51 protein-coding genes, 1 tRNA gene and 2 pseudogenes (1 of these 54 only partly in view) are annotated in these 57385 nt (G+C 67.7%); 31 read left to right on the top strand and 23 right to left on the bottom strand.

Features of this window, described 5'->3' with window-relative positions; all coding sequences use genetic code 11:
* The first annotated feature begins 6 nt into the window (after window positions 1-6).
* On the top strand, window positions 7-495 hold the full coding sequence (locus MICSW_RS10070; RefSeq protein ID WP_464495564.1) for a hypothetical protein: 489 nt from the start codon (window positions 7-9) through the stop codon (window positions 493-495).
* 100 nt (window positions 496-595) lie between these two features.
* On the top strand, window positions 596-2509 hold the full coding sequence (gene typA, locus MICSW_RS10065; RefSeq protein WP_464495562.1) for a translational GTPase TypA: 1914 nt from the start codon (window positions 596-598) through the stop codon (window positions 2507-2509).
* Between the two features lie 37 nt (window positions 2510-2546).
* On the opposite strand, the gene MICSW_RS10060 is transcribed toward typA, so the two are convergent.
* Both MICSW_RS10060 and MICSW_RS10055 read right to left on the bottom strand, forming a co-directional pair.
* Entirely contained in the window at window positions 2547-3653 is a 1107-nt protein-coding gene (locus MICSW_RS10060) for a serine hydrolase domain-containing protein (protein WP_464495560.1), read from the bottom strand.
* A gap of 22 nt (window positions 3654-3675) precedes the next feature.
* Window positions 3676-4221, bottom strand: coding sequence for a helix-turn-helix domain-containing protein (locus tag MICSW_RS10055; protein ID WP_464495557.1), 546 nt, complete (start codon window positions 4219-4221; stop codon window positions 3676-3678).
* Window positions 4222-4286: 65 nt separating this feature from the next.
* Between MICSW_RS10055 and MICSW_RS10050 the strand changes: the two genes are divergently transcribed.
* From MICSW_RS10050 to ddaH, 7 genes are all read left to right on the top strand, one after another.
* Window positions 4287-5069 (top strand): AzlC family ABC transporter permease, encoded by a 783-nt coding sequence (locus MICSW_RS10050; protein ID WP_464495555.1) that lies wholly within the window; start codon window positions 4287-4289, stop codon window positions 5067-5069.
* Complete coding sequence (locus MICSW_RS10045) at window positions 5066-5380, top strand: AzlD domain-containing protein (protein WP_464495553.1); 315 nt, start codon at window positions 5066-5068, stop codon at window positions 5378-5380. Before MICSW_RS10050 ends, MICSW_RS10045 begins: the two co-directional genes overlap by 4 nt.
* Window positions 5381-5415: 35 nt before the next feature.
* Window positions 5416-5799: a histidinol dehydrogenase gene (locus MICSW_RS10040; RefSeq protein WP_292727221.1), complete on the top strand. Its 384-nt coding sequence runs from the start codon at window positions 5416-5418 to the stop codon at window positions 5797-5799.
* A gap of 10 nt (window positions 5800-5809) precedes the next feature.
* Complete coding sequence (gene fdxA, locus MICSW_RS10035; protein WP_195691809.1) at window positions 5810-6130, top strand: ferredoxin; 321 nt, start codon at window positions 5810-5812, stop codon at window positions 6128-6130.
* Window positions 6131-6146: 16 nt separating this feature from the next.
* Window positions 6147-7253 carry a succinyldiaminopimelate transaminase gene (gene dapC / locus MICSW_RS10030; protein ID WP_292727218.1) on the top strand — a complete coding sequence of 369 codons (1107 nt, stop codon included), beginning with the start codon at window positions 6147-6149 and terminating at the stop codon, window positions 7251-7253.
* Between the two features lie 203 nt (window positions 7254-7456).
* The gene (locus MICSW_RS10025; RefSeq protein ID WP_228177100.1) at window positions 7457-8752 is read left to right on the top strand and encodes a citrate synthase; all 1296 of its coding nucleotides are present in this window, start codon (window positions 7457-7459) and stop codon (window positions 8750-8752) included.
* Window positions 8753-8789: 37 nt separating this feature from the next.
* The gene (gene ddaH, locus MICSW_RS10020) at window positions 8790-9551 is read left to right on the top strand and encodes a dimethylargininase (protein WP_228177101.1); all 762 of its coding nucleotides are present in this window, start codon (window positions 8790-8792) and stop codon (window positions 9549-9551) included.
* Window positions 9552-9571: 20 nt separating this feature from the next.
* Here ddaH and dapD read toward each other — a convergent pair whose 3' ends face one another.
* Window positions 9572-10531 carry a 2,3,4,5-tetrahydropyridine-2,6-dicarboxylate N-succinyltransferase gene (gene dapD / locus MICSW_RS10015; RefSeq protein ID WP_292727216.1) on the bottom strand — a complete coding sequence of 320 codons (960 nt, stop codon included), beginning with the start codon at window positions 10529-10531 and terminating at the stop codon, window positions 9572-9574.
* An 88-nt stretch (window positions 10532-10619) separates the two neighbouring features.
* On the opposite strand from dapD, the gene dapE reads away from it, so the two are divergent.
* The 3 genes from dapE to MICSW_RS10000 are packed head-to-tail and all read left to right on the top strand — an operon-like array spanning window position 10620 to window position 13101.
* Complete coding sequence (gene dapE, locus MICSW_RS10010; RefSeq protein ID WP_228177103.1) at window positions 10620-11684, top strand: succinyl-diaminopimelate desuccinylase; 1065 nt, start codon at window positions 10620-10622, stop codon at window positions 11682-11684.
* On the top strand, window positions 11672-12892 hold the full coding sequence (locus tag MICSW_RS10005) for a hypothetical protein (protein WP_464495546.1): 1221 nt from the start codon (window positions 11672-11674) through the stop codon (window positions 12890-12892). The genes dapE and MICSW_RS10005 overlap by 13 nt, the downstream gene beginning before the upstream one ends.
* A gap of 35 nt (window positions 12893-12927) precedes the next feature.
* Window positions 12928-13101, top strand: a complete 174-nt coding sequence (locus MICSW_RS10000) for a DUF3117 domain-containing protein (protein WP_076490128.1) — start codon at window positions 12928-12930, stop codon at window positions 13099-13101.
* A gap of 70 nt (window positions 13102-13171) precedes the next feature.
* Here MICSW_RS10000 and MICSW_RS09995 read toward each other — a convergent pair whose 3' ends face one another.
* Window positions 13172-13804, bottom strand: a complete 633-nt coding sequence (locus tag MICSW_RS09995) for an O-methyltransferase (protein WP_292727213.1) — start codon at window positions 13802-13804, stop codon at window positions 13172-13174.
* A 79-nt stretch (window positions 13805-13883) separates the two neighbouring features.
* Between MICSW_RS09995 and MICSW_RS09990 the strand changes: the two genes are divergently transcribed.
* A complete protein-coding gene (locus tag MICSW_RS09990; protein ID WP_228177106.1) occupies window positions 13884-14282 on the top strand; it encodes a twin-arginine translocase TatA/TatE family subunit in 399 nt (132 codons plus the stop codon).
* Here the strand turns inward: MICSW_RS09990 and MICSW_RS09985 are convergent.
* From MICSW_RS09985 to MICSW_RS09975, 3 genes and pseudogenes are all read right to left on the bottom strand, one after another.
* Complete coding sequence (locus MICSW_RS09985; protein WP_464498333.1) at window positions 14275-15381, bottom strand: Mrp/NBP35 family ATP-binding protein; 1107 nt, start codon at window positions 15379-15381, stop codon at window positions 14275-14277. The genes MICSW_RS09990 and MICSW_RS09985 overlap by 8 nt on opposite strands.
* A gap of 58 nt (window positions 15382-15439) precedes the next feature.
* Window positions 15440-16008, bottom strand: a pseudogene (locus tag MICSW_RS09980) (DUF1003 domain-containing protein).
* Entirely contained in the window at window positions 16008-17288 is a 1281-nt protein-coding gene (locus MICSW_RS09975; RefSeq protein ID WP_228177109.1) for a magnesium transporter MgtE N-terminal domain-containing protein, read from the bottom strand. The pseudogene MICSW_RS09980 and the gene MICSW_RS09975 overlap by 1 nt, the downstream one beginning before the upstream one ends.
* Before the next feature lie 103 nt (window positions 17289-17391).
* Here MICSW_RS09975 and MICSW_RS09970 point away from each other — a divergent pair, with 103 nt between their 5' ends.
* Entirely contained in the window at window positions 17392-18072 is a 681-nt protein-coding gene (locus MICSW_RS09970) for a YflT domain-containing protein (RefSeq protein WP_228177110.1), read from the top strand.
* A 16-nt stretch (window positions 18073-18088) separates the two neighbouring features.
* On the opposite strand, the gene MICSW_RS09965 is transcribed toward MICSW_RS09970, so the two are convergent.
* Both MICSW_RS09965 and MICSW_RS09960 read right to left on the bottom strand, forming a co-directional pair.
* Window positions 18089-19507, bottom strand: coding sequence for an aminopeptidase P family protein (locus tag MICSW_RS09965; protein ID WP_228177111.1), 1419 nt, complete (start codon window positions 19505-19507; stop codon window positions 18089-18091).
* A gap of 32 nt (window positions 19508-19539) precedes the next feature.
* Window positions 19540-20562, bottom strand: coding sequence for an endonuclease/exonuclease/phosphatase family protein (locus tag MICSW_RS09960; RefSeq protein WP_228177112.1), 1023 nt, complete (start codon window positions 20560-20562; stop codon window positions 19540-19542).
* An 83-nt stretch (window positions 20563-20645) separates the two neighbouring features.
* Between MICSW_RS09960 and MICSW_RS09955 the strand changes: the two genes are divergently transcribed.
* The gene (locus MICSW_RS09955) at window positions 20646-21509 is read left to right on the top strand and encodes a PHP domain-containing protein (protein ID WP_464495535.1); all 864 of its coding nucleotides are present in this window, start codon (window positions 20646-20648) and stop codon (window positions 21507-21509) included.
* Between the two features lie 192 nt (window positions 21510-21701).
* Here the strand turns inward: MICSW_RS09955 and MICSW_RS09950 are convergent, their stop codons facing one another.
* On the bottom strand, window positions 21702-22139 hold the full coding sequence (locus MICSW_RS09950; RefSeq protein ID WP_228177114.1) for an SHOCT domain-containing protein: 438 nt from the start codon (window positions 22137-22139) through the stop codon (window positions 21702-21704).
* Window positions 22140-22239: 100 nt separating this feature from the next.
* Window positions 22240-23670, bottom strand: coding sequence for a DEAD/DEAH box helicase (locus MICSW_RS09945; RefSeq protein ID WP_228177115.1), 1431 nt, complete (start codon window positions 23668-23670; stop codon window positions 22240-22242).
* Window positions 23671-23852: 182 nt separating this feature from the next.
* On the opposite strand from MICSW_RS09945, the gene MICSW_RS09940 reads away from it, so the two are divergent.
* Window positions 23853-24572: a ferritin-like fold-containing protein gene (locus MICSW_RS09940; protein WP_228177116.1), complete on the top strand. Its 720-nt coding sequence runs from the start codon at window positions 23853-23855 to the stop codon at window positions 24570-24572.
* Window positions 24573-24587: 15 nt separating this feature from the next.
* On the opposite strand, the gene MICSW_RS09935 is transcribed toward MICSW_RS09940, so the two are convergent.
* Window positions 24588-24812: a DUF3107 domain-containing protein gene (locus MICSW_RS09935; RefSeq protein WP_195691794.1), complete on the bottom strand. Its 225-nt coding sequence runs from the start codon at window positions 24810-24812 to the stop codon at window positions 24588-24590.
* A gap of 96 nt (window positions 24813-24908) precedes the next feature.
* On the opposite strand from MICSW_RS09935, the gene MICSW_RS09930 reads away from it, so the two are divergent.
* Both MICSW_RS09930 and MICSW_RS09925 read left to right on the top strand, forming a co-directional pair.
* The gene (locus MICSW_RS09930) at window positions 24909-28076 is read left to right on the top strand and encodes an ATP-dependent helicase (RefSeq protein WP_464495529.1); all 3168 of its coding nucleotides are present in this window, start codon (window positions 24909-24911) and stop codon (window positions 28074-28076) included.
* Entirely contained in the window at window positions 28073-31594 is a 3522-nt protein-coding gene (locus tag MICSW_RS09925; protein ID WP_347424852.1) for an ATP-dependent DNA helicase, read from the top strand. The genes MICSW_RS09930 and MICSW_RS09925 overlap by 4 nt, the downstream gene beginning before the upstream one ends.
* 341 nt (window positions 31595-31935) lie before the next feature.
* On the opposite strand, the pseudogene MICSW_RS09920 reads toward MICSW_RS09925, so the two are convergent.
* Window positions 31936-32688 (bottom strand): annotated as a pseudogene (locus tag MICSW_RS09920) (phosphotransferase); the annotation flags it as partial.
* A gap of 68 nt (window positions 32689-32756) precedes the next feature.
* On the opposite strand from MICSW_RS09920, the gene nudC reads away from it, so the two are divergent.
* Both nudC and MICSW_RS09910 read left to right on the top strand, forming a co-directional pair.
* Window positions 32757-33665, top strand: a complete 909-nt coding sequence (gene nudC / locus MICSW_RS09915; RefSeq protein WP_228177119.1) for an NAD(+) diphosphatase — start codon at window positions 32757-32759, stop codon at window positions 33663-33665.
* On the top strand, window positions 33641-35383 hold the full coding sequence (locus tag MICSW_RS09910) for an ATP-dependent helicase (protein WP_347424851.1): 1743 nt from the start codon (window positions 33641-33643) through the stop codon (window positions 35381-35383). Before nudC ends, MICSW_RS09910 begins: the two co-directional genes overlap by 25 nt.
* Before the next feature lie 762 nt (window positions 35384-36145).
* Here MICSW_RS09910 and MICSW_RS09905 read toward each other — a convergent pair.
* Window positions 36146-37543 (bottom strand): zinc-dependent metalloprotease, encoded by a 1398-nt coding sequence (locus tag MICSW_RS09905; protein ID WP_228177121.1) that lies wholly within the window; start codon window positions 37541-37543, stop codon window positions 36146-36148.
* A gap of 121 nt (window positions 37544-37664) precedes the next feature.
* Between MICSW_RS09905 and MICSW_RS09900 the strand changes: the two genes are divergently transcribed.
* Together MICSW_RS09900 and MICSW_RS09895 are read left to right on the top strand one after the other, a co-directional pair.
* Entirely contained in the window at window positions 37665-38783 is a 1119-nt protein-coding gene (locus MICSW_RS09900; protein ID WP_464495520.1) for a YlbL family protein, read from the top strand.
* A 92-nt stretch (window positions 38784-38875) separates the two neighbouring features.
* On the top strand, window positions 38876-41794 hold the full coding sequence (locus MICSW_RS09895; RefSeq protein ID WP_464495517.1) for a UPF0182 family membrane protein: 2919 nt from the start codon (window positions 38876-38878) through the stop codon (window positions 41792-41794).
* Window positions 41795-41801: 7 nt separating this feature from the next.
* On the opposite strand, the gene MICSW_RS09890 is transcribed toward MICSW_RS09895, so the two are convergent.
* Genes MICSW_RS09890 through idi form a run of 6 tightly spaced genes read right to left on the bottom strand, consistent with a single transcriptional unit; the run spans window position 41802 to window position 47502 of the window.
* Entirely contained in the window at window positions 41802-42698 is an 897-nt protein-coding gene (locus MICSW_RS09890; protein ID WP_228177124.1) for a prenyltransferase, read from the bottom strand.
* On the bottom strand, window positions 42685-43008 hold the full coding sequence (locus tag MICSW_RS09885; protein WP_347424846.1) for a lycopene cyclase domain-containing protein: 324 nt from the start codon (window positions 43006-43008) through the stop codon (window positions 42685-42687). The genes MICSW_RS09890 and MICSW_RS09885 overlap by 14 nt, the downstream gene beginning before the upstream one ends.
* On the bottom strand, window positions 43005-44972 hold the full coding sequence (gene crtI, locus MICSW_RS09880; RefSeq protein WP_464495513.1) for a phytoene desaturase family protein: 1968 nt from the start codon (window positions 44970-44972) through the stop codon (window positions 43005-43007). Before crtI ends, MICSW_RS09885 begins: the two co-directional genes overlap by 4 nt.
* A gap of 60 nt (window positions 44973-45032) precedes the next feature.
* Complete coding sequence (locus MICSW_RS09875; RefSeq protein ID WP_228177128.1) at window positions 45033-45902, bottom strand: phytoene/squalene synthase family protein; 870 nt, start codon at window positions 45900-45902, stop codon at window positions 45033-45035.
* On the bottom strand, window positions 45899-46954 hold the full coding sequence (locus MICSW_RS09870; RefSeq protein WP_228177129.1) for a polyprenyl synthetase family protein: 1056 nt from the start codon (window positions 46952-46954) through the stop codon (window positions 45899-45901). Before MICSW_RS09870 ends, MICSW_RS09875 begins: the two co-directional genes overlap by 4 nt.
* Window positions 46951-47502 (bottom strand): isopentenyl-diphosphate Delta-isomerase, encoded by a 552-nt coding sequence (gene idi / locus MICSW_RS09865; protein WP_228177130.1) that lies wholly within the window; start codon window positions 47500-47502, stop codon window positions 46951-46953. Before idi ends, MICSW_RS09870 begins: the two co-directional genes overlap by 4 nt.
* Window positions 47503-47582: 80 nt before the next feature.
* Here idi and MICSW_RS09860 point away from each other — a divergent pair, with 80 nt between their 5' ends.
* Window positions 47583-48053 (top strand): MarR family winged helix-turn-helix transcriptional regulator, encoded by a 471-nt coding sequence (locus MICSW_RS09860; RefSeq protein WP_228177131.1) that lies wholly within the window; start codon window positions 47583-47585, stop codon window positions 48051-48053.
* Window positions 48054-48120: 67 nt separating this feature from the next.
* Here the strand turns inward: MICSW_RS09860 and MICSW_RS09855 are convergent.
* A tRNA-Met gene (locus MICSW_RS09855) sits at window positions 48121-48197 on the bottom strand.
* A 104-nt stretch (window positions 48198-48301) separates the two neighbouring features.
* On the opposite strand from MICSW_RS09855, the gene MICSW_RS09850 reads away from it, so the two are divergent.
* The 3 genes from MICSW_RS09850 to MICSW_RS09840 all read left to right on the top strand — a co-directional run bounded on the left by MICSW_RS09850 (window position 48302) and on the right by MICSW_RS09840 (window position 51287).
* Entirely contained in the window at window positions 48302-48832 is a 531-nt protein-coding gene (locus MICSW_RS09850; protein ID WP_228177132.1) for a DUF6328 family protein, read from the top strand.
* A 5-nt stretch (window positions 48833-48837) separates the two neighbouring features.
* Window positions 48838-49647, top strand: a complete 810-nt coding sequence (locus tag MICSW_RS09845; protein WP_228177186.1) for a carbon-nitrogen hydrolase family protein — start codon at window positions 48838-48840, stop codon at window positions 49645-49647.
* A 119-nt stretch (window positions 49648-49766) separates the two neighbouring features.
* Window positions 49767-51287, top strand: coding sequence for a S1C family serine protease (locus MICSW_RS09840; RefSeq protein ID WP_464495506.1), 1521 nt, complete (start codon window positions 49767-49769; stop codon window positions 51285-51287).
* A 58-nt stretch (window positions 51288-51345) separates the two neighbouring features.
* Here MICSW_RS09840 and MICSW_RS09835 read toward each other — a convergent pair whose 3' ends face one another.
* Window positions 51346-52311, bottom strand: a complete 966-nt coding sequence (locus tag MICSW_RS09835; protein ID WP_228177134.1) for a hypothetical protein — start codon at window positions 52309-52311, stop codon at window positions 51346-51348.
* Window positions 52312-52846: 535 nt separating this feature from the next.
* Here MICSW_RS09835 and MICSW_RS09830 point away from each other — a divergent pair.
* From MICSW_RS09830 to MICSW_RS09815, 4 genes are all read left to right on the top strand, one after another.
* Window positions 52847-53701 (top strand): ABC transporter ATP-binding protein, encoded by an 855-nt coding sequence (locus tag MICSW_RS09830; protein ID WP_464495504.1) that lies wholly within the window; start codon window positions 52847-52849, stop codon window positions 53699-53701.
* Entirely contained in the window at window positions 53677-54585 is a 909-nt protein-coding gene (locus MICSW_RS09825) for a hypothetical protein (RefSeq protein ID WP_464495500.1), read from the top strand. Before MICSW_RS09830 ends, MICSW_RS09825 begins: the two co-directional genes overlap by 25 nt.
* A complete protein-coding gene (locus tag MICSW_RS09820; RefSeq protein WP_464495497.1) occupies window positions 54582-55244 on the top strand; it encodes a hypothetical protein in 663 nt (220 codons plus the stop codon). Before MICSW_RS09825 ends, MICSW_RS09820 begins: the two co-directional genes overlap by 4 nt.
* Window positions 55245-55330: 86 nt before the next feature.
* Window positions 55331-55597: a DUF3039 domain-containing protein gene (locus tag MICSW_RS09815; protein WP_228177136.1), complete on the top strand. Its 267-nt coding sequence runs from the start codon at window positions 55331-55333 to the stop codon at window positions 55595-55597.
* An 18-nt stretch (window positions 55598-55615) separates the two neighbouring features.
* Here the strand turns inward: MICSW_RS09815 and MICSW_RS09810 are convergent, their stop codons facing one another.
* Complete coding sequence (locus tag MICSW_RS09810; protein WP_464495494.1) at window positions 55616-56944, bottom strand: nicotinate phosphoribosyltransferase; 1329 nt, start codon at window positions 56942-56944, stop codon at window positions 55616-55618.
* A gap of 92 nt (window positions 56945-57036) precedes the next feature.
* Here MICSW_RS09810 and murI point away from each other — a divergent pair, with 92 nt between their 5' ends.
* On the top strand, window positions 57037-57385 hold the start of the coding sequence (gene murI / locus MICSW_RS09805) for a glutamate racemase (RefSeq protein ID WP_228177138.1). 470 nt of this gene lie beyond the right edge of the window; the window shows 349 of its 819 coding nt (coding positions 1-349); its start codon is at window positions 57037-57039; its stop codon lies beyond the right edge, outside the window.

Genomic DNA, 57385 nt, shown 5'->3' with positions numbered 1-57385 from the left:
CGTTCCGTGTTCGGCATCGTGGTGGCATTGATCGCTACCGCCGCTGCCGCGGCAATCCTCTTCGATGCCGCAGTCCGCGGGGGCTGGAGCGTTCTTGGTCGTGCGCTGCCCTCGGCTCTCCTGGTGATGTGGCTGCTGTGGGTAGGTCTTGGCGCGTCCTCCGTGCGGGTTGGGCGGGATGGGGTGCGGGTGCAGAACATGCTTCGACGCACGCGCGCGAGCTGGGGTGCTGTCGAGGAGATCGGAGCGCGGTGGCAACTGCGATTCGTGCTCGTCGGCGGACGGCGGGTCGAGTGCCTTGCTGCGCCAGTGCGGACGAAACCGCGCGGTAGGCCCACCCCGGCCGATCGAGATCTTGAGAGCATCCGTGAGCTGTGGGATCAAGAGCGCGGCTCATCGGTGGTCATCGAGCGGTCCTGGGATCTCCCGATGGTCGTGGCGGGCCTGATCATCCTCGTCTGGACACTGCTGGCGGCCCTTGTGATCCCTGCATGATCGCGACGACGACTGCCCGCTCAGCTGCCCGCAAGCGCTCCTGAGATATCCTGGGATGCGCCGGCATCCCGGCCGCCTCCCCACCCGCAAGGATTCCCTCATGGCGCATGCCCTCCGTTCGGACCTCCGAAACGTCGCGATCGTCGCGCACGTCGACCACGGCAAGACCACGCTGGTGGATGCGATGCTGCGCCAGACCGGCTCGTTCGGCGAGCACGCGCACGTGGAAGAGCGCGCGATGGACTCGAACGACCTCGAGCGCGAAAAGGGCATCACGATCCTCGCGAAGAACACCGCGATCACCTACAACGGCGTCCACACCGAGGTCCCCGTGACGATCAACGTGATCGACACGCCAGGGCACGCCGACTTCGGGGGAGAGGTCGAGCGCGGGCTGTCGATGGTCGACGGCGTCGTGTTGCTGGTGGATGCGTCCGAGGGGCCGCTTCCGCAGACGAGGTTCGTGCTGCGCAAGGCGCTGGAGGCGAAGCTCCCCGTCATCCTGCTCGTCAACAAGACGGATAGGCCGGATGCTCGCATCGCCGAGGTCGAGGAAGAGTCGCACGACCTGCTGCTGGGCCTCGCGTCTGACATGCACGAGGACGTCCCGGACCTCGACGTCGACGCTCTCTTGGACGTGCCGGTCGTCTACGCCTCAGGTCGCGCCGGCGCTGCCTCGCGGAACCGCCCCGAGAACGGGTCGCTCCCCGACAACGACGACCTCGAGCCGCTGTTCGAGGCGATCCTCGAGCATGTTCCGGCGCCGTCGTACGACGACGAAGCGCCGCTGCAGGCATGGGTGACGAACCTCGACTCGAGCCCGTTCCTCGGTCGTCTGGCGCTGCTGCGGGTCTTCAACGGGACCCTCAAGAAGGGCCAGACCGTCGCCTGGGTGCGTCACGACGGTTCCCACTCGAACGCGCGCATCACCGAGCTGCTCAAGACCCGTGCGCTCGAGCGCTATCCCGCCGAGTCAGCAGGACCCGGTGACATCGTCGCGATCGCGGGGATCGAAGAGATCACGATCGGCGAGACGATCGCCGACCCCGAGGACGTCCGACCGCTGCCGGCGATCACCGTCGACGACCCCGCTATCTCGATGACGATCGGCACGAACACCTCGCCGCTTGTCGGCAAGGTCAAGGGCCACAAGGTCACGGCACGCATGGTGAAGGACCGCCTGGACCGCGAGCTCATCGGCAACGTCTCCATCAAGGTCGTCGACATCGGGCGGCCGGATGCCTGGGAGGTGCAGGGACGCGGTGAACTGGCGCTTGCCATCCTCGTCGAGAACATGCGCCGCGAGGGCTTCGAGCTGACCGTCGGCAAGCCCCAGGTCGTCACCCGGAAGGGGCCGAACGGGCAGACGCAGGAGCCCTTCGAGCACCTCACGATCGATGCGCCCGAGGAGTATCTCGGCGCGATCACGCAGCTGCTTGCCGCGCGCAAGGGCCGCATGGAGACGATGGTCAACCACGGCACCGGCTGGGTGCGGATGGAGTTCGTCGTGCCCTCACGTGGACTCATCGGCTTCCGCACCGAATTCCTCTCGATCACGCGCGGCACCGGGATCGCCAACGCGATCTCGCACGGCTACGACGACTGGGCCGGGCACATCGTCGCTCGCCAGAACGGTTCGATCGTGGCCGACCGTGCTGGCGTCGTCACTCCGTTCGCGATGATGGCGCTGCAGGAGCGCATGAGCTTCTTCGTGCAGCCCACCGAAGAGGTCTACGAGGGCATGGTCGTCGGCGAGAACACCCGCGCCGACGACATGGACGTCAACATCACCAAGGAGAAGAAGCTCACCAACATGCGCTCCTCCACGGCCGACACGTTCGAGTCCATGACTCCGCCGCGCCTGCTCTCCCTGGAGGAGAGCCTGGAGTTCGCGCGCGAAGACGAGTGCGTTGAGGTGACCCCCGAAAAGGTGCGCATCCGCAAGGTCGTCCTGGATGCCACCGAGCGTGGTCGCGCTGCATCGCGCCTGAAGCGGCAGGACGCCAACGCCTGACCGGCGTCGCCCACGGGTCGACTCGACCGCGGACGGATCAGCCGTTGAGGATCAGCTCCTCCAACTGCTCGAGCATGTGCGCGGGCAAGTCCGAGTCCGGTCCTGTCGCGTTGAGTACGATCGCGACAGCCGTCTGGGACTCCGGGTGGTACATCGCGAGGGCCTGGTAGCCGAGGCCATTGCCGGTGTGCCCGATCCAGTCGCCGATGCGACCGATGCCGAAACCGTACTCGTCGTAGAACGGGCTCGCCGGGTCGGGGGCGGTGTCGCGCCACTCCGAGAGCCGACGCTCCTGCGAAGCGTCCGACACGAGCGTTCCCGCGCCCAGCGCCTCGGCCCACGCGGCAAGGTCTCCCGCCGTACCGAACAGGCCGCCGGCGGCAGAGAACGCGCTCGCGCGGACGGCGGGAAGCTCCTCCACGGTGCCGTCAGCATCCACCTGGAACGGGGCTGCGGTCCCCTCCGGTGGCAGAACGTTTCCCGGATACACGACTGACGCGAGCTGGAGCGGCTCCAGGATGCGTGACGCGACCGCCTCGGGCCAGCTGAGCCCCGAAGAGGTGTCGATGATCTGCCCGAGTAGGACCGTGTTGGTATTGGAGTACTCGTAGCTCGTCCCGGGAACGAACTCCTCGGGAACGCCGTCCGTGAGCCCGTACAGGGTCGTGTCGGTCCAGCTACGCGTCCAGTCCTCGACCAGCAGGTCGACAAGGCCCGCTTGCGTCGAATAGCTGGGCACCCCCGAGGTCATCGTGGCAAGCTCATCGATCGTGGCGGCCGTCTCGATCCCGGTTCCGGCAGTGGGCGCCGGCGCATCGAGATCCAGGATGCCGTCGTCGGCTAGCTGCAGCACGACGGTCGCGACGAACGACTTGGTCACGCTGCGGTAGGCAAACAGGGTGTTATCGGTCACTGGCGTGCCACTGGCATCCGCAATTCCGGCAGGGTAAACCGTGGTCGCCCCGTCGCGGCGGATAGCGATCGCGCCGCCGGGGACGGATGCCGATTCGAGCGCTGCGGCGAGAGCCTCGCTTACCGGGTTCGAGGGCGCTGCGGCGCTGCATCCGGACACGAGTGCTGTGACGGTGGCGGCCGTGATAGCTCCCGCGAGCATGCGCCCGCGATATCGGGTGTGGCGGGTCATCGTTCCAGCCTAGAACGAGAGTTCAGCGCATTTCGGACACCAGGACGGCGCTCGTGCCCGCGACGAGGGCCTCGAAGACGTGCGCTGCATCGCCCGGATAGCAGAGGTAATCGCCGGGCTCCAGGTCGAAGGGTGAGTCGCGCGGACCGACGCGTGCGCTGCCCGAGAGGAGGACCACATGCTCAGTGGTGCCCGTCGGATGAGCGTCCGAGAGTCGCGGCGAGCCTGGTTCGGCGCGGAGGAGGTACAGGTCACGCCTGACGTTCGGTGCGGCAGCCGACAGGAGCAGCGCCTCGTACGCAGAGCCCGCGGCTCGCACTCCGTGGCCATCGCGCGCTCGGATGAGCGTCGGCTCGCTCTCGCGATCTTCCACCAGTGCGGCGAAGGGCGCGCCGAGTGCGGTGGCGATCGCCCACAGGGTCTCGACGTTGGGATTGGCCGAACCTGCTTCGATTTGCGAGATGGTGGCCTTGGACACGCCCGAGCGTCGAGCCAGCTCTGCGGCAGAGACCCCCGCGCGTTCGCGTTCGCGGCGCACGGCGGTCGCGATGCGAGACCCCAAGCCCATATGGTTCAGTATGCCGAACGATTGTCTATTTGACCAAACGAAATGGCTGCTGCAGGATGGCGAGCATGGAGCCGGTCGACGTGCCGCCGGAAGGCGGCGAGACGGATGCCGCACGCGGAGCGTGGCGCCAGGGCGTGAGTGTCGCGCTGGCGACAAGCGCGTACGGCGTTTCGTTCGGGGCGCTGTCGGTCGCGGCGGGACTTGATGTCTGGCAGACCTGCATCCTGAGCCTCGTCATGTTTACCGGAGGTTCGCAGTTCGCCTTCGTCGGGGTGATCTCCGCCGGCGGACTCGCGGCGATCCCCGCAGCCGTCGCGTCGGCCGCGCTCTTGGGCGTGCGAAACGTCGCGTACGGCATCCGGATGTCGACCCTGCTGCCCCCGGGGCGCTTGACCCGCATCGTCGCGCCGCAGTTCACAATCGACGAGTCCACGGCAGTCGCGCTCGCGCAGCGAACGCCACGCGCGCGAACCGTCGGCTTCTGGGTCACCGGCATTGGGATCTATGTCGGCTGGAACCTCTCGACCCTTATTGGTGCTCTCCTGGGCGACGTGCTCGGCGATCCGCGCGCGTACGGACTCGACGCCGCGGCCGCAGCCGCTTTCCTCGCCCTGCTGTGGCCGCGTCTGCGCGGAAGGCAGCCCATCGTCGTGGGGATTGCGGCCGCCGTCGTGGCTACCGTGCTGACGCCTTCGCTCATGCCCGGTCTCCCGGTGCTGATCGCCGCTGTGGTCGCTATCCTGGTCGGCTGGTTCGACTGGGGCTCGCGGTCCGCCGCGACGCGCACCGCCGGTGTCGAGGGGCTCGACGAACCCGACGATCTTCCAGAGCGGGAGGGGCTGCCGTGACGTTGTGGAGCGCAATCGCGCTGGCATCGGTGATCTGTCTGGCTCTCAAGGTGACCGGATACCTCGTTCCGCCGCGCCTCCTCGAGGCGCCGCGGCCCGCGCGGATCGCCGACCTGTTCACGGTCGCGTTGCTCGCCGCGCTGGTTGCCGTGCAGACGCTCGGGGTCGGCGAGGCGATTGTGGTGGATGCCCGGGTCCCCGCCGTCCTGGTGGCGGCGGGCCTGCTCCTGCTGCGCGCGCCGTTTCTTGTCGTGGTGGTCGCGGCAGCTGCGGTAGCAGCAGCGCTGCGGTGGTGGGGTCTGGCTGTCTGAGGTTTCGTGCAGCGCCACCGCGATACAGTGATGCGGTGCAGCGCTTCTCGTTCCTTCGGCTTGCCGCGTGGGTTGTTGCGCTGGTTGTCGGGGCGATCTATGGGGCCGCAGGTACCGTCAGTCACGCATATCGCGTATTCGGCATCCCGGTGGGACTCGTCCTAGCCATGGTCGCCGGCGCGGCAGTCATCATCGCGGTGCGCCTGCTCACGGCTGACCGGTGGGCTGCGCTTGCCACCGGGCTTGGCGCCATGGGTGTGACGATCGTCCTGTCGGGCACCGGAGCCGGCGGTTCAGTGATCGTGCCGCAGTCGGTACTGGGCGTCGTATGGACCTTGTGGCTTCCCCTTGTCACCGCTTTCGTGGTCGCCTGGCCCGAGCGGGTCGATCGCGGCCGGGCGGTCGAGGCAGCCGACTAGACTTGCATTCGTGACGTATGTGATCGCCCTTCCCTGCGTCGATGTCAAGGATCGCGCCTGCATCGACGAGTGCCCCGTCGACTGCATCTATGAGGGGGAACGTAGCCTCTACATCCACCCTGACGAGTGTGTCGACTGCGGCGCCTGCGAGCCCGTGTGCCCCGTCGAGGCGATCTATTACGAAGACGATCTGCCCGAGGAATGGCAGGACTACTACAAGGCGAATGTCGAGTTCTTCGATGACCTCGGCTCGCCCGGGGGAGCAGCAAAGGTCGGTGTGATTCCCAAGGATCACCCGGTCATCGCTGAGCTGCCTCCGCAGAACCACTGATCCCGGATTTCGACGGATGGGCGTCGCCGATCTGGCCGATTACCCGTGGGACGCGATGGTGCCCCACGCTGCGCAGGCGCGCTCCCACCCCGACGGGATGGTCGATCTTTCGATAGGTTCGCCGGTCGATCCGACTCCCGAGGTGATTGCGAGAGCTCTTGCCGCAGCGACCGACGCTCACGCCTACCCGCAGACGGTTGGAACGCCCCTCTTGCGAGAGGCGATCGTCGACTGGTATGCCCGCCGTCGAGGGGTTCCGGGGCTCACGATCGACGATGTGGTCCCGACGATCGGGTCGAAGGAACTCGTCGCCCTCTTGCCGCTGCTCCTCGGCCTCGGGCCCGGAGATGTCGTCGTCCATCCGGTGGCGGCATACCCGACCTACGAGGTCGGTGCACGAGTCGTGGGGGCGACCCCGATCGCGGCCGACGATCCGGAGCAGTGGCCCGAGAACACTCGGCTGGTCTGGGTGAACTCGCCGGGCAACCCCGACGGCGCCGTGCTGGATGCTGCGGCGCTGCGTACCGCCCGGGAACGCGCGAGCGAGCTCGGAGCGGTGTTCGCGAGCGACGAGTGCTACGCCGAGCTCGGGTGGGAAGCGCCGTGGGACCGCGAGCAGATTCCGTCAGCTCTGGACCCCCGCGTCACCGGAGGGAACAACACCGGAGTCCTGTCGGTGTACTCGCTGAGCAAGCAGTCGAACCTCGCGGGCTACCGCGCAGCCTTCGTCGCGGGCGACACCGCGATCATCCAGCGGATGCTGACAGCCCGTAAGCACCTGGGGCTGATGCCGCCGGCGCCCGTTCAGGCGGCGATGGCTGCCGCCCTGCGCGATGACACGCACGTCGCCGAGCAGCGGGAGCTGTACCGGCACCGGCGCGGGATCCTGCTTCCCGCCGTGCAGGAAGCGGGATTCCGGGTCGATCGGAGCGAGGCCGGCCTGTACCTGTGGCTTACGCGCGGTGAGGACGCCTGGACCTCCGTGGAGTGGTTCGCGCAGCGCGGCATCCTGGTCGGACCTGGCGTCTTCTATGGCGCGCAGCACTCGCACCACGTCCGGCTCTCGTTGACGGCAACCGATGAACGTATCGCCGCTGCGGCGGATCGCCTCCGCGCGGGCTAGACACCCCCCCACGCCCGCTCGGGCACCGCGCTGCGAGGTTTCCTCCATCGAAAGAGCACCCGCTTTGGCTGTGCGCACAGTAGGCCGGGCCGACTACTAGGCTGTAAAGGCAGCCCGGGCACCGACGCGTGCTTGGACGGCTCCGCGAGGCGGCGAACCCGTCCCGGTGCCGACGACAGCCCCAGACAATGCAAGGAGGCGCCGTGGACGACGCGCAGACCCCGCAGCAAAAGGCCATCCTGACCGTCGGCGATCGGACCGCGGAGTTCCCCGTGCTCCACGGCACCGACGGAGTACCGAGCATCGATGTCGCAACCTTTACGCGGCAGACGGGGTACACGGCCCTGGACTACGGATTCGTCAACACCGCCTCCACCAAGTCGGCGATTACCTATATCGACGGGGATGCCGGCATCCTGCGCTACCGCGGTTATCCGATCGAGCAGCTCGCGACTCACAGCACGTACCTCGAGGTCGCGTGGCTGCTCATCTACGGCGAGCTGCCCACGGCCGACGAACTCGCGGAGTTCGACAACCGCATCCGTCGCCACACACTGCTGCACGAGGACCTCAAGCGCTTTTTCGGCTCGCTGCCGCCGACCGCGCATCCGATGTCGGTGCTGTCGGCGGCGACGGCCACTCTGTCGACCTACTACGAAGACGAGTCCGACCCCCACAATCCCGAGCACGTCGAGGTCAACACGATCCGGCTTCTCGCGAAGCTCCCGGTCATTGCGGCCTACGCCCACAAGAAGAGCATCGGCCAGGCTTTCCTGTACCCCGACAACTCGATGAGCTTCGTCGACAACTTCCTCAAGCTCAATTTCGGTGTCCTATCGGAGCTGTACGACGTCAACCCCGTCGTATCCCGGGCGCTCGAACGGTTGCTGATCCTGCACGAGGACCACGAGCAGAACGCGTCGACCTCGACGGTGCGCCTGGTCGGGTCGACCGGCGCCAACCAGTTCTCGTCGATCTCGGCGGGTATCAACGCGCTTTACGGCCCGCTGCACGGCGGTGCGAACGAGGCGGTTCTCTCGATGCTCGCCCGCATCCGAGACTCGGGCGAGAGCGTCGAACGCTTCGTCGAGCGGGTCAAGAACAAGGAGGACGGCGTCAAGCTCATGGGCTTCGGGCACCGGGTCTACAAGAACTACGACCCGCGCGCAAAGCTCGTGAAGGAGTCGGCCGACGAGGTGCTCTCGGAGCTCGGTGTGCATGACCCGCTCCTGGATCTTGCCAAGCAGCTCGAAGAGATCGCCCTCAACGACGACTACTTCAAGGAGCGTCGCCTTTACCCGAACGTCGATTTCTACACCGGCGTCATGTACAAGGCGATGGGCTTCCCCACGCGCATGTTCACCGTGCTGTTCGCGATCGGCCGCCTTCCGGGATGGCTCGCGCACTGGCGTGAGATGAACGCCGACCCGCAGACCAAGATCGGCCGCCCGCAGCAGCTGTACACGGGCGCACCCGAACGCACCTACCCTGGCGTCTGAGTCAGCTGTCGCGGCGGGACTCTGGCATTCTGAACGGATGCCGAAACTCCTCGTCCGCGTTCCCTCCCCGCTGCTTGCCGACGGCGAGCTGACGCACCTCGACCGGGTCGAAGCCGATCCGGACCTCGCCCTGTCGCAGTGGCGGGACTACGTCGCGGTGTACCGCGACAGGGGATGGCAGGTCATCGATGTTCCTGCGGCACCGGACCAGCCCGACGGCGTCTTCATCGAGGATGCCCTCGTCATATTCGACGACATCGTGGTGATCGGTCGGCCCGGCGCCGAATCCCGGCGCGGCGAAATCGCAACGGCCCGCGCGGTAGCAGAGACGCTCGGTTTTCCTGTGCACGAGATCGAAGCGCCGGGCACCCTCGACGGCGGCGACGTGCTCAAGATCGGGCGCACCGTCTACGTCGGGGCGTCATCGCGGACCAATGATGACGGCATCCGCCAACTGGAGGCCCTGCTGAGCCCTCGGGGATGGAAGGTCGTCGCGGTGCCGGTGACACGCGTCCTGCATCTGAAGAGCGCGGTGACGGCGCTTCCTGATGGAACCGTCATCGGGTACGAGCCGCTCGTCGACGACCCGTCGGTGTTCCCCCGATTCCTCCCCGTGCCCGAAGAGCACGGCACCGCCGTTGTCGTCCTCGACGAGGCGACAGTCCTGATGTCGGCCGATGCACCGCAAACGGCTGCGCTTCTCCGCTCGCGCGGGCTCACCGTCATCCAGACACCCGTGACGGAGTTCGAGAAACTCGAGGGGTGCGTTACGTGCCTCTCAGTGCGCGTGCGTCGCTGACGCGCAGATTCGACCTCGCCTCAGGCGTGGAGCGCTTCGTTGAGGGTCACCCCGACGCCAGCGCGGCGGACTGCCTCGATCGCTCCCGTGAGCGAGTTGCGGCGGAACAGGATGCCGTCCCGGCCCGAGAGCTCAGCACCCTTGACTGTCGGGCGCGTACCGTCAGCGCCGACAGGCTCGTCGGCGAGCACGATCTTCGACCCTGCGGTGACGTACAACCCTGCCTCGACGACGCAATCGTCCCCCAGAGAGATGCCGATGCCCGCGTTTGCGCCGAGGAGGGAACGGCTCCCGATCGAGACACGGTGCGTGCCGCCTCCCGAGAGTGTGCCCATGATCGAGGAGCCGCCGCCGATGTCGCTGCCGTCACCGACGATGACGCCCTGTGAGATTCGGCCCTCCACCATGCTCTGGCCGAGGGTTCCGGCGTTGTAGTTCACGAAGCCTTCGTGCATCACGGTGGTTCCGGGGGACAGGTACGCGCCCAGCCGCACGCGAGACGCGTCGCCGATGCGGACGCCCGTGGGCACGACGTAGTCGGTCAGGCGCGGGAACTTATCGAGGCTCTGTACCTGGATGCCGGCGCGTTGCAGTCGTGCGCGGCGCCGGTCGAGCTCGCGCGGGTCGACGGGTCCGGCGTTGGTCCAGGCGACGTTGGGGAGCGCACCGAAGATGCCGTCAAGGTTCAGGTTGTTCGGAGCGACGAGTCGGTGTGACAGTGCGTGGAGGCGGAGGTAGGCATCCGGTGTGCCCGAGGGTGCCGCGTGGAGATCGATCTCGATCTCGACCTGCTCGATGCTGACGCCGCGCGTGTCATCCGTGCCCACAGCCTCGGCTACCAGAGCTCGTGCGGCCTCGTGAGCGTCCCGGTGATCAGACAGTGCCCCCGCCTGAGGCGACGGGTACCAGGTGTCCAGAACCGTGCCGTCTGCCGCGACAGTTGCCGCCCCGATACCGCTGATCTTCCGCTGTGCCGTCATCGTTCCAGGGTATCGAGTCGCGCCCCGGGCGCTGCGCCTGTCACGCCCCGCCCATCGCACAGCTTCGACCCCTGGCTAGACTCGAGGAGTGCTGGACCTGACCTCGAATGCTGTCGATCTCACCCGCGCGATCTGCGATATCCCCAGCGTCTCGGGAGACGAAGGACATCTCGCGGACCTGATCGAGCAGGCAGTGGGCGACCTGCCACACCTCGAGGTCATCCGAGACGGCGACACGATCATCGCTCGCACGAATCTCGGGAGAGATCGCCGGGTTGCCATCGCCGGCCACATCGACACCGTCCCCATCAACCGCAACGTTCCCACGCGAACGGTCGACATCGACGGCGAAGAGTTCATCTGGGGCCGCGGCACCGTTGACATGAAGGCCGGAGTAGCGGTGCAGCTCAAGCTTGCCGCCGACCTCGTCGCGCCGAAGGCTGACATCACGTGGATCTGGTATGACCACGAGGAGGTGGCTGCTGCCCTCAACGCGCTCACCCGCATCGCAGCGACCCGGGCCGACCTGTTGGCCGCCGACTTCGCTATTCTCGGGGAGCCCTCCAACGGCCAGGTGGAGGGCGGCTGCAACGGCCACATGCGGGCGATCGTCAGAACGCACGGTGTGCGTTCGCACAGTGCACGGTCATGGATCGGCGAGAACGCCATCCACAAGGCGGCACCGATTCTCGAGCGGCTCGCCGCCTACACGGCGCGGGAGGTTCCCGTTGACGGGCTCGTCTACCGGGAAGGTCTGAACGCTGTTCGCATCACGGGCGGTGTGGCAGGAAACGTCATCCCCGACGTCTGTGAGGTCGAGGTGAACTACCGCTTTGCTCCCTCACGCAGTGGCGCCGAGGCCGAGGCGCACGTGCGAGAGGTCTTCGACGGGTTCGAGGTCGAGGTCATCGATATGGCCGAGGGCGCGCGGCCGGGGCTCGATGACCCGCTGGCGCAGGAGTTCGTCACTGCCGTTGGCGGTACCGCGCAACCCAAGTACGGCTGGACGGATGTGGCACGGTTCTCGGCTCTCGGCATCCCCGCTGTCAACTACGGCCCGGGAGACCCGCAACTCGCTCATCACGACGAAGAGCGCGTTGCCGTTGCCCAGATTCTGGATGTCGAGCGCGGGCTGCGCGCGTGGCTGACCTGACGGCACCGGCGCCGCCATCCCGGCGGTCGCTACCGCCGGCGCTGACGATCGCGCTCATCTATCTCGCTGCGCGTGCCGTCACGTTCGGCTTCCTGATCCTGGCTGCCGCGTTATCGGCCGAGGGAACACGCTTCGGTGCGGGGGCGAGTGTCCAGGATCTCGTCGTGGGGTGGGATGCCCAGTGGTATTGGTTCCTGGCGGTCAACGGTTACCCCGCCGACCTTCCTCTCACTGACGCGGGCGCTGTCGCCGAAAATCAGTGGGCGTTCATGCCGATCTACGCATACCTCGCTGCCGCCATCGCGCCGCTCGTGGGCGGTTGGTGGGGAGTCGCTGCCGTTCTGATATCTCTGGCAGCCGGGTACGGCGCAACCTACGTGCTGTACCGGATGCTGCGGGGTCGGATCGGGGGATCGGCTGCCATCTGGGCGTCCGCCTTCTTTGCTGCCGGTCCGTTGGCTGCACTGTTCCAGGTGGGCTACGCGGAGGCGCTCTTCCTGCTGTGGCTCTTCTTGGCGCTGTGGGCTGTCACCGCCCACCGCTTCGTGTGGGTGTATCCGCTGGTGGTCCTGATGGGCTACACGCGGCCCGGCGTTCTCGCGTTCGCACTGTTCATCGGGCTCTTCGGAATCTGGCGCTTCTTCTCACGCCGCGCCGAACCGCTTCGTGTGCGCGAGGTCATCCACATCGTCGCCCTGGGCGCGCTCGCCACCGCTGTGGGGTTTTCCTGGCAGATCATCGCGGCTATCGTCACGGGGGATCCGGGCGCCTACCTTGCCACTGAACTCGCGTGGCGGCGCAACTGGCTCCCGGGCGATTCGGGGCACTTCCTGCCGTTCGACGCCTTCGTGCGCGGTGCCGCGTTCTGGGGGGAGGTCTGGGGGTGGGGGGCTGTCGGCGGCGTCATCCTGCTCTCGGTGATTCTGGCCGGGGCGGCCGCGGCGCTGCTCTGGGCGCCGCAGGTGCGGGCACTGGGACCCGAGATCCGCCTCTGGGCTGTCAGCTACCTCGTCTACCTGCTGGCGGTGTTCTTCCCCCAGTCGAGCATCTTTCGCCTCCTTGTTCCGCTGTCACCCCTCTGGGGCGCCTTTGCGGTGCCGCGGTCCATCGTGTGGCGCGTCGGCGTCCTCATTGCGTGCCTGGCCGGGCAGTGGTGGTGGATCTACAACATGTATGCCCTCGGCAATCGGTTCTGGCAAATCCCCTAAGCTTGATTGGTAGACCACGACGAAAGGGAGCCGCCATGGCAGCCATGAAGCCGCGAACCGGAGACGGACCGATGGAGGCCGTGAAGGAAGGCCGCCTCATCATCGTGCGAGTACCTCTCGAAGGCGGTGGCCGCCTTGTCGTCTCGGTGAACGACGCCGAGGCCAAGGAACTGTACGACGTGCTCGGCGGAGTTGTCGGAGCCGCGTAACACGCGATCATCTCAACGCGAAAGCGGCCGGTCGGTAGACCGGCCGCTTTCGCGTTGTCGGTGTGGCGCTTTAGACCGACGGGAGCGTCGTGAGCTGCAGGAGTCCTTCGCGCGCAGTGTTGAGCGCACCCAGGACAGCGGGGGACTGTGCAACCTCTTGAATGAGCGAGCGGTACGCGGTCGTCACCTCGTCGCGCTTGACCGGATCGGCGACGGCACCTCCGGCGAGGACTCGGGGGATGAGGACGGTACCGCCGGGGCGTACCAGTCGCAGTCCGTGTTCGACGTATTCGATGACGCCCTCGGGCTCGGCGTCGACCAACACGATGTCGTACGATGCCTCGTTCATGCGCGGAAGCACCTCGGCTGCGCGGCCCGTGATGAACCGGGCGCGAGCGGGCGGCACCTTCGCCTGCGCGAAAGCCTGACGCGCTGCCCCGAGATGCTCGGGCTCGACATCGATCGTGGTGAGAGTTGCCTGCGGCGCACCGCGCAGCAGCCACAGGCCGGAGACTCCGCCGCCCGTGCCGATCTCGACGATGTTCAGCGCGCGCCCGACGGCGGCGATGGTCGCACACTGCACGCCGACTGCCGCGCTGATCGGTTCGGCGCCCAACTCCAGCGCAGCCTCGCGAGCGCGGGCGATCGCGTCGGGTTCGACCGTGACCTCTTCGACGAATCGATTGACCGCGTGATCTCCCATGCACTGCCCTTTCCCTGAGGGGCAAGCCTACGTGCGCGCGCCCGGATTCTCGCTGAGGCGCGAGGGGTAATCTTGAGCCATGTTCAACGGGATCACGATCGAGAAGCTTTTGCTGATCGGTCTGATCGCCGGGATGATCATCGGCCCCCAGCGTCTTCCGCGCTATGCGGCAGCACTCGGACAGTTCGTGCGTCGAGCTCGCGACTTCGCCCGCTCCGCAGGCTCGCGCGTGAAAGAGGAGATGGGCGAGGACTTCGACGACGTGGATTGGCGCACGCTCGATCCGCGCCAGTACGACCCCCGTCGCATCATCCGTGAGGCCCTCCTCGATGACCCGCCGACACCGCCCGTCAAGCCGCAATCCGCAACGATGGCGGCCGCCGGCACAGCTGCTGCCGCGGCAGAGAGCGCAACGTCGACGAAGGCACCGCCGCTGGCCGCCGGCGAGACTCCGCCGTTCGATGCGGAAGCTACCTGACGCGCATCGGCAGGGAGCGGCCCGACAGTCCGCGGCCGGAGCCCAGAACCGCATCCGCGACGGCCTCGATTGCCGCCGCGGCGGGGTCGCCGGCATCCGTCACGAGGTGCACGTCGCCGGCGTCGCCTGATGCCCGCACGCCCTGACTGAGCGGGATGGAGCCGAGGAGCGGGACGGGTTCGGCATCCGTCTGCAGCGCGGTGGCGACAAGCTCCCCGCCGCCGGAGCCGAACAGATCGAGCACTGTGCCGTCGGGAAGGGTCAGCGGCGCCATGTTCTCGACGACTCCCAGCACGCGCTGACCGGTCTGCCGGGCCACGAGACCCGAGCGGATCGCGACGTCGGCGGCCGCGCGCTGGGGCGTGGTCACCACGATGACCTCGGCGTGGGGCAGGAGTTGTCCGACGGAGATCGCGACATCGCCGGTTCCCGGTGGCATGTCTAGCAGCAGAATGTCGAGGTCACCGAAGTGGACGTCGGTGAGGAACTGCTGCACGGTGCGGTGGAGCATCGGGCCACGCCACGCCACGGCGCCGAGCGGCTCCTCTCCCGAACCACGTCGCAGGAACATTCCGATCGAGATCACCTTCACCCCGTGCGCGACGGGAGGCAGCATGAGGTCATCGATCCGCGTCGGTTGCGGGGGCGTGCCGTCCGGTCCGACAAGACCCAGGATGCCGGGAATCGAGAACCCGTGGACGTCGGCGTCGATGAGCCCGACGCGCAGGCCCCGCGCTGCCAGGCTCGTCGCCAGCAGCGCGGTCAGTGTCGACTTGCCGACCCCGCCTTTGCCGCTCGTGACGGCGATCACGCGGGTCAGGGAATCGGGCCCGAACGGCATCGACCTGGCCGGGCGCCCGGCGCGGAGCATCTCGGTGAGGCGAGCGCGCTCCTGTGCATCCATGACCCCCACTGCGATCTCGGCGGAAGCCACGCCCGGTACCGACAGTGCGGCGGCACGAACATCGGATTCGATTCGAGCTGCAGCGGGGCATCCGGCGACGGTGAGCGCAATGTCGACCCATGCCGTGCCGTCATCGACGCGAGCGCCGCGAACCATGCCGAGCTCGCCGATCGGGCGGCGCAACTCCGGATCCATCACGGCGCCGACGGCGCGCGTGACCTCGTCTGCGGCTGTCACCGCACGCCCCCGCTCATCACGCCGAGCCGTCCTCGCGAGCCGGAGACGCGTTCGTGGCGGGCGCGCCCTCGGTGTGCTGCGGCTCCGCGCGTTCGTCGAGCTTTCTCAGCAGCGATTTCAGCTCGGCGCGCAGCGTGTCACGGGTGACGACCTCGGAGGTGACTTCGGTGAGGGCGATGCGGAGGGCCACGATCTCGCGCGCGAGGTACTCGGTATCGGCCAGGTTTCGTTCCGCGCGCTGGCGGTCCTGCTCGATCTGCACGCGGTCGCGATCATCCTGGCGGTTCTGGGCGAGCAGGATGAGGGGAGCGGCGTAGGAAGCCTGCAGCGAGAGCATGAGCGTCAGGGCCGTGAAGCCGTTGGCCGCGGAATCGAACCGCAGATTCTCGGGGCAGCAGTGTTCCACGCGATCCACGCGACGCAGAACAGCGTGAGGGCCACGAGGAACCACGGGGTCCCCATGTTTCGGGCGATCCATTCCGTGGCCCTGCCGAACCGATCCCGCGAGGGCTGAGGTGTGCGCCCGCGAATCGGCATGCTCGACCGACCGCGGGGGGCATCCAACCCCCGAGGCGAGCGCGCCATCACAGCTTCACCGGCCCTGTCCAGGGAAAGGACACCGGTCGCTGGTCGGTGGAGTGCGAGCGCCAGTCCTCGGGGAGGAGGTAGTCCAGGACGTCGTCGACGCTGACAACACCGACGAGGCGGTGGACCTGATCGACGACGGGCACCGACACGAGGTTGTACGAGGCGAGGATGCGGGCGACCTCGGCTGCCGTCGCGGTAGCCGCGAGCGGCTCGATGGTGTCGTCGATGAGGGAACCGAGCCGCTCGTGCGGCGGGTAGCGCAGCATCCGTTGGAAGTGCACGGTACCCAAGAACCGCCCCGTGGGAGTCTCGTACGGGGGAAGGGTGATGAACACTGACGCCGCGAGTGCCGGATGCAGTTCATGGCGGCGGATGAGCGCGAGCGCTTCGGCGACCGTCGCTTCGGCCGAGAGCACAATCGGCTCGCTCGTCATGAGACCACCGGCAGTGTCAGGGCCGTACTTGAGGAGCTCGCGAACGTCCTCAGCTTCCTCGGGCTCCATGAGGTCCAGGAGCTGCTCGGAGCGAAGGGCGGGAAGCTGCCCCAGAAGATCGGCCGCGTCATCCGGTTCCATGGCGTCGAGGATGTCGGCGGCGCGCTCGTCGCCCAGCTGCTCGAGGATGTGCGCCTGGTCGTCCTCGGGCATCTCTTCGAGTGCGTCGGCGAGGCGGTCGTCGGGGAGCTCTTCAGCGACCTCGAGCAGGCGTGCGTCGGGAAGGTCGAGCAGCGTATTGGCGAGGTCGGCGGGTTTCAGCTCGCTGAGGGTCGCAACGAGCTGTTCCGCCGACGGCTCCTGCGTCGAATCGAGTTGCTCGGTGACCTCATCCCAGCCGGCGAGCGTTGTCGGGCCCTTCGTGAACGGAGAAGCGCTCGTGCGGGGACGGCGCAAGAACAACTGTCCGATGTCCCAGGCGCCCAGCCGGTCGCGCTCGATGGCGGCATCCTCGATGACCGCTTCCCCTGATCCGTCGCGGAAGTAGACCCGACGACCGAGAAGTTCGGCGAGGACCCGGACCTCGCCGCCGCGCTGCTGGAACCGGCGGACATTGATGAGGCCGGTGGTGATGACCTGTCCCGGCGCGATCGAGGTGACACGCCCGATAGAGACGAAGACGTTTCGCCGACCGGGGATCTCGACTACGAGTCCGACGACGCGGGGCGGGTCATCGGCACGGTAGACGACCACGACATCGCGGACGCGTCCGAGCCGATCGCCGGCAGGGTCGAAGACTGCGCAGCCAGAGAGCCGCGCGACGAAGACCCGCTGCGTGTTCACCCGTCCAGCGTAGCCCGGCGCCCGGGCATGGCCTCCTGCGGTTACGTGCGGCGATTCATGTCGACTCAGCGGACGGCGAGACCCGGCATGGGAGGATGGACGAATGAGCATGATGGGGGGCCAGTTCGCCCGCAACCTCGAGGACGTCGGACAGACCGTCGCGACCTTCGACAAGTACGAAGCCGCCCAGAAGGCGGTGTCCAAGCTCATCGCCGAAGACATTCCTGCCCGCGAGATCACGATCGTCGGTCAGGGGTTGCGTTCGATGGAGCGGGTCACCGGTCGCCTCGGCTACGCCACGGCAGCGCGATCAGGCGCGATCAACGGACTACTCCTGGGCATGCTGTTTTCTGCCGTCTTCGTACTCGGGATGCCGAACGTGCCGATCCAGGCCTTCGTCGGGGTGCTGTTCGTCGGTATCGCGATCGGCATGCTCGCCAGCTTGCTGACCTTCGCCATCGTGCGCCGCCGCCGCGACTTCGCGTCGGTCATGCAGTTCGTCGCCGACCACTACGACATCGCCGTTGCCGGCAGCAGCGCGGGAAGGGCACGCCAGGTGCTGGGACCGCAGGCTGCAGCGCCAGCGCCGCAGCGTACGCAGGTGGTCACCCCGCCGCCCGAGCGCCCGGCCGCGCCCCTGGAGCCGCCGCGCTACGGCCAGCGGATCGAAGACGTGACGCCGCCGGAGCCGGCGGAATCCGGCACTGATGCCTCATCTGCGCCGGGCACTCCCGACACCGGAGCCGGCCAGGATGCGGCGCCGCGGGGCGACGACAAGGCGTAGTCGCCCGCTCGGTGCGCTAGCGCGCGAGCCGCGCGATCCAGGCTTCGACCTCGTCGGCTGTGCGGGGGATGCCTGCTGACAGGTTCACGGGGCCCTCGACGGTCATCAATACGTCGTCCTCGATGCGAACGCCGATTCCGCGCAGTTCTTCGGGAACCGTGAGGTCGTCGATCTGGAAGTACAGGCCCGGCTCGATCGTGAACACCATCCCGGGCTGCAGGATGCCGTCGTAGTACATCTCCCTGCGCGCCTGAGCGCAGTCGTGAACGTCGATGCCGAGGTGGTGGCTGGTGCCGTGGACCATGTACCGGCGATGCTGGCCACCGGTGTCCGCAGCAAGAGCCTCCTCAGCGGTCACCGGCAGAAGGCCCCACTGCGCAGTGCGCGCAGCGATGACCTGCATGGCGGCTTCGTGGATCGAGCGGAAGGTCACCCCGGGGCGGGCTGCAGCGAACGCGGCATCCGCGGCCTCGCGTACCGTCTCGTAGACGCGTCGCTGCACGTCGGTGAATGTCCCGCTGACCGGCAGGGTTCGGGTGATGTCGGCGGTGTAGAGACTGTCGAGCTCGACGCCGGCATCGATCAGGATGAGATCTCCCGGTAGCACCGCGCCGTCGTTGCGGGTCCAGTGCAGGTAGCAGGCGTGGGGTCCGGATGCGGCAATCGTGTCGTATCCCTCGCCGTTGCCGTCGCTGCGCGCGCGCAAGTGGAACACTCCCTCGACAATCCGTTCCCCGCGGGGGTGTCGGGCGATTCGGGGGAGGTCGGCGACGATGTCATCGAACCCCGCTGCGGTCACGGCGACGGCTTCGCGCATCTGCGCGATCTCATCCTCATCCTTGATCAGTCGCATCTCCGAAACCGCGCGGGTGAGGTCGGCGTCAACGTCCACGACGCGCTCGCCGTCGGCTGGTGCGAAGGCGGCGATGTGGTCGGTACGGATGCCGAGGTCGGCAGCAACACCCGCCAGGGCCGGACGCGGCCCGATCCAGAACTCCCCGATGGACGCATCGGCGTAGAACTCTGCCGTCGTACGGTCAGCGCGCTCGCGGAAGTACAGGACTGCCTCGTGTCCGCCGTCGGGAAGCGGGTCCATCACGAGGATCGCGCCGGGTTCGGCATCCGACCCCCACCCGGTCAGGTGTGCGAAGGCCGAATGAGCCCGGAACCGGTAGTCGGTGTCGTTGGAGCGCTGCTTGAGCTCACCCGCGGGAAAGACCAGGCGCTCGCCGGGGAAGGCCGCCGAGAGCGCGTGGCGGCGTCGCGCCGCGAAGGCGGCCCGCGACCGGGCGGGGGGGAACGTTTCGGGGCGCTCAGCCCAGCCCGTCGAGATCGTGTCGAGGAAGCCCTGCGGGAACGGCTGCTTGCGGTTCGTCGTGCTGGTTTCGGTCGCCGCAGTCGTCGTCGTGGCTTCGCTGTCGCCGGTCGTGCTCATTCATCCAGTCTCGCACGCGAGGTTCTCGTGGGTCAGGGTTGGGCTGGTTCCAGTTGCACCACGAGCGGTCGGTGATCGCTTCCGCTGCCGTCGACCGATGACAGAACGAGTGAACCCGTCACCGTCCACGCGTCGGTTGTCATGACGTGGTCGATGGCGGTGCCCAGTAGCGAGGGCCAGGCCGTGCTCCAGGTGCCCACGGATCCCGTGCCGCTGGCTGCCGCCGCATCCACGCACCGCCCGAGTTCGCCCCCATCGACGCCGAGTCCGCCGAAATGGTCGAGCGTCGCGTTGAAGTCGCCGGCCATGATGACGTTGTCGGCAGCGCACTGGTCGCCGAGCCAACGCAGATCGGCGCGCCAATCCTCCATGTAGCCGGAGCGGGGTGCGACGGCGTGAGCTGCCACGACGATCGGGCCGACCCCCGAAACGGGCATCGCTACGGCGCTTGGCACCGTGGATGTCGTGCTCGTGCCCTCCACCGACGATTCGATCACCGCATAATCGCCGAGATCGGGGGTGATGAGCAGGGTCGTCGATCCGGCATCCCAGGGCGTCGAGGGGTCTTTCGCGTGGTGTGCCCACATCGGATGGCCGAGCTCCCTCATCTCGATCGCGACCTGTTCGCCGGTCTCGATGGTCGTTTCGGGAAGAGCGACGATGTCGGCATCCATCGCGACGGCCAGGCGCGCGATCTCATCGGCGGAGGTCGCCGGTCCCGCGGTGTTCCAGGTCATGACGCGGATGGCGGTGTCGGTCTTTGCGGGAAGGCTCTCGGTGCCGATACCGCGGCCCAGGACGATAGCCCCGTTCGCGAGAACACCGATCACTGCAACGATCACGACGGTGATCGCGAGCGGTCGAATCGACCGAGCGAACGACGCGAACAGGGCGAGGATGCCGACCGCCGCGATGGCGAGGAGGATCACCCCGCGGAAAGCGATGATCTGGGCGATCGGTGCCAGGCGTTCCACCCGGAAGAAGTCGGGAGCGGTGAGCACCGCGACCACGGCGACCCAGATCACCGCAACGAGGATCCCCAGAGCTCGACGCACGTCCGCGAGCCTATGACAGCGTTCTGAGAGAAGGGTACGAGCCGCGCCGCGGTGAGCTGTGCACGCGGCGCTAGGCTCAAACGATGGACGACGAGCGGCTCTTCGAGGGACCCGCCGACCTGCATCTGCATTCGACGCAGTCAGACGGGACAGACGCGCCAGCTGACGTCATGCGGGCAGCGCATCGTCACGGCCTGCGCATCGCCGCCCTGACCGATCACGACACCGCCGCGGGTTGGGGTGAGGCCGCCGAGGCAGCCGCGTCCCTCGGCATGATGTTCGTGCCGGGCATGGAGATGTCGGCGCGCGATGACTGGCGCAGCGTTCATGTGCTCGCCTACCTGTTCGACCCCGACGACGAGAACCTGCGGGCGATGACCGAGCGGGTGCGGACCTCTCGCCTCGACCGGGCCCGGATGATCTCGGACCGGATCGCCCGAGACTTCGACCTCGAGTGGGAGGACATCCTCGAGCAGACCTCCGACGGAGCTACCGTTGGTCGCCCTCACATCGCCGACGCGCTCGTCGCTCGGGGGCACGTGCGCGATCGTGATGAGGCCTTCCGCGGCATCCTCAGCCCCCGGAGCCCCTACTACGTCGCCCTCTTCGCGCCCGACCCGGTGACGGCTGTCCGGCTCATCGTGGCAGCCGGGGGAGTGCCGATCCTCGCCCACCCTGCCGGGCGCGCGGGCCCCTTCCCGGCGCCGCTGGTGACCCGGATGCTGGACGCCGGTCTCGCCGGCTTCGAGCTCGGCCACCGCGACAACACTGCTGCCGGCATCCGTCAGCTGGAGTCCTTGGTCGCCGAACGCGACCTCATCGTGACCGGATCGAGCGACTACCACGGCCTGGGCAAGCCGAATGTGCCGGGCGAGCACACGACAGACCGCGCGATGGTCGAGCGTATCCTCGCCGCCGGGCGAGGGAGTGCTCCCGTCTACCCCTGAGCCGGGCGTGCCTCTGCTGGCGTGGCGCGCGCCACGCCAGCGTCGCAGAATCGCGCGAACTCCGCACTTTCGGGCCAGAATCCTGCGAGGTTCGCGCGATTCTGCGAGGTTCGGATGCCGACCCCGACCCCTGCGAACAGCGAAGCGCCCCCGCCTCGAGAAGAGACGGGGGCGCTTCGCGTGAGCGTCGGATCAGCCGAGGGCCTTGGCCTTCAGCTGGTCGTACTCGGCCTGCGAGATGGTGCCGGCGTCCAGAAGCGACTTGGCGCGGGCGATCTCCTCGGCCGGGCTGTGCTTTGCCCCGCTACCGGCGACCGACTGGATGTAGGCATCCTGGGCCTGCTTGATCTGCTCGGCCTCCTTCATCGAACGCTCGCCCATGCCGCGTCCGCGGGCGATCAGGTAGACCAGCGCCGTGATGAAGGGCAGGAAGAGCAGGAAGATGATCCAGACGGCCTTCCACCAACCGTTCAGCTTGTGGTCACGGAAGAGGTCGCCGATGATCGCGAACAACACGAACAGGTATGCAACGAAGACGAAGATCCACAGGAACCACCAGATGATGTCCCAGAACGAGCCCCAGAATCCCTGGTACTCGTATCCCGTCGTCACAGCTTCAAGAAATCGCATGACAGCCTTTCGGGGTTTGTGCGGCGCGATGCCGCAGCCATCACCTTAGCGCTGTCGGGTGCCCCGTTTCGAGAGCAACGCCCGCGCGATCACGCGGAGATCAGGCTGCGTCGGGGCGCGGGCCGCGGCGCCGGCGGCGACGGCGCGGCGTCGTCGTGCCGTCGCGGTGCTCGGCGCCCCCACCGTCGTGCGTGCCGGCACCGTCGGCTGTGCGCGGCGGCGTTCCCGACGAGCCCTGCGATCCGCTTGAGCCCGACGAGCCGCCGCGCGAGCGACGCCGACGCGACCCGGACCGTCCGTTCGACGACCCGCCCTCCGCCGTGGAGACGGTCTCGGTGCGCGGCGCTGTCACGATGCGACCCTTCGTCCCCTCGGGGATGTCGAGATCGGTGTACAGGTGAGGGCTCGACGAATACGTCTCGATCGGCTCCGGCTGACCGAACTCCAGCGCGCGGTTGATCAGGGCCCACTTGTGCAGGTCATCCCAGTCGACGAAGGTCACGGCGATACCGGTGCGCCCAGCGCGCCCGGTACGACCTGCCCGGTGCAGGTACGTTTTCTCGTCATCCGGGATGGTGTGGTTGATCACGTGTGTCACGTCGTCGACGTCGATGCCGCGCGCCGCGACATCCGTGGCGATCAGCACATCCTTCTTGCCGGCCTTGAACGCTGCCATCGAGCGCTCGCGCGCTTCCTGGCTCATGTCGCCGTGCACGGAGGCGGCTGAGAAGCCGCGGTCTTGCAGCTCGTCGACGAGCTTCTGCGCCGCTCGCTTGGTCCGCGTGAAGATCACCGTCTTGCCGCGCCCCTCGGCCTGCAGGATGCGGGCGATGACCTCGTCCTTGTCAAGCGAATGGGCGCGGTAGACCAGGTGCCGGATGTTGGCCTGCGTGAGTCCCTCATCCGGGTCGCTTGCCCGGATGTGGATCGGGTTGCTCATGAACCGGCGCGCGAGGGTCACGATCTGCCCGGGCATCGTCGCCGAGAACAGCTGTGTATGGCGAACGGCGGGAACGCGCTGGAAGATCTTCTCGATGTCGGGAAGGAACCCGAGGTCGAGCATCTTGTCGGCTTCGTCGAGCACGACCTCGGTCGCGTTCGAGAGATCCAGGAGGCGCTGGCCTGCCAGGTCGATGAGTCGACCCGGGGTACCGACGACGATCTGCGCGCCGGCCTTGAGCTGCTCGATCTGACCCTCGTAGGCCTTTCCGCCGTAGATGGCGACGACCGAGGTCGGCCGGTTCTTGGTCAGCATGTCGATGTCTTCGTAGACCTGAACCGCAAGTTCGCGGGTGGGGACGACGATCAGCGCCTTCACGCCGGGCTCGGGATGGAGCCCGAGGCGCTGCACCACAGGGATGCCGAATCCGAAGGTCTTGCCGGTTCCGGTCTTCGCCTGGCCGATGATGTCCTGGCCGGGAAGGCCCAGCGGAATGGTCTGTTCCTGGATCGGAAACGCATCCACGATGCCGCGCTCGGCGAGCGCATCGACGATGTCTTGATCCACGCCGAGATCGGCGAAAGTCGTCACGATAGAAGCCTGTCTGGCAGCCTGTGCTGCCGCTGGTGTCGGATCCACGCCCTTCACTCAGCCGCAGGCGCGGGGCTCCGGGCCTACGCCGGAGACCGCCCCAGTCTACCGGCGGGCGCTGGATGACCCCTCGGAGCGGCCTCGCTCGGCGGGTCGGCCCATGCTGGCCCTAGGCTGTGTGCGTGGTCGACTGGAAGTTCTGGCGCAAGAGCCGTCCGCTGGCCGCGACGCTGTCGTTGCGGTCCCGGGGCGATTTCGGCGACGCCCACCGCGTTGATTTCGAAGAGCTCGCCCCCGACATCGATGTCTTCCTCGGGCAGGCCGCCTATCTGCAGCTCGGGTTCTTCGAGACGCTGAGTGAACTCATCGCTATGACGCCGTCGCTCGAGAAGAAGGAAGCGCTGTCGCGGGCTGCGGGCGCGGCGCTGACCAAGCACGAGGCTCTCGTTGGCGTCATCCGTGATCGCGGAGACGACCCGACGGCGCTGATGCTGCCCTTCCGGGAACCGCTCGATCATTTCCGCCGCGCCACCCACGGCGTGCGTCCGCAAGAGACGATGCTCTCGGTGCACATCATCGCCGGCATGCTCGATGACTTCTACCTTGCGCTGGCTGCCAGCTACGGAGACACCGGTCGTCGTGTGGCGCGCATCCTCGGTGCGGATGCCGATCGCCAGGCCGTCGTCGAAATTCTCACCGAGACGATCGACAGTGACGATGAATGGCGATCACTGCTGGCGATGTGGGGTCGGCGCCTGGTGGGCGACACGCTCCTGGTTGCGCGCGCAGCCCTTCGACCCAAGCACCTTCAGCTGCAGGACGAGCAGAAGGTCGAGCCGGTGTTCACGCAACTCATGGCAGCGCACTCCCGACGGATGGACGACCTCGGACTTGCCGCGTAGTCCGCGCGGTGAAGCTCAGGCGACGAACCCGACGCGGCGAGCCTCTTCGGTGCCGACCTCGACGTAGGCCAGTCCTGCCGTGGGGACGATGTAGGCGTTGCCGCGCACATCGGTGAAGGTGACGTGAGTGGCGCCGGAGTCCAGCGCCTGGGCGACGGACTGGCGCACGTCAGCGGCAGAATCGTTCGTCTCGAAGTTCAGCTCGCGACCCGAATTCGTGATGCCGATGCGAATCTCCACGTTCCTGCCTTTCTCATGCCCCGTGCGACGGGTGTCGTAGGTGCATGGCAACTCTACGACACCGTGATGTCCTCGGGGCTGGGTAGCGTCGTCGGTATGGATCGCTCGCAGGCACAGGTCGTCGCGCTGCCCGCAGATGCGAGCGGGCTGGTGGTTGGCGCAGCAGGCACGGGCAAGACATCGGCGATCCTCGCGCGAACGGCCCGCCTCTTGCGCGCTGGCGATGTTCGCGCCGATGACGTGCTGATCCTGACGCCCACGCGCCAGACCGCGACCGACCTGCGCGACCGGGTCACCGCCGACCTGGATATCGCGACCCCGGGACCCTTGGCGCGCTCGGTCGCGTCGTTCGCCTTCCAGATCGTGCGATCACGCGCCGTCACGGCGGGCGATCCGCTTCCGCAGCTTCTCACCGCTCCCGATCAGGATGCCGTCATCGCCGATCTTCTGGAGGGCGACGAAGCGGATGCCGCTGAGGGGGCATCCCGGTGGCCCGAGTCTTTGGGCACGGCGGTGCGACGGTCCCGGGGGTTTCGGTCGGAGCTTCGAGCTCTGTTCGCGCTCGCCACCGAACTGGGGCTCGCGCCGCAAGACCTCGAACGCCTGGGAGCCGACCGCGCCAACCCGGTGTGGTCAGCGGCTGGCTCGTTCTGGCGTGAGTATCGATACGTGCTCGACCGGCTGCACCCAGCCCATCGCGACCCCGCCGAGGTGCTCCGTGAAGCCACCGAGGCGTTGCTGCTCGGTGGTGTCACCACGATGCCGAGCCTCCTCATGGTCGATGATGCGCAGGAGCTCAGCTGGGGTGCGGTGGCGCTCCTGGAAGCTGCGCGCGTGCGGGGAATCGCCGTGCTCGCGTTCGGGGATCCCGACGTCGGCTCCGGCGCATTCCGCGGTGCCGGTCCCGAAACCTTCGCACGGCTGGCATCGATGTTCACCGATCGGTTCGTGCTGCGGCATCCGTACCGCGCCCGTCCCGCCCTCGTGCGGGTTGCCCGCACTGTCGCCGGATCGATCGGAACCGCGGGCGCGGTAGAGCACCGCCTTGCTCCGGATGCCGAACCTGCCCCGGTCGAGCCGGCTGCTGAACCCGTCGCCTCGGGCGGAGCCGGCGAGATCACGACGATGTGGGCAGCGTCGCCGCACGAAGAGCTCGACGGGATTGCGCGGACGCTGCGCTCCTGGCACGTCGCCGAGGGCCTGCCGTGGCGCGAGATCGCCGTCATTGCGCATGACACGCGCCAGGTCGCGAGGCTGACGGCTGAGCTGGCTGCGCGCGAGGTTCCGACGCGCGCAGCCAGTGCGGCAAGACCGCTCGGGGAAGAGCCCGCGGTGCGGGGCTTGCTGCACCTGGTGCGCCTGGGGATGATGCCGGCCGTCGAGCGCCCCGCGGAGGAGCTGGCGGCGGCGCTGACTTCGCCCTTTGGCGGCCTCGATGCGATCGGACTGCGCCGTCTGCGCGCCGTGCTGCGGACGCAGGAGTTCGAGGGGGAGACCCGACGTGCGGCCTCGGAGCTGCTCACCGAGGCGATGGCTGAACCGGCGGCGCTGCTGCTGATAGACACGCCACAGGCGCGAACTGCCTATCGGCTCGCGCAGACGCTCGCGCAGATCCATGCCGGCGCAGCCCATGGCGACTCCGCCCACGAGCTGCTCTGGCTGGCGTGGGACAGGTCGCAGTTGGCTGGTGCGTGGCGGGAGCGGGCGCGCCTGGGTGGGGCGGAGGGGGCGGAGGCCACTCGATCTCTGGATGCCTTGGTCGCCCTCTTCGCCGCAGCCAAGCGATCGGCTGAGCGTGAGGATGAGGATCCGGCCCGCTTCCTTGCCGACATCCTTGGCAGTGAGGTGCCGGAGGACTCTCTCGCGGCGGCGCAGCGTCGCGATGTGGTCGAGATTCTCACCCCGGCGGGGTCGCTGGGTCGCGAGTTCGAGGCAGTCGTGATCGCCGGTGTCCAGGAGGGCGTCTGGCCGAACACGCGGCTGCGCGGGAGCCTCCTCGATGGCTGGCGGCTGGCAGACGAGGCTGAAGCATGGCGCCACGGTGGGACCCCCGTCGCCCTCGATGTTCTCGATCGCCGACGGAGCGTCTTGCACGAGGAGCTGCGGTTGTTCGAGCGTGCGCTGACGCGGGCCGGTACGCGCCTCCTCGTTACGGCCGTTGACGACGAGGATCAGTCGCCCAGTGCGCTGTTCTCCTATCTCCCCGAGCCGCCGCCACGTCGCTCGGACCGGCATCCGCTCACGCTGCGCGGCGCCGTTGCCGGTTACCGCAGAAAACTTACCGAGACGGCAGACCCCGCTGTTGCCGAGCACGCCGCCACGCAGCTTGCCGCGCTCGCTCGGGCGGGCGTGCCGGGCGCCGATCCGGCCTCGTGGTACGGCGTGAGAGAGCGCACGGGTGAGGGCGGCATCCACGATTTGCATCGCGCGCCGGTGTCGATCTCGCCGTCGCGCGTAGAGGCTTTCGAGGAGTGCGGGCTGGACTGGGCGATCCGCGAGCTCGGCGGCGATTCCCGCACCTTCTCGGCGGGCCTCGGGACGATCTTGCACGCCGCAATGGAGACGGCTCCCGACGGAACGTTCGAGCTGCTCGATGCCATCGTCGAAGAGCGATGGGGTGAGCTCGACTTCGAAGCTGACTGGCTTTCCAAGCAGGAACGCCAGTGGGCCACGACCCTCACGCGCCGGCTGGCGAGCTACCTGCGCGAGTTCGCCGCCCGCGGGGGAGAGGTGGCCGGCGCCGAAGCGCGTTTTCGCATCGCGATCGTCGCCGGTAGCGACGGCCCGAACGTCGTTGCGATCACCGCGCCCGGATCGCCCCCGGCCGGCACTGTGGCGATCATCAGTGGGTCGATCGATCGGGTCGAGCGGTGGGTGGAGAACGCCGACCCACGGGTTGCCGTGATCGATTTGAAGACGGGGAGATCCGAGGCCCGCGTGTCCGATGACAAGGTGGCCACTGATGCGCAGCTGGCGGCGTATCAACTCGCGGTGGGAGCGGGAGCGGTACCCGGCGCTGAGCAGGGGCAGCTCGTGGGGGCCCGCCTGCTGGTGCTCTCGAAGACTCTCAAGGGTACGGATTACCGGATGGCGCAACAGATGCCGCTAGATGCCGACACCCGGTCCGCGCTGCTTGAGCGCATCGTCGCGGATGCCGAGGCGATGGCTGCCCACAGCTTCACGGCGTACCCCGACGTTCATTGCAACGATGATCACTTCGCGGTGTGCCGGCTGCATACGGTCAAACCGGTGAGCGCGCCGTGACTGGACCTGGATCGGGCGGCCCGCTTCCCCTGGCGCGGTTGTCGTCGCTGCAGATCGCCGACCTTCTCGAGCTGCCCGCGCCCACCGAGCCGCAGCAGCGCGTCATCGAGGCGCCGCTGTCTCCTGTCCTGGTGGTGGCGGGGGCCGGCAGCGGCAAGACCGAGACGATGGCGGCACGGGTCGTGTGGCTCGTCGTCAACGGCATCGTCCGCCGCGACGAGATCCTGGGTCTGACCTTCACGCGTAAGGCCGCCGGCGAGCTTGCCGAGCGGATCGACCGGCGCCTCGCCCGCATCGACGCCCTGACCCGCGAGGGCCGGATCGAGGCGATTGCCCAAACCGATGCGGAGCATCTACTCCTGCGCCCGCGCGTATCGACCTACAACGCGTTCGCCGACTCGCTCGTGCGCGAGCACAGCGCCAGGATCGGACGCGACCCTGATGCGGCGCTGCTGAGCCCGTCAGCATCCTGGCTGCTTGCGCGGCGGATCGTGATCTCCTCGCGCGATCCTCGGTTGGCGGACCGCGAGGACCGGTTCGGAACTGTCGTCGACAGCCTGCAGCGCCTCGCCGGCGAGGTCTTGGACCATGGTGTCGACCTCGACGAGCTCTCGGCGTTCGGCGACCGCGTCGCGCGCAGCGTCGAACCTGCCTGCAACCCGGCGCTGGCATCCCCCGGCGACATCGAGAAGTTCCACACCGCGATGAGCGCGCTTCCGCTTCTTGCCGAGCTCGTTCGCGACTACACGCGGGCAAAGGCTGCCCAGGGAACCGTGGACTTCGCAGACCAGGTATCGGGCGCGCTCCAGATCGTGACGGCCGCACCATCGGTCGCCGACGAGGTTCGCGGTCAGTACCGGGTGGTGCTGCTCGATGAATATCAAGACACCTCGGTCCAGCAGACCCAACTCCTGGCCGAGCTGTTCGCCGACGGTGCGGTCATGGCGGTAGGCGACCCGCATCAGTCGATCTATGGATGGCGAGGCGCCAGCGCAGACAACCTCGCGTCCTTCCCTGCAGCCTTCGCCCGCACCAGCGCCTGCACGCACGTGGCACTCATGACCAGTTGGCGCAATGACTCCCTCATTCTGGATGCCGCCAACGCGCTTATTGCCGACCACGGCGCTCGCGGCATTCACATCCCGCCCCTCGAGTCCAGGCCGGGGGCCCCCGCCGGTCACGTGGGGCACGTGTACGCGAACACGATTGATGACGAAGCTGCAGAGGTCGCCGCTTTCTTCGCGCGGTTGCGTTCTGAGCATGAGTCGGCGCACGGCGGCGGCGCTGCGCATTCGGGTGCGATTCTCTTCCGCACCAAGCGCCATATGACGGTCTTCGCTGACGCGCTTGCCGAGCGGGGGATCCCTCACCGCATCCTGGGACTCGGTGGACTGCTTTCGACCCCCGAGGTCGTCGATGTCGTCGCCGTCCTCCGCGTGCTCGATGACCCGCGCCAAGGATCCGCGCTGATCCGCATCCTCTCGGGTCCGCGCTTCGGGGTCGGGCTGTCGGACCTTGCGGCGCTGCGCCGGCTTGCCGACACCCTCGCGCGGCGCGGGGCCGACCTCACTCCGCTGGCACCGGAGGTTCTGGCACGGATGCGGGATTCGGTCGGACCCGACGAGCAGCCATCGATCGTCGACGCGCTCGACAGGATCCGTTCGCTGCGACCCGACAGCGGACTGCTCTCGGATTTCAGTCCTGACGGCGTCGAGCGGCTTCGGGGCGCGTCCGGCATGTTCCACCGCTTGCGCGGGGTGCTCGGAGGTCCCATACCCGAAGTCATCCGAGCAATCGAGCGCGAACTGCTGCTCGATATCGAGCTCGCGGCCAACGAAACCCGAGGCCCGGCAGGTCTCGCCGCCGCGCAGCTGCGATCGTTCCTCGACGAGATCCAGGGGTTCCTCGCCGTCGACGAGCGTGGGTCGCTGTCGAGCCTGCTCGCTTGGCTGGACCACGCCGAAGAGACAGACGAGCTCATGCCGCGGACCGAGCCACCCGAACCGGGCGTCGTTCAGCTGCTCACCATCCACGGAGCCAAGGGGCTGGAGTGGGACGCCGTCGCGGTTGTGCGGATGGTGCAGGACGAACTGCCGGCAAGGCCTCGGTCGACGCAGGGCTGGATGGGGTATGGCACGTTGCCCTACCGGTTCCGCGGTGACCGGGCGGCGCTTCCGGTGCTTGCGTGGGAGGAAGCGACCGACCGCAAGGCGCTACGGAGCGCGATCACGCAGTTCAAGGCATCCGTCAAAGAGCACCTCGCCGGTGAAGAGCGGCGGCTCGCCTACGTCGCAGTCACCCGGGCGCGCAGCGACCTGCTGTTGACCGGTTCGCGGTGGGGAGGGCAGCGCGACCAGCGCGCGCCCAGCGTCTTCCTCGACGAGATCGGTGCTGCCCTGGGGTGGGAATCCACCGGCTCGACTGACGACAGTGCGAATCCCTATGAGGACCGCCGTGGACCCGCCGTGATCTGGCCCATGGACCCGCTCGGGACACGCGCCGACCGGGTTCATCGCGCGGCGCGGCAGGTGCGACACATTCTGGATCGGTGGCAGACAGAGCCGCCCGTCGAGCCGGACATCGATCCCGAGATCGTGCAGCTGCTGGCAGAACGCGACGAGCGTGCCGCGCTGCGCCGTGCCGTCGGCGACGGCCCCCGCCGGGTTGCTGCCTCACGATTCAAGGACTTCGTCGTCGACACCGGCGCGGCGCTCGACGAGTTCGTCCGCCCCATGCCCGAGCGGCCTTACCGCGCGACGACCCTCGGGACACGCTTCCACGCGTGGGTCGAGTCCCGGTCGGGCCGGACCGGCCGCGGATCATCCCTGGATGATGCGCTGTGGGAGCTCGACCTCAGCGACGACGAGGGCGTAGACCTCGGCGGGGATGCAGGGGCCGCGACGGGAGAGTCGGAGGACGCCGCCCTGCGGCGACTGCAGGAGGCGTTCCTGCGATCTGAATGGGCCGAGCTCGCTCCGATCGAGGTCGAAACCGAGATCGATATGTCTTTGCGCGGCGCGGCGGGTGTGGAGCAGATCATCTGCAAGCTCGATGCCGTCTACCGACGCGAGGATCGGGGCGGAAGGATCGAGATCGTCGACTGGAAGACCGGCGCCCCGCCGCGAACGGCGGCCGATCGGAGCAATCGGATGCTGCAGCTCGCGCTGTATCGCCTCGCGTATCATAAGCGCTCTGGCGTGCCCCTGGAAGACATCGATGTCGTGCTCTACTACGTCGCCGACGACCTCACGATCCGCTCCGACCGGGTTTACTCCGAACCGGAGCTTGCCCACCTCTGGAACGCCGCGCGTGCGGCTCGCGCGGGCTCGTCCGCGTCAGAACCGTCCTCGGACGTGAACAGTGCCGGAGAACTCGATGCAGGAAGGATGATGGGGGCCGTGACGAGCTCGGAGGCGGCGGCACTCTCGCCCTCGCTCTCCAGTGCAGGCACTGCCTCGTCATCAGCAGCGGGAGAGTCGTCTTCTGCGTCGGGTGTATCAGACGACTCGTCGAGCTGACCATCGTCCTGGGCGGGGAGCCACATCGCCAACTCTTCAGGGTCGTAGGCGTCTGTGTGCATCGAGGTGTCCGCCGGCTGCGCATCGGCATCAGCGAGCGCAGCAGAGGTATCGGGCACGCTCCCCAGTACCGCCATGGCATCGTCCATGCCCGAGGACGTACGAACGACCAGATCGTCGGCGCCCACGGTGTCCGCGAGCGACGAGAGCAGCGCTTCGGCGTCGGCAACGATCGAGCGATCGTCAGCGTCGTGACCGTGCACCAGCCAGGCCGCGAACTCGAGCTCGGCGTGCAGTCGAGCTCGGGAACGGAGCAGCCCGTCGGGGGCTCGGCTGCTCGCGGCGACATACGCGTTCAGGACATCGCCTGCCGCGGCAGGTGCCGAAGCCAGCCATTGCAGGTCTACTGCCGGGTCGCCGACCGCAACGGCGTGCCAATCGACGACGCCGACCACGGTAGGAACCCCGCCGTGGTCGTCCAGAAAGAAACTCGAGGAGGAAGCGCCGCCCAAGACCACTGTCGGTTCGAAGCGCCAGAGGTCATCGTCGGCGATTGCGCGACGCCACCGCGACACGAGAGCGCGCGGCATCCGTTTGGTGTGCTCTGCCCGGTCGACAAGACGCGACGCTTCGTCTCTGACCTGCTCCGCAGACCGGACCACCAGTCCCGCCTCGCGAGCCCAGGACACGGGGAGGGCATGCGTTGCGGCCAGAGCTTCGGCAAGTGCCGGAGCCACGCCCGGGCCGGCGGGTACCTCGCCGGGGTCGACGCGGTAGCCGGCGATGAAGCTCGTGATCACGGCCGTGTCATCTGCCAGGGGCACTTCGCCGAGCAGCTCCGGTGCCGAGTACGGCAGCAACGCGCGCACGCCGGGCGTGAGCGCGCGCAAGGCCCTCGCGTCGGCGCGGAGGTCGTCGCCCGCCTCCGGGTCCGTTGCCACACGGATGACGACCTGAGCCCCGGTGTCGAGCGTCGCCTGCACGGCATCCACGCGACCCGTCGAGTTCTCGGTCAGCGGGGCGACGGCGACGATGTCGGCATCCGGCGCGACGGCTGAGACCGCCGCGGCTAGAGTGAACAGGGTGCGCGCCATGTGCCCAGGGTAGGTCTGGCAAGCGCCGCAGCCGTCGCGCCACGCCCTTGAGGGAGGTCCTCGTTCCCATGCGCTCCTCCGCCGTCCCGCCGCTGGCCCGGAGCGGTTTCGACCGTGCTGAGCACCGCAGAACGACGATCGGATCCGCGCCGGATGACGCCGCCCTCGTGCTTCCGGTGCACCGCGACAGCGCTCCGGTGACAGCTGAGGCCGGATCCGGCACCGCCTTGCACTGGTGGCCGAGCACCGACCCCGCGCTGGCAGAAGCCGACGGCGAGTACGGCTTCCTCGGCGCCGGACCCGACGGCACGGACCGCTGGGTTCTCGCGCTCCGCGAGGTTCCGGCAAGCCTCGATGACGGGGTTTCGTGGGCGCCGCTGCGAGTCATCGGCGGAGAGCTCGGCGACGCCGACGGCGGAGCTTTCGTGGCGGCGGTGAGCCTCGGGCGCTGGTTATTGGACTCTGCCCATTGCCCCCGCTGCGGCTCGCTGAGCGCTCTGCAGTCCGGCGGGTGGTCGAGGCGGTGCTCCTTCTGTGAACAGGATCTCTTTCCCCGCACCGACCCCGCCGTGATCGTCGCTGTGACTGATCCCGCTGGAACCCGGCTGTTGCTCGGATCCCACGTGGCCTGGGGGATGGGGAGGTTTTCGTGCTTTGCCGGGTTCGTCGAGGCCGGCGAGTCTCTCGAGGCCACGGTCACGCGCGAGATTCTCGAGGAGGCCGGCGTTCATATCGAGGACATGACGTACGTGGCGTCGCAAGCGTGGCCCTATCCGCGCTCTCTCATGGTGGGCTTCAGCGCGGTGACCAGCACCGAGATCCCCGTTGCCGATGGGGAGGAGATCGTCGAGGTCCGCTGGTTTGATCGGGCCGAGATCGGCGCAGCCTTGGCCGGGGAGTCTGATGTGCAGCTTCCCGGGCCCAGTTCCATCGCGCGGGCCCTCATCGAGCAGTGGTACCGATCGGCGCAGCAGTGAACGCGCTCGACGGTCTAGACGAGCAGCAGCGCGAGGCGGTGACGGCGCTGCGGGGGCCGGTATGCGTGCTCGCCGGAGCTGGTACCGGTAAGACCCGGGTGATCACCCGGCGGATCGCGCACGGCGTCGACACCGGCGCCTATTCGCCGGGTCGTGTCATGGCGCTCACCTTCACCAGCAAGGCCGCCGGTGAGTTGCGGGGCAGACTGCGGACGCTCGGTGTCGACGGGGTGGCCGCCCGCACCTTCCATAGCGCGGCGCTGGCCCAGCTCAACTATTTCTGGCCTACCCTCGCCGGCGACCGGCCACCGGCGATCATCGACAACAAGGTGCGGGTTCTCGCGCACGCCGCCGATGGCATCGGGCTGGAGCTCGACACACCGACGCTGCGCGACGTCGCCGCCGACATCGAGTGGCGCAAGGTCACGTTGCGCACGATCGACGACTACGCGCGCGTCCGCGCGGGAGGCACCGTTGGGAGACTGCCGGCCTCGACGGCAGTTGAGCTTCACCGCGCCTACGAGGCGCTCAAGGACGAGCGTCGACAGATGGATTTCGAGGACGTGCTCCTCGCGTGCGCCGGGATGCTCGAGACCGAGGCTCACGTGGTAGCCGCCGTCCGGGAGCAGTACCGGCACTTCACCGTCGACGAGTATCAGGACGTGTCTCCTCTCCAACAGCACCTGCTCGAACTGTGGGTAGGGGACAGACGCGATCTCTGCGTGGTCGGCGACGCGAGCCAGACCATCTATTCGTTCGCGGGCGCGGACCCGCGGTTTCTCATCGATTTCCCGCGGCGCTGGGAGGGTGCCCGCGTCGTCGAACTGCATCGCAACTATCGGTCGGATGCCGCGGTCCTGGCCGTCGCGAACGAGCTGATGCGAGAACGCCCGGGGACCGTGCACCTGACTGCCGCGGCGGCGGAAACAGTACCGCCATCGCCGCCGACCGTGTCTGCGTATCGCGACGAGGCCGACGAAGCGCGCGGCGTGGCTGGCCGTATCGCCGATCGGCTCCGGGCGGGCGCCGACCCGGCATCCATCGCCGTCCTCTATCGAACCGGAGCGCAGTCAGCGGAGCTCGCGGCGGCGCTGGCAGACGCGGGGATCGCCACGACGGTGCTGGGAGGTCGGCGGTTCTTCGACCTCCCCGAGGTGCGCCAGGCTGTGCTGGCGTTACGCGGCGCCTCAGTGGCTCCGCTGGAGAGAGGTTTCGTCGACGCAGTCCGTGACATCCTCCGCTCACTGGGCATGACCGACGAGGCGCCCCCCGCGGGCGGCGCCGTGCGCGAATCATGGGAGGCGCGCACAGCGATCCTGCGTCTGGCTGAAGAGGCGCCAGCCGGAACTACCATGCGCTCCTTCACCGACGACCTGATGTCCCGAGCCCGGGCACAGGACGAGCCCACCCTTCGCGCCGTAACCCTCGCGACCCTGCACGCCGCGAAGGGCCTGGAATGGGACCACGTGTACCTGGTCGGTCTTGCCGAAGGATTGCTACCGATCGCATACGCTACCCACTTCGATCAGATCGACGAGGAGCGACGCCTTGCGTACGTCGGCATCACGCGGGCACGGCGATCGCTCTCGCTCTCGTGGCCGGCCGGCTCACGGGGGCGCTCACCGTCACGATTTCTCCAGGAGATTCGCACGAGCACTCGGGATGCTGCTCCCACAGCCGGTGCTCGGCGTCGGCAGCAAGCGTCAGCCGCAGACTGAGCCCGCTGCGACCTGCCAGCAGCATCCTGCCCGTATGGAGCGTCGCCTCGGCGGCGAGCGTTGCCGGGCCCGCCGGATCGCCGCGTCCGATCAGCTGCGCAGCCACCAGCGGCCACGCAGGATCTCGGTCTCGTTCGTGAGCTGACACACAGCCCAGGCACGCGCTCTGGCCCGGCAGAACGAGCGGGCCGACCTCTGCCTCTCCAGCACCCAGCACGATCGCGACATGCGGGATGTCCTCGCGCATCCAGGCGGCGGCTCGCCGAGGATGCAGGCCGTGCGCAGCTACCATCACGACGGCATCCTGCTCCCGCGAGGTGCCGAGCGCCGCGTCGATTCCGAGGTCCTGCAGTCCGTCGCGGATCTGCGGCCCGTACTGGGCAGCCGGATCATCGGCGAGCTCCACCCCGACGCGCAGGGAGGTGCCGGTGCTCACGATGACCGAGCTCAAGCGATCGAGCAGTGTGTCGACATCGGCGGCCGCGACCCCGAGGGATCGGGCGAGCGCGCTCACTCCGACCTCCGGTATGCCCTTGCCCAGCTCGCGGATCACCTGGAGTTGCCACAGCGCCGGCTCGTCCAGCCGTGCGCGATCGCTCCTTCCGAACTGGAGCATCGTCGGCGTGCGCCACAGGGGCGGATAGGCGGGGTCGATGCGCAGCATTCCCCGATTGTCTGGGCTGAGCTCGCCACGGCGGTGTCGCTGTCCACAGAAATCTCCGCGCGCGTCTGGCAGCGCCGCTGGGGAGGAGCGGCGCAGGCTCAGACGGGTCGCTCGTCGGGACCGTCGTCTGCCGGACCGCCCTCATCGGAGTTCTCGTCCGCCGCGGACCCGCTGCCGTCTTCGCCGGAGAGCAGCCGTGCCAGCGCGTCGTCGAACTCGTCGGGGGTGGGCTCCTCACCGCGCGCGCGTGCCTCGAGCCGCGTAATCAGGGCGCTCGGGTCGTCGATGTCGGCTGCCGTCGGAACCAGGTCGGGCGAGTCCCACAGTCCGTCTCGCGCCTCGATGCCGACGGCATCCGTGATCGCGCGCCACATGCTGGCGGCTTCACGGATGCGGCGGGGGCGGAGCTCGAGTCCCACCAGAGTCCCGAGGGCCTGCTCGGCCGGACCGCCCACGGCACGGCGGCGTCGCACGGTCTCGGCGATACGATCGGCAGCCGGAAGACGCGTCGTGGCCTGCGCGGTCACGACGTCAACCCAACCCTCGATCGTCGCCAGCATCGTCTCCAGGCGCGCAAGGGCAGCCTGCTGCGACTCGGACCGCTCCGGCAGCAACGCCCCGCTCTCCAGCGCCTCGCGCAGCTCCTCGGGGTGCTGCGGGTCGAACCGGCCAGCGAGGTCTTCGAGCGCCTCCGTGTCGACGCGCACGCCGCGCGCGAAGTCCGATACCTGTGAGAGCACGTGCAGTCGCAGCCACCGGGCGTGGCGGAACAACCGCGCGTGCGCGAGCTCACGGGTGGCGATGTAGAGCGCGAACTGGTCGTCGGGGATCTCGAGATCCTTCGCGAGCTGAGCGTAGTTCTGGGGCACCACCGCGGCCTGACCGTCGGGCAGGAGCGGAATGCCGACATCGCCGCCGCTGACGACCTCGGTCGAAAGGTTCCCGACCACGGTCCCCAGCTGCGCGGCGAACAGAGAACCACCGATCGTGCGCATCACGCGACCCGCGCCGGCGATCATCTGCTGCATCTCGGGAGGGGACTGCTCTTGCAGCGCCGCAGTGAAGGCATCCGCGATGCTCGTGGCTACCGGCTCAGCCAGCTCCTGCCACACCGGCAGGGTGGCTTCCACCCATCCGCCGCGAGTCATGGTCACTCCCGGACCCGGGAGATCGGAGATCGTCGTCGCTTCGCCGAGCCAGAGGGATGCCAGGGTGAAGGCATCGTCGGCTGCCGACCGGTCGGCAGCTGTGATGCCCGCGCCGTCCTTGTTCGCGATGTGCAGCGCCTGCGTGGTCGCGGCATCCCACGAGATCCCGCCCTCGCCGGCCGAGGCCATCGCGCCCTGCAATTGCTGCATGGCCCGCTGGATCATCGCGGGGTCGAACCCCATCTTCTGCAGTTCGGCGAGTTGGTCGCCGCCCATGCCGGCCTGACCGAACAGCTGCCGGAAGAGCTCGGGAAGGTCGTCGTCGGGGTTCCGGTCGTCGTCAGCCACGGGTGCCGCCTTTCAGCCGGTTCTTGAGGATGGCATCTACGCTAGTCGCACGAATGATCGCACCCGCGGGCCCCACCTGAATCGCCTTACGCCGGTCGCGAACGACGGCCGAGAGGATGACGTGGCGCTGTTCGACGAGAACGTATCGGTGACGCCTGCCCGGCGGGCACCCATCAGTCGCCGGACGCGGGTGGGACTGTGGGCGCTGGTAGTCGCGCTGCTGGCCCTGCTGGCGATGTCGTTCCTGCCCACCGCCTACGTCATCGAGCTTCCCGGTCCGGTGTACAACACGCTCGGCACCGTCAGCACGAGCGACGGCGAAGAGGTTCCGCTCATCGAGGTCTCGGGAGCCGAGACGTACCCGACCTCCGGCGCCCTGGACCTGCTGACCGTGCAGATCGCGGGAAGCCGGGAGCGTCGGCCGTCATGGTTCGACCTTGCTGTTGCGTGGTTCGACCCCTCCCGCGCCGTCGTCCCGATCGAGGCTGTCTTTCCCGAGGGCCAAACCAGCGAGCAGCGCAGCGAGCAATCAGCCGCTCTCATGGTCGACTCCCAAGAGGAAGCCACGGCTGCGGCACTGACCGAGCTCGGCTACGACATCGGCACGCAGGTCACTGTCGTCTCGGTCGGCGAGGATGCTGCAGCGGACGGCATCCTGGAAGAGGGCGATGTCGTGCTGCGCGCCGACAGTGAGCCCGTGACTGACGCCGCTGCCTTGCGCGAGCAGGTGCAGCAGGACGGCGGGGCGCCGCTGAGCCTGGACATCCTGAGGGATGGTGAACCACTGACGGTCGAGGTCACGCCGGCTGCAACCAGGGTCAACGACGAGACAGTGTGGATCATCGGGATCACGCTCATCACCGATTACGACTTCCCGATCGACGTGACGATCCAGCTGAACAATGTCGGTGGCCCGAGCGCCGGGATGATGTTCGCGCTCGGGATCATGGACATGCTGACGCCGGGAAACCTCAACGGTGGCCAGAACATTGCGGGCACCGGCACGATCACCGCTGACGGGACCGTTGGACCGATCGGCGGCATCCAACAGAAGATGTGGGGGGCGTTCCGCGCCGATGCCGACTACTTCCTCGCTCCGGCTGCCAACTGTCCGGAGGTCGTCGATGAGATTCCCGGTGACCTGCAGGTTTTCTCGGTGGCGACCCTCGATGACGCGCTCAGCGTCCTCGACGCGATCAGCTCGGACGGCGACCTGTCGCAGCTTCCGACGTGCCAGTGAGTCGGGGAACCGGTCGGCGGGGTCGCTGAGAGCGAACAGGATCAGGGCATCTGTACGGCGATCGCTCAGAAGCGGCCGCCTAGGATGAAACGGTGACCACGACCTCAGCGCCGAACAGGGCCACGCCTTCGCCGTCCCGCCGCATCCTCGCCATATCGCTCGCGATCATCGCCGCGCTCGTCGTCGGCTTCTTCATCTTTGCGAGCCTCTACGCAGACTGGCTGTGGTACGACCAGCTCGGATTCCAGGAAGTCTTGCTCACCCAGTGGGTGGCCCGCGTGATCATGTTCGTCGTCGGTTTCCTCGGGATGGCCGTTCCGCTGTGGGTCACCATTCAGCTGGCCTACCGGTTGCGACCGGTCTACGTGCGATTGAGTTCGCAGCTGGATCGCTACCAGGAGGTCGTCGAGCCGCTGCGTCGCCTGGCGATGTGGGGTATCCCTGTCTTCTTCGGGTTCTTCGCTGGTTTCGCCGCTTCCACGCAATGGCAGACGACGTGGTTGTGGCTCAACGGCGTCACTACCGACGTGACGGATCCGATCTTCAATCTCGACACCGGCTTCTACATGTTCGCGATGCCGTTCTACAGCGCACTGCTGGGCTTCGTTTCGGCGGTCCTGCTGGTGAGCCTGCTCGTCACCGTCGTCGTGTCCTACCTCTACGGTGCCGTCCGGGTCGGGCAGCGCGAGCTGCGCATCTCGAAGTCCGCCCGCATTCAGATCGCCGTGATCGCGGGACTCTACGTCTTGGTGCAGGGCGTGAGCCTGTGGCTGGATCGCTACCTGCTGATGGTGCAGAACGATGACCGCATCACCGGCCCCGCCTATACGAGCGCCAACGCCGTCATCCCGGGTCTATCGATCCTCGCGATCAGCGCGATCGTCGTCGCGATCCTTTTCTTCGTGACAGCCATCATCGGTCGGTGGCGCTATCCGCTCGTCGCGACCGCGGTACTCGTGGTCGCCACCGTCGTCGTCGGTGTCGGTTACCCCTGGGTGGTCAACACGTTCCAGGTGACTCCGAACAAGATCAACTACGAGGCGCAGTACTACCAGTACAACATCGACGCCACGAAGGCCGCCTACGGTGTCAATGGTCTCGAGCAGATGGAGTTCTCGGCGGCAACTGACGCCGAAGCCGGACAGTTGCGCTCGGATGCCGCGACCACGGCGCAGATCCGCATCATGGACCCCGCCATCATCCCGCCGACCGTGCGTCAGCTCGAGCAGTACCGGGCGTACTACCAGTTCCACAATCCGCTCGACGTCGACCGGTACGAGATCGACGGACAATCCCAGGACACGATCGTCTCGGTGCGCGAGCTCGATGTCGATCAGCTGGATGCCGCGGCACAAACGTGGCAGAACACCAGCCTCATCTACACGCACGGGTACGGGCTCGTCGTCGCCAAGGGCAACGACCGCACCACCGAGGGCGAGCCGGTCTTCCTCGAGCGCGGCATCCCTGCCTCGGGGTTCCTCTCCGACCAGGAAGACTTCGAGCCGCGCGTGTACTTCGGTGAGATGTCGCCGCAGTACTCGATCGTCGGTGCGCCGGAGGGCACAGCGCCGATCGAGCTCGACTATCCGACGGGCTCCTCGGAAGGCTCTGGCGACGTCAAGACAACGTTCGAAGGCAACGGCGGCCCGAGCGTCGGGAGCGTCTTTAGCCGCCTGATCTACGCGCTGAAGTTCCAATCCGAGCAGATCCTCTTCTCGGACGACATCAACGAGGAATCGCAGATCCTGTACGACAGGGACCCGGCGACGCGCGTTCAGAAGGTCGCGCCCTATCTGCAGCTGGACTCCGACCCGTACCCGAGCGTCGTCGACGGTCGCATCGTGTGGATCATCGACGGCTACACGCGCAGCGCGAACTACCCGTACTCCTCGACGGTGAGCCTGCAGGAGGCGATCTCGGACTCCAACACGGCGCAGCAGCGCTTCGGTCTCGACAACATCAACTACATTCGCAACTCTGTGAAGGCCACCGTCGATGCCTACGACGGAAAGGTGACGCTGTACGCCTGGGACGAGACAGATCCGGTGCTGCAGACGTGGCAGAAGGTCTACCCCTCGACGCTCAAGCCGGTCTCCGACATGTCGGCAGATCTCATGAGCCACGTGCGGTACCCGACCGATCTGTTCAAGGTGCAGCGCGCGATCCTCGGGGTGTACCACGTCGGTGATGCGCTGTCCTTCTACCAGCGCGACAACGCCTGGGAGACGCCGAACGACCCGCAAAACGACTCCGAGCTCCAGCCCCCGTACTACCTGTCGATGCAGATGCCCGGCCAGACCTCGCCGACGTACTCGATGTTCACGACGTTCATTCCCTCGTCAGAGGCCGGGAACGCCAGAAACGTGCTCATGGGGTACCTCGCGGTCGACTCGAACGCCGGGGATGAAGCCGGCACCGCGCGAGACGATTACGGCAAGCTGCGGATGCTCGTGATCTCTGCAGACACGACAGTTCCGGGCCCCGGTCAGGTGCAGAACACGTTCAACGCCGATCCGCTGGTTTCGTCGCAGATCAACCTGCTGAAGCAGGGGCAGTCCGACGTCCTGAACGGTAACCTGCTCACCCTGCCGGTGGGTGGCGGTTTGCTCTACGTCCAGCCGGTGTTCGTGCAGTCCTCGGGAGCGACAAAGCTTCCGACCCTGCAGAAGGTTCTCGTCTCGTTCGGTAACGACATCGCGTTCGAAGACACCCTGTCTGAGGCTCTCGATGCCCTGTTCGGCGGTGACGCCGGTGCCACCGGCGGCGACAGCGACGTGACGCCCACGCCGGGCGCCACAACGCAGCCGACGCCCGAGCCGACGCCGACTGAAACGACGCCCAGCACGCCGACCGAGCCGACCGACGCCTACCAGGCAGCGCTGCAGGAGGCCCAGCAGGCGATGCTGGACCGGGATGCGGCGCTGAAGGCCGGCGATCTGACGGCGTTCGCCGAGGCTGACGCACGGCTGACAGCGGCAGTGGAGCAGCTCATCGCCCTGGGCGGGCAGTAAGCCCCGCTCAGGCGGTGAGAATCCACCACCAGATCAGCAGCAGCGTCACTACGAAGCCGGCGAACTGGTTGATCCACAGGAATCGGCGCCATCCGATGGTTGCGCGTTCGGCGTCGGCGTCACGGATCGACCGGTAGGGCCACACTGCGACGAGGTAAGGGATTGCTGCGATCGCTGCCAGCGGGCCGGGCCAGGCCGTGCCGAGCATGACCAGTCCCGACAGGGCGTAGCAGACGAGAGCGAACCAGACCGTCCATCGCGCACCTCGGGCTGTGGCGATCGACGAAATCCCCGCCTCCCGATCGGCGACGACATCCTGCACTGCACCGAAGGCGTGTGAGGCGACTCCCCACAGGCCGAAAGCCACGATGATGAGTCCGAGCTGCCACGTCCAGGTAGCTCCGGCGAGCACGAGACCGTAGACGGCGGGCGAGAAGAAGTGGATGCTGCTGGTGATCGAGTCGGCGAAGGGTCGCTCCTTCAGGCGCAGCGGTGGAGCGCTGTAGAACACCACGAAGAACAGGCTCAGCGTGAGGATCACCCACGACAGCGGTGACCCGACGATGGCCAGGTAGACCACGAACGGGGCGCACGAGAGCCCAGCAGCCCACAGGGTGATGGGGTGCATCCGCCGATCGAGGACTGCCCCGTGCGCGCCGCCCTTGCGTGGATTGCGAAGGTCCGATTCGTAGTCGAAGACGTCGTTGATCCCGTACATCGCCAGGTTGTAGGGGATGAGGAAGAACAGGGTGCCGATGACGAACGTCGCGTCGACCTGGCGGGTCGTGAGGAGGTAGGCCGCCGCGAAGGGATAGGCCGTGTTGATCCAGCTCACCGGCCGCGACGAGACGAAGAGCTCGCGGATCACTCTGCCGGGCCCGAGCGCCGGTTCAGCGGTGTTCACGGTCGACCCCCGCGCGAGCCTTGGGAAACAGGACGTAGACGGCAGGCACGAGGTACGCGGCGCAGATCGCGTACGAGAAGTCCTCGATCGGTGCGACCCCGATGCGGATGCCGCTCGAGGTGCCCTCGGGATAGGCGACCAGCCCGGCAGAGATGATCACGTTGTCGAAGATTGCGGTAAGGACCACGAGGACAGCAGCGCTGATCGTCGATGCCAGCATCCGCCGTTTCATGCCGGGCTGGGTCGCCGACAGCAGCGTCACCACAAGAGTGAACAGCGCGAACGGAATGATGATGAGTGCGTACGTCATCGCTCGTTCACCGCCCTGTCCTTGCTCGACCGCGTGGCGCGGGAGTCGATAAAGCGGAGCGCACCGGCATAGATCACGAGCCCGAGGTAACACAGGAACGCGAGGAAGAACGGCTCTTCCAGGGGAAGCTCGGGTGCGAGATCAATCCCGATGAACAGGCCGCTGTCGCCCTTGATGAACGCGTGGGTGAGGATGCCGACGGCATCCCACGCGAGGAAGAACATCACTCCGATCCCGACGGCCGCGAGCGTCCGTACCGGCGCCGCGAAGGCTGCCAGCCGCCATCGCGCGTCGATCACCGCAATCCCCGCCGCAGAAACCAGGATCGCCAGGAGATACAGACCCGGCATCTCAGACAGCCGCCGGCTCAGCGATCGGCCCGGGGAGCGGTCACCGCGGAGGCGCTTGACGACGAGTTCGGCTGAGATCAAACACATCGGCAGCCCGATCCCCGGCAGGGCCGAGGCCCCCGCGTAAGCGAGGGAGTCGACCTTCTTGGATGCATTCCGCGGGCGGAAGACCGCACTCTGGCGCAGAGTGTGGGCAAGGCCCAACGCGTTACCGCGCCACGCGTGGAAGTCGTGTTCGAAGTCGCCCGGTGCGATAGTGCGCCGGACCGTGATCCGTTCGGCAAGATCGGGGATGTTGCACCACTGGGAGATCTGTGCGATGACACGATCGGCGGCGGCTTCGATCCGCGGCGAACCCCCGCGGTCGACACCGCCGTGTCCGAGGCTCGGGTCCGCGGGAATGGGAACCAGGACGAAGAGGTTCTCGCTGCCCTCGGGGGCGACTGTCGGGTCGGTCGCGGAGGGCTTGCAGACGTAGATCGATGCCGGGTCGGGGACGCGGGTGTGCTCCCCGAAGATGTCATCGAAATTCGAGCGCCAGTCTTCGGTGAACAACAGCGTGTGGTGGGCGAGCTGCGGAAGGTCGCCCTCGACTCCCAACAGCAGGAGGAGTGCACCGGGACTGGGAGTGCGCTTCTCCCACCACTGCTCGGGGTAGGTGCGGAGCGGCTCGGGAAGCAGCTGGGTTTCCGTGAAGTGCAGATCTGCCGACGAGACGACGAGGTCGGCATCCACGCGGCGTCCATCGGCAAGTGTGATTCCGGTCGCCTGCGCGCGTCCGCCTGCGGTGGGCGTCGTGACGATCGAGGTGACCTCGGCACCCGTTTCGATGGACACGCCTGCCCCTCGCGCGACTCGCTCGACGGCACGGATGACCTCATAGAGCCCTCCCTGCGGGTAGAGCACGCCGTCCGCGAGGTCGAGGTGGCTCATGAGGTGATAAAGGCTCGGCACTCCGTACGGAGACCCGCCGAGGAACACTGCGGGATACCCGAGGACCTGCTGGAGGCGCTTATCGCTGAAGCGGCGTTCGACGTGACGTGAGAGCGTCGTGGTCAGGAGCGGAGCGAGCTGCGGCACGCGGCGCAGCAGCGCCGGGTCGCGAAGACCCGCCGTCGTCTCATACGTGTCGTACAGAAACCGGGTGACCGCCAGATCGTAGGCATCCTTCGCCGAGTCGAGGTACTCGGCAAGGGCAGCACCCGCACCCGGTTCGATGCTCTCGAACAGCTGGGTGGAAAGCTCCCGACCCGAGCGGATGTCGATCGGATCGCTTGCGGTGCCGGCCGGCGGCTCGCTGTAGACGCGGTAGGCCGGGTCAAGGCGCACGAGGTTGAGCTGTTCGGCGGTGGTCGTGCCCATCAGCCGGAAGAAGTGGTCGAACACTTCGGGCATGAGGTACCAGCTGGGCCCGGTGTCGAAGCGGAATCCGTCAGCCTCCCAGACGCCGGCGCGGCCTCCGACCTGATCGCGAGCCTCGAACAAACTCACCGCCCACCCCTCGCGCGCGAGGAGGGCTGCGGTTGCCAGGCCGGCGATGCCACCCCCGATGACGACCGCGCGGTCGGCATCCGTTCGGGGGGCTGCGGGTCGTGCGCTAGCTGTTTCGCTCATGCGGAGTCCTCATTCCTCGGGCGGGCGGATTCAGGGGCGACGTGACCGGGAAGGCCGCGCTCACGGGCTGGTTCGGCGTGGTGCTACTCCGACGAGGGCGCGGGCGATGAGTCCGGCCTTGACGATATTGGGCACCCGCACCCGTGCGGTCGGTGCGGGGTCGGCGCGGAGCCGTCTCGAGAGCTCGGCGAACAGGTCGTGCGCTGCGGTCACGGCTCGGCGGCAATCCGGGGGCAGATGGGGGATGACGGCTGCTGCCGCGGCCAGATCCCCATCGATGCGGTCGAGGATTGCGACCCGGTCGTGGGCGCCGGTCGTGATTCCGAGGTAGTCGCGTCCGAGCGCGGCCTCGTCGTGGTCGAGATCGCGTAGGAAGTTCACGTCTTGAAAGGCAGCGCCGAGGCGCCGGGCTCCGTCGACCAGTTCGGGAGTGGGGCCCGAAGGGGAAGCTTGGCCGGCGTTGACGAACACCTGCAGACACATGAGCCCCACGACTTCGGCCGATCCGTAGACGTACGAGTCGTGGGAGGCGTCGTCGTGTGAGGCAACCGTGAGGTCGGTTCGCATCGAGGCGAAGAACGGATCGGTGAGGTCTGCTCCGATGAGACATTCGCGGGCTGTTCGCGCAAAGGCGTGCACGATGAGGTTGCTGCTGAAGCCGCGACCGATCGCTGTCATCGTCTCTTCTTGCAGCGCGTCGAGGAGGGCAGCGGCTTGCGTGGCATCCAAGCCGGCCTCGACGGCGGGGCCGTCGACGATCTCATCGGCGACGCGGACGAGGGCGTAGATGTTGCGCACGTGTGTGCGGGCTCGGGACCCGAGCAGGCGCGTAGCCATGCCGAACGAGGTCGAGTATGCCGCGATCACGGCTGCCGCAGCCTCGTCGGCTGCCGTGTCGTACAGGGCGATGCCCGTCGGCTGATGACTCACGGAATGCGCTCCTCCACTGCCGCAGCGAGCGTATCTGCCAAGGTCACCGCGCGGGGAGGGAGAGTCGAACGGGAGGCGCGTCGGCGCACATCCGACAGGTTCTCGACAATGAGTTGATGAAGCCGCTCACGGGCGCCGCTGGCTTCGAGCGCTGACTGGGCGTGGCGGACCGCGATCGGTCCGGTGTGTGCCACGGCGAGGGTGCTGGTGACCAGCGGCCACTGCGCGCTCTCGCGGGCTAGCGCAATGAGAGGCGTGCGCTTGGACTCGCGCAGGTCGCTTCCGGCATCCTTGCCAGCTTGCTCTGCCGTGCCGAACGCGCCGATGAGATCGTCCACAAGCTGAAACGCGAGACCGAGTGAGCCGCCGATGCGTTCAAGGTCGGCTATCCACGTCGAGGGCGCGCCGGCCAGAATCGCGCCCGCGCAGAGCGGCGCGGTGAACGAGTACACCGCTGTCTTGTTGTAAGTGGCGGCGAGGATCTCTGCCTGTTCCGCGAGATCGGGCGTCACGCTGTTTTCGACGTCGGCGAGTTCACCAGCCGCCGAGACGAAGACGGCATCGTCCAGGAGGTCGAGCAGTCGTGTGCGTTGCATGTCGGGCACGTCGGCAAGCGCGACCATCCGGGTCGCCTCGTGGAGAAGGAGGTCACCGGCGAGAATTGCGGCCGCATCCCCCAGCAGCGCCGCGCCTTTCGCATCTGCGCCCTGGGTTTTTGCTCTGATGCGGAAACGGCCCGCCACGTTGGGCACGCCGCGCCTGGTCACGTCGTGGTCGATGACATCGTCGTGGATGACGAACGCGCTATGTAGCAACTCGAATGCTGCGGCCACAGACGACAGGCCGGGGGCACGCTCGAGGTCACCGCCGACGGCGAGAAAGGATGCCACGACCAGCTGTGGTCTCAGTCGCTTTCCGCCGGCTGTCGCGGCGCTCACCGCGGCGGTGAGCGCCGACATCGACTCTCCCTGTTTCGTCGCCCGGGCTGCCAGTCGCGCCAGTGCCTCGTCGATCGCGGTGTCGACGGCGAATCGGGCGGCGTCTGGGATCATGAGGCTCGTCGCTGCAGTTGCGGGGATTCGAAGATGCCGAGTTGCTGGGACTGCAGCACGAGCCAGGGGCTGAAGGCCCAGGGCGTGGTTGCCAGCGACGAGCCGAGCTCTTCGGGGTCTACCCAGCGGGCTTCGACGACTTCGAGGGGATTCGGAGCGACCTCGTCATCGGTGCGTGCGATGTAGACCGGGCAGATCTCGTTCTCGACGATTCCGCCTGCGTCGACGGCGCGGTAGCGGAAAAGCGGAAGCGCGAGCTCGATGTCGGTCAGGTGGATGCCGAGCTCGAACTCACCGCGTCGCTGCACTGCCGACAGGAGTGGCTCTGCGGGCCTCGGGTGACCGCAGAAGGAATTGGTCCAGACGCCGGGCCAGGTTTTCTTGTCGAGTGCTCGTCGGGTAACGAGCACCTGCCCCTCGGCGTTGAGGACGTGGCACGAGAAAGCGAGATGGAGTGCGGTTTCGGTGCCATGCACACTGCTCTTCGGGGCGGTGCCTACCGGGTTGCCATCGTCATCCAGCAACACCACATGGTCGCCATCCGTCATTATTCCTCCTCCTATATCGCTAGCTTAGCTAGCAATATCTCCCGTCCGATGATAACAAGGAGTGGAAAGGGGTGTCCATCATGACCACGCCGTGGGTTCCGCAGACTCCACACCAGCAGGCTGTGCTGGACGTTCTGCTGAGCATCCGTGCGCTCAATGATGCCATGGACCGCATGAACGGCGGCATGAAAGACGACATGGACATGAACGCGACGGATCTCGCGGCCCTGCGCATGATGATCGTGCGAGAGCAGCGGGGCGAGTCCGTCAGTCCGCACGACATCGCGAAGCACCTGCGGATATCGACGGCATCGACGACGAAACTGCTGGACCGACTTGAGGGAGCCGGCTATATCGAGCGCCACCCGCATCCGAGGGATCGCCGTGCACGCATCCTGACGTTGACGGCGCACTCGCGGGCGACCTTCTTCAAACACTTCTCCGAGCACCTCGAGCAGATGCGTCGGGTGACCGAGCCGTACACGGAGGATGAGCTGAGGCTCATCGGCCGGTATTTGACCGATGTGAGCCAGGCGATCGACCCCGCCTGAGCTCACTGCGGTGGGGGTCTCTGGCAATGCAGAAGGTCCCGGATCTTGTCGATCCGGGACCTTCTCTTGGTTGCGGGGGCAGGATTTGAACCTACGACCTCTGGGTTATGAGCCCAGCGAGCTACCGAACTGCTCCACCCCGCGGCACAAGGATCAACCTTAGCACGGTTCCCACGGCCTCGCATCTTTGGGTTAGCGAGGTGGGGCCCCGGTTGCCTCGACTCATGCCGGCCGGGGAGGATGGCCGCATGACGACATCCCGAGGCGACCTACGGACGGCGCCCGGCGCCGACGCCGGGCCCGACGGGCGATCCGAGACGCCCAGTGAGCGCGCCGACCGCAACTGGGATGATGTGCTCCAGGAGTTGCGCGTGCTCCAGACCGGCACGCAGATCCTCACGGGATTTCTCCTCGCCGTCGCATTCCAGCCGGCATTCGGTGACCTCACCGATCCGCAACGCGCCTTCTACCTCGTCCTTCTGGTGCTCGCGGCTCTGAGCGCGATCATCGCGTTGGCGCCGGTCGCGATGCACCGCAGCCTGTTCCGCAGGCTCGCCAAGCCCGACGTCGTGATCTTCGGACACCGCGCGCTCGTCGGTGCCCTGGGGACCGTCGGTCTCCTTCTCGTGGGTGTAGTGGCTTTCGTGTTCGACGTCGTGCTCGGTTTCGACCCGGCCTGGATCGCAGCGGCCGCCCTCGGTGCCGCCGTCGTCATCCTGTGGCTCGTCGTGCCGGGGTATCTGCGCAGGCACCATTCTCGAAAGGCGGACCGCTCATGACCCGGATGCCGGCACCGGCAGTCCCCGTGGCAATTGCGCAGTTCGCGCCGTCTGCCGACAGCGAGGCCAATGCGCGTCAGATCGATCGAATGGTCGATGTGGCAGCTGACCGCGGTGCGAGCCTCGTCGTGTTCCCCGAGTACTCCAGCTACTTCGTCGACCCGTTCGACCAGACGCTCGCCCGGCACGCGCAGCCCGTGGATGGACCGTTCATCGCGGCTCTTCAGCAGTCAGCGCAGCGAACCGGCACGGTGGTCGTGGCAGGACTCATCGAAACGGCGACCAACCCCGCGAAGGTGCGCAACGCGGTAGTTGCGGTGGGCTCTGAGGGAGTTCTCGCTGTGTACCGCAAGCTTCATCTCTACGATGCGTTCGGGCAGCGGGAGTCTGATTGGGTCGAGGCCGGCGAGCTCGTGCCACCCCAGACTTTCGACGTGGGCGGACTGCGCTGGGGTCTCATGACCTGTTACGACCTGCGGTTTCCGGAGGTCGCCCGAACCCTGGTGGATGCCGGGGCGGAGGGGATGGTCGTCCCCGCAGCCTGGGTGCGAGGTCCGCTCAAAGAGTTCCAATGGCAGACGCTGTTGGCGGCCCGCGCGATCGAGAACACGGTGTTCGTTGCGGCTGCCGACCATCCGCCACCGCTCGGGGTCGGGGCCTCGGTCGTGCTCGACCCCCAAGGTGTGGCGATCGCGGGTGTCGGCACAGGTACGGATGTCGCTGTGGGCTACGTGGATCCGGATGTCATAGATCGCGTGCGGCGCGTCAATCCGGCGCTTCGGCTGCGGCGGTTCGACGTGATCCCGCGCCCGTGACCGGTGTCGCGGGGCGGCGTCGAACGAGAGCATCACGACTGCATAGTTCGCTCCCGACTGAGCCATAGGATTCACACAGCATCCGGCGGCACCGTTGATGGTGCTTGGAAGGAGCATCCATGAGCACCGAGAACACCGCAGATTCCGTCGACCCGCAGGGCGCCGCCGAGACCGCGAACAGGGAAGCCGCGCAGGGCGCTGACGCCTCCGCGCACGCGACCGCCCCCGCCGCCACACCGGTTGAGTCGACGCAGTCCACACAGCCGACGGAACCGCTGCCGCCGACCCCCGGGGTGTCCCCGGCTGCGAGTGCCTCACCGACGTGGGCTCCCCCCGCGGCTGGAACCCACCACCCGCAGTCCCCCTACGCGCAGGCTCCCTACACTTCCCCTGCAGCTGCCCCGAACTACGCCTTCGCTCCCGCCACGACGGCGGCGCCGCGCGCAAAGGTCGGCGCGGGCAAGGTTGCCGGGATCATCATCGCCGCCGCCCTCGTGGGCGGTGCCGCCGGCCTGGGGGGTGCCTACGCCGGCGTTTCGCTGTTTGCTCCCGACACCGTGACGACAGCATCCAGACCTGCAAGTGTCACGGTGAACGACACGTCCTCTGTGACGCAGACGACCGGGATCGCGGCCAAGGTGCTTCCGAGCGTTGTCACCATCGAGGCCAGCTCCTCCAGCGGCGGCGGAACGGGCTCCGGGGTCGTCCTGACCTCTGACGGCTACGTCGTCACGAACACGCACGTCGTCACCCTTGACGGCGCGACGGCAGACGCGACGGTTCGCGTCACCACGTCAGACGGGCGCGTCTACGATGCTGACGTCGTCGGCACCGACCCCATCTACGACCTCGCCGTCATCAAGCTCGTGGGCGCCGAGGATCTGACGCCGATTGATTTCGCCGACTCCTCGAATCTGAACGTTGGTGACCAGACCGTCGCGATCGGTGCTCCGCTGGGGCTGTCGAACACGGTGACCACGGGTATCGTGAGCGCACTCAACCGCTCGATCCAGATCTCCTCGGCTGCTGCGCCCGACACCGACCAGAGCGACCCCAACTCCGAGGATCAGGGCGGCGAGGGGCCGTTCTACTTCGACTTCGGTCAGGGCCGCCAGGGCAGCACGGGATCGAACGAGACGATTTCGATCGCGGTGATTCAGACGGATGCCGCCATCAACCCCGGAAACTCGGGTGGCGCCCTGGTCGATTCCGACGGCAAGCTCATCGGCATCAACGTTGCGATCGCTTCCGCGGGCGGATCCTCGGGCCAGGCCGGCTCCATCGGCGTCGGCTTCTCGATCCCCTCGAACGTCGTCGAGCGTGTGACGCAAGAGATCATCGACACCGGTTCGGCAACGCACGGACTGCTCGGTGCGAGCGTGCAGAACGCCGCGATGATTCAGGGCTCCACCATCACCGGTGCCTACGTCGCCGACGTGACCGACGGTGGCGCGGCCCAGCGCGGCGGCCTGCAGGCCGGCGACATCGTGACGGGCTTCAACGGTGTGCCGATTTCGGACGCGACCGATCTCACCGCCCAGGTGCGTGCTGCAGCGGCCGGAAGCGACGCGACAGTGACTTTCGTTCGCGACGGTCAGACCCGCACGGTGGACGTGACGCTCGGACAGCTCGGTTCGTGAGCACGGCCTAAGGCTCGGTCACGTCAGACCTGGCGAGCCCGACCGACGCCGCCCCAGACTACTCCGGGGCGGCGTCGGTCGCTTGTGCGTCTTCGTCTTTCCGGGGACGACGCGTGATGCTTCGAGCTGCACCGCCGATAGCTGTCGTTCCTTTCGAGACACTGCTGCCGATCGCGCTCGCGCCCCGCCCCACGCCTGTGCTCACCGCAGAACCGGCGCGGCGCACGACCGAAACTGCCGAGTGCTCGATACGGCGGGCGCCCGGCAGCGGCTCGGTTTCTGGGGGTAACGCTTGCGGCGGAATACCGAAGGCTCGGCGGGATCCCGTGAGGACCCGCCGGCCGAGAATGTGGTTGCCGGCGCCGCCGATTGCCGCGCCGATGCCGAACGGGAGAGCCTTGCCAATCCAGGACGCTCCGCCCCGGGCGGCGAACTGGCGGACGAAGGTGGTCTTGAGGCGATCGACGATCGGCCCCATCGCTGCCTTCGGGATCGTCTTGGTGACCATCTCGCCCCAGTAGGTCGAGCGCGTCGGTCCGCGACCGGTCGCCTGGTTCGCCAACTGCGAGACGAGGTCGACGCCTTCCTGGCCGAGCATCAGTGTCAGCACGAGCGCACGGGCGCGGTTGGGATCGGACACCGGGATGCCGTGCACTTCCGCAACTGACTGCGCGAAGAGGGTGGTCGCCTCGAGGAACCCGATGGTCTCGACCCCGCTGAGGGCGAGAGTGACGCCGGTACCGATGCCCGGAACCACAGCCGTGGCCCCCACCGCCGCGCCTCCGGTGGTCACGGCGGCCAGGTACCGGCGCTCAAGAGTGCGGATGATCTGCGCGGAGGTCGCGTTCGGTTGGCGAAGGCGGATGCTGCGCAAATGAGCCAGAACAACGGGCCGCTGAATTGCCAGCACGCGATCGAGCGCTCGGATGAACATCGGGTGCTCGTCCGACCCTTCCGGAGGGAGCCCACCTGACCAGGGGGCGTCATCCGGTAGCGAATGGATCTGATGGACCTTGTCGGCCATGGGGCGATCTTAAGCGCTCCGGCTGGGCATCCGCCTGGCATCGAGTGTCATCGGGGGCTGAGGCGGAGGTCGATTGATAGTTTGGAGCGGTGACTGAGGCGACGGATCTTCCCGACGAGTCCTCCGGCGAGTCCGGCGAGACCCCGGGGAGGGATCCGCGAAGAAGCCCGCGTCGCCGCGCGCGCCACGCGCCCCGCGAAAGACCTCCAGTTCACGCGCACCCGCTTCGAAGACGTCGGGCTCCAGTCCCCGCGCGCCACGGCGCCCTGCGGCGCAGCGACCCGCGACTGCGCGGAAGCGCCCCGCCGCAGCACCGAAACCCTCTGAGTCGGAGGGCACGCCGCCCCCTGCGCCCGAGGACGCCGCGGTCGATGGCACGCCGGTCGATCCTGCGCTCGAGGCTGCGCTGGAATCCATCGCAGCGAGCGAGACCCGGGATGAGGTCGACCAGATTTCCAGTTCGGACGCCGACGAGGCAGCCCTGGAACAAGACGAGCCTGCCCCAGCAGACGAGCCCGCCCCGGAAGATGACGCTGTGGCGGATGACCCCGTGGATGCTGCCGAGCAGGCAGTAGCCACGATCACCGGGTCGACAGACCTTGTGCCCGTCGAAGCAGACGATGCGGCGCCGGTGCCGGCGCTGGTGCTGCGCGGCATCCGGAAGTCATTCGGAGATCTGCAGGCGCTGGACGGGATCAGCCTCGAGGTCCCCGTCGGCAGCTTCTATGGGATCGTGGGGCCCAACGGGGCGGGGAAAACGACGACCCTGTCGATCATCGCGGGCCTGCTCCGCGCCGATTCGGGCGACATCACGATCGCGGGCGTGGATGCCGCGGCCAAGCCCGTCGCAGCCAAGCGCCTCATGGGTGTGCTTCCTGACCGGTTCCGCACCTTCGACCGGCTGACCGGCCGCCAGCTGCTCTACTACTACGGCGCACTGCGGGGCCTCCCGCCGGCCGAGGTCGAGCGGCGCACCATCGACCTTGCCCGCGCGTTCGATCTGACAGAGTCGCTCGGCCGGGTCGTGTCGGATTACTCGGCGGGCATGTCCAAGAAGATCATGCTCGCCGGTGCTCTCATCCACTCGCCCCGCGTCCTGGTGCTCGACGAACCGTTCGAAGCCGTCGATCCGGTCTCGAGCGCGGCGATTCTCGACATCTTGCAGGCGTACGTCGCGCACGGCGGGACAGTGATCCTCTCCAGCCACGGGATGGAGCTCGTCGAGCGGGTGTGCTCGCGCGTCGCCGTGATCGTCGCCGGTTCCCTGGTGGCAGAGGGCACGATCGACGAGGTGCGTGGCGAGGTCAGCTTGGAAGAGCGGTTCGTCGAACTCGTCGGCGGGGCGGGCGAGTTGGAGGGCCTCGAGTGGTTGCACACGTTCTCCGACTGAGGATCGCGCTGCTGCTGGGTGCTTTCCGGGGAGATCCGCAGAAGGTCACGCGAGGAATCGTCGGTGCGCTGCTGTTGCTGGCGGCGACGGTTGCCGCCTGCTGGTCGCTGCTGCGCGTACAAGAGTCCTCGACCGCAGCTGTCGGGGCCATCACCATCTTCTGCGGTGCGACCCTCACGCTCGCCTTCGCCGTGGCGCCCATCGTTTCCGCGGTGACCGATCCGCTCGATCCGCGTCGATTCCGTGTCTTCGCCCTGGCTCCCGAGCCTCTCGCGGGAGCGCTCGCGCTCGCGGGGCTGTTCAGCGTCCCCGTCCTGGGCCTGGCCGCCCTCGCGGTGTGTGCGGCTGTTGTCTGGGTCGCCGCCGGAGCCACCGTCGGTGCGGCGATCATCGCCGTTGTGATTGGGGTGGCGACGTGCGTACTGTTTGCCCGCGTCGCGCTCGGGGTTGCCGGCATCATCTTCGGTGATCGCCGCTCGCGAGAACTTTCCGGCCTTCTTCTGGTCGCGGTACTGGTCATCGTCGTCCCGGTGGGCGTCTTCCTGGCGTCCCTCGATTGGCGCGGCACCGTTCCTGGCCCGTTGCAGCAGGTCGTCGACATCCTGAGCTTCACTCCCATCGGCGCTGCGTGGGCGTTCCCACTGTTGTTCACGCGGGGCGACGCATCCGGCGTTCTCGCCCTGATCATCGCTCTGGCAACCGTTGTCGCGCTGGGGTTTGCGTGGCTCGCGCTGGTGCGTCACTTCCTCTCGAGCATCGAAAAGCCCCTGACCACGCGCGAGCGGGGCGGACTCGGTTGGTTCAGCGTCGTCCCGGGGACCCCCGGGGAGCCGTCGCAGCTCGGAGCCTGGTGTATTGGCTGCGCGACAGGCGCTACCTCGTGAACACACTCGTGATCCCCGTCGCAGCGGTGGCCACTGTCGTGCCGCTCCTGATCGCGGGGGTCCCCGCGAACGTCGCGGCGCTCGTGCCGATCCTGTTCGTCGCGCTCTTCTTCGGCTGGTTGCCCCACAACGATCTCGCGTACGACTCGACGGCGATCTGGATGCATGTAGCGAGCGGCCTGCGGGGCTTGCCCGACCGCGTCGGGCGCCTCGTTCCGATCCTGGTCATCGCCATCCCCGTGCTGGCCATCGGCATCCCGATCTCTGTCGCCCTCCATGGGCGATGGGCGATCGCGCCGGCGATCGTCGGCGTGTGCGCGTCGCTGTTCTTCTCGGGGCTCGGCCTGTCGAGTATCGCCTCGGCGGCGTCGCCTTACCCCGTCACACCTCCGGGCGAGAGCCCGTTCCAGCAGCCGCAGCGCACCGGGTCGAGTGGAGCTGTGCCCCAAGCCCTCGTGATGATCGGCGCGCTCGCCGTGTCAGCACCGAGCCTGTGGTGGACCTGGCTCGCGCTCACGCGCACGATCGAGGCTGCCTCGCTTGCCCTGTGGGTGGGGGTTGCTACCGGTCTTGTCGTGCTCGTGTTGGGCGTCGCCATCGGGGCAGCGGTCTTCACCCGACGAACCGGGCGGATCATGGAGTTCGCCGAGGCATCCTGACGGCTCTTCTGAAACGGCTGTTCCTGCGGCATTCGAGCCGCGAGAACCCGAGCCGCGGCCGGATGCCCGGACTACACTGACTGTCCATGAGCACTCCGCTGGACAGCCCCGACCAGGGCGGACTTGCGACCCTCGATCGCGAGCTCGAAGAGCTCCTTCGCGAAGAGACCGTCGAACCCGGGGACCACGAGCGGTTCTCGCACTACGTCAAGAAGGACAAGATCCTCGAGTCGGCTCTGACCGGCAAGCCGGTCAAGGCGCTCTGCGGCAAAAAGTGGACCCCCGGGCGCGACCCCGAGAAGTTTCCGGTGTGCCCGACGTGCAAAGAGATCTACGAGCGGATGAAGAACTGAGCCCACCCGCTCACGTAGTCAGCCCGTCTGGTAGGCGGTCTCGAGGGCGGGCTCCGAGCGGCTGAGCGCGAGAGCCGTCAGAGGGAGTTCGGCCCGTACGCGTGCGTGGTGTTCACGGGCGGCGCTGACTCCGCCGGGTCCCTCGGCTGCTGCATCGATCTCGCCGTGGGCGACGAGCGGAATCTGCAGGGCGCGGGCGTTCGACGGCAGCGTCGGCGTTTCGGTGTGCTCGAAGCCTTCGGTGACGACGATGAGTTCCTCGCGGGCGATTCCGTGCTCGAGGATTCGGAAAGCCGTCTTCCGCCCGCCCAGCGACGCCTTGGCGGTCGAGGTCTTCGCCACCGGGATCCACGCACCGCCGGCATCCTGGCGTGCCACGAGCTTGTAGACCAGGCCCGCCGTCGGCGAGCCCGAACCGGTGGCCAGCGCCGTACCGACGCCGTACGCGTCCACCGGGGATGCCGCCAGCGCGGCGATCGCAAACTCGTCAAGGTCGCTTGTGACGGTGATGCGCGTGTCGTGAGCACCCAGGGAATCGAGTTGCCGCCGGACCTGCGCCGCGACGATCGGGAGGTCCCCCGAATCGATCCGTACCCCGCCCAGCCCCGTTCCGGCGACCCTGATCGCTGTGTCCACGCCCGTCTCGATGTCGTACGTATCGATGAGAAGTGTGGTCTGGTCGCCGAGGGCCCGCAGTTGCGCCGCGAACGCGTCGGCTTCGGTGTCGTGGAGCAGCGTCCAGCTGTGCGCTGCAGTACCCATGGTCGGGATGCCCCACCGGCGCCCGGCCTCCAGATTGCTCGTCGCGCCGAATCCCGCAATGAATGCCGCCCGCGCGGCAGCGACGGCCGACCATTCGCCGGTGCGCCGTGAGCCCATCTCGGCGAGGGGCCGGTCACCGGCGGCGATGCTCATGCGTGCCGCCGCGGCAGCTACCGCGGAGTCGTAGTTCAGGACGCTCAGGGCAAGGGTCTCCAGAATGACCGCCTCAGCAAAGGTGCCCTCGATCGTCAGCAACGGCGACCCCGGGAAGTACAGCTCGCCCTCCCGGTACCCGTGAATCGACCCCGTGAAGCGGTACTCCTCGAGAAAGCGCAGGGTCTGGGCATCCACGACCCGCTCGTCGCGCAGGAAACGCAGCTCGTCGTCGCCGAACCGGAAGTCGCGCAACAGGCTCAGCAGCCGCCCAGTGCCCGCCACGACGCCGAACCGGCGGCCGCCGGGCAGGCGTCGCGCGAAGACGTCGAACACGCAGCGGCGCGAGGCGGTGCCGTCGTGGAGGGCCGCATCGAGCATCGTCAGTTCGTACCGGTCGGTGAGCAGTGCCGTGCTGACGGATGCTGTCATGCGCGTCAGCCTAGTGAAGCGGCCGCCGCGGCATCCATCCCACTCCGCCGCCCGGCGGGTGGGAGACGAGCGCTGGCGTAGGCTGGTGCACCGTGAACAACGCGCCGATCGGGATCTTCGACTCCGGTGTCGGCGGGCTCACCGTGGCACGGGCCATCTCCGATCAGCTGCCTCGCGAGTCGCTGCTATACATCGGTGACACTGCCCATTCGCCCTACGGACCCAAGCCCATCGCCGATGTGCGTCGGTACTCGCTCGAGGTGCTCGACACCCTCGTCGCGCAGGGCGTGAAGATGCTCGTGATCGCCTGCAACACCGCGTCCGCCGCGGTACTGCGCGATGCGCGCGAACGCTACGACGTCCCCGTCGTCGAGGTGATCGGGCCTGCCGTCCGGACGGCGATGTCGACGACCCGGTCGGGGCGGATCGGGGTCATCGGCA

The sequence above is a fragment of the Microbacterium sp. SW12 genome (assembly GCF_055391095.1).
The sequence above is the reverse complement of the archived record's forward strand: the minus strand, read 5'-3'. Positions and strand labels throughout refer to the sequence as shown.

Excerpts from the sequence above, each read along its gene's own strand:
- typA (WP_464495562.1), top strand. The coding sequence starts at position 596 with ATGGCGCATGCCCTCCGTTCGGACCTCCGAAACGTCGCGATCGTCGCG.
- MICSW_RS10060 (WP_464495560.1), bottom strand. The coding sequence starts at position 3,653 with ATGACCCGCCACACCCGATATCGCGGGCGCATGCTCGCGGGAGCTATC.
- MICSW_RS10055 (WP_464495557.1), bottom strand. The coding sequence starts at position 4,221 with ATGGGCTTGGGGTCTCGCATCGCGACCGCCGTGCGCCGCGAACGCGAA.
- MICSW_RS10050 (WP_464495555.1), top strand. The coding sequence starts at position 4,287 with ATGGAGCCGGTCGACGTGCCGCCGGAAGGCGGCGAGACGGATGCCGCA.
- dapC (WP_292727218.1), top strand. The coding sequence starts at position 6,147 with ATGGGCGTCGCCGATCTGGCCGATTACCCGTGGGACGCGATGGTGCCC.
- ddaH (WP_228177101.1), top strand. The coding sequence starts at position 8,790 with ATGCCGAAACTCCTCGTCCGCGTTCCCTCCCCGCTGCTTGCCGACGGC.
- dapD (WP_292727216.1), bottom strand. The coding sequence starts at position 10,531 with ATGACGGCACAGCGGAAGATCAGCGGTATCGGGGCGGCAACTGTCGCG.
- MICSW_RS10000 (WP_076490128.1), top strand. The coding sequence starts at position 12,928 with ATGGCAGCCATGAAGCCGCGAACCGGAGACGGACCGATGGAGGCCGTG.
- MICSW_RS09995 (WP_292727213.1), bottom strand. The coding sequence starts at position 13,804 with ATGGGAGATCACGCGGTCAATCGATTCGTCGAAGAGGTCACGGTCGAA.
- MICSW_RS09990 (WP_228177106.1), top strand. The coding sequence starts at position 13,884 with ATGTTCAACGGGATCACGATCGAGAAGCTTTTGCTGATCGGTCTGATC.
- MICSW_RS09985 (WP_464498333.1), bottom strand. The coding sequence starts at position 15,381 with ATGGATCCGGAGTTGCGCCGCCCGATCGGCGAGCTCGGCATGGTTCGC.
- MICSW_RS09970 (WP_228177110.1), top strand. The coding sequence starts at position 17,392 with ATGAGCATGATGGGGGGCCAGTTCGCCCGCAACCTCGAGGACGTCGGA.
- MICSW_RS09965 (WP_228177111.1), bottom strand. The coding sequence starts at position 19,507 with ATGAGCACGACCGGCGACAGCGAAGCCACGACGACGACTGCGGCGACC.
- MICSW_RS09955 (WP_464495535.1), top strand. The coding sequence starts at position 20,646 with ATGGACGACGAGCGGCTCTTCGAGGGACCCGCCGACCTGCATCTGCAT.
- MICSW_RS09950 (WP_228177114.1), bottom strand. The coding sequence starts at position 22,139 with ATGCGATTTCTTGAAGCTGTGACGACGGGATACGAGTACCAGGGATTC.
- MICSW_RS09930 (WP_464495529.1), top strand. The coding sequence starts at position 24,909 with ATGGATCGCTCGCAGGCACAGGTCGTCGCGCTGCCCGCAGATGCGAGC.
- nudC (WP_228177119.1), top strand. The coding sequence starts at position 32,757 with ATGCGCTCCTCCGCCGTCCCGCCGCTGGCCCGGAGCGGTTTCGACCGT.
- MICSW_RS09885 (WP_347424846.1), bottom strand. The coding sequence starts at position 43,008 with ATGACGTACGCACTCATCATCATTCCGTTCGCGCTGTTCACTCTTGTG.
- crtI (WP_464495513.1), bottom strand. The coding sequence starts at position 44,972 with ATGAGCGAAACAGCTAGCGCACGACCCGCAGCCCCCCGAACGGATGCC.
- MICSW_RS09870 (WP_228177129.1), bottom strand. The coding sequence starts at position 46,954 with ATGATCCCAGACGCCGCCCGATTCGCCGTCGACACCGCGATCGACGAG.
- idi (WP_228177130.1), bottom strand. The coding sequence starts at position 47,502 with ATGACGGATGGCGACCATGTGGTGTTGCTGGATGACGATGGCAACCCG.
- MICSW_RS09860 (WP_228177131.1), top strand. The coding sequence starts at position 47,583 with ATGACCACGCCGTGGGTTCCGCAGACTCCACACCAGCAGGCTGTGCTG.
- MICSW_RS09850 (WP_228177132.1), top strand. The coding sequence starts at position 48,302 with ATGACGACATCCCGAGGCGACCTACGGACGGCGCCCGGCGCCGACGCC.
- MICSW_RS09845 (WP_228177186.1), top strand. The coding sequence starts at position 48,838 with ATGCCGGCACCGGCAGTCCCCGTGGCAATTGCGCAGTTCGCGCCGTCT.
- MICSW_RS09840 (WP_464495506.1), top strand. The coding sequence starts at position 49,767 with ATGAGCACCGAGAACACCGCAGATTCCGTCGACCCGCAGGGCGCCGCC.
- MICSW_RS09835 (WP_228177134.1), bottom strand. The coding sequence starts at position 52,311 with ATGGCCGACAAGGTCCATCAGATCCATTCGCTACCGGATGACGCCCCC.
- MICSW_RS09815 (WP_228177136.1), top strand. The coding sequence starts at position 55,331 with ATGAGCACTCCGCTGGACAGCCCCGACCAGGGCGGACTTGCGACCCTC.
- MICSW_RS09810 (WP_464495494.1), bottom strand. The coding sequence starts at position 56,944 with ATGACAGCATCCGTCAGCACGGCACTGCTCACCGACCGGTACGAACTG.